This is a genomic window from Streptomyces sp. NPDC001770, from assembly GCF_053596135.1.
In genome coordinates, this window is the sequence record NZ_JBSFFN010000014.1 from 56,597 (window position 1) to 114,267 (window position 57,671).

45 protein-coding genes (2 of these 45 running past the window's edge) are annotated in these 57,671 nt (G+C 70.8%); 26 read left to right on the top strand and 19 right to left on the bottom strand.

Features of this window, described 5'->3' with window-relative positions; translation table 11 throughout:
* The 4 genes in view from ACWCSV_RS14995 to ACWCSV_RS15010 are tightly spaced (at most 59 nt apart) and all read left to right on the top strand, a layout consistent with a single transcriptional unit that may run on beyond the window.
* Positions 1 to 553 carry the final stretch of a hypothetical protein gene (locus ACWCSV_RS14995; protein ID WP_451142189.1) on the top strand. Its footprint begins 839 nt before the window's first position, so 553 of the gene's 1,392 nt are visible here — the last part of the coding sequence; its start codon lies beyond the left edge, outside the window; its stop codon occupies positions 551 to 553.
* Complete coding sequence (locus tag ACWCSV_RS15000; protein ID WP_451142191.1) at positions 550 to 2,076, top strand: VWA domain-containing protein; 1,527 nt, start codon at positions 550 to 552, stop codon at positions 2,074 to 2,076. Before ACWCSV_RS14995 ends, ACWCSV_RS15000 begins: the two co-directional genes overlap by 4 nt.
* A gap of 59 nt (positions 2,077 to 2,135) precedes the next feature.
* Positions 2,136 to 3,260: an ATP-binding protein gene (locus ACWCSV_RS15005; RefSeq protein WP_451142193.1), complete on the top strand. Its 1,125-nt coding sequence runs from the start codon at positions 2,136 to 2,138 to the stop codon at positions 3,258 to 3,260.
* 41 nt (positions 3,261 to 3,301) lie between these two features.
* Complete coding sequence (locus tag ACWCSV_RS15010) at positions 3,302 to 6,160, top strand: hypothetical protein (RefSeq protein ID WP_451142393.1); 2,859 nt, start codon at positions 3,302 to 3,304, stop codon at positions 6,158 to 6,160.
* 94 nt (positions 6,161 to 6,254) lie between these two features.
* Here the strand turns inward: ACWCSV_RS15010 and ACWCSV_RS15015 are convergent, their stop codons facing one another.
* Positions 6,255 to 6,734, bottom strand: coding sequence for an OsmC family protein (locus ACWCSV_RS15015; RefSeq protein ID WP_451142195.1), 480 nt, complete (start codon positions 6,732 to 6,734; stop codon positions 6,255 to 6,257).
* Positions 6,735 to 6,889: 155 nt separating this feature from the next.
* Here ACWCSV_RS15015 and ACWCSV_RS15020 point away from each other — a divergent pair, with 155 nt between their 5' ends.
* From ACWCSV_RS15020 to ACWCSV_RS15045, 6 genes are all read left to right on the top strand, one after another.
* On the top strand, positions 6,890 to 8,146 hold the full coding sequence (locus tag ACWCSV_RS15020; protein WP_451142197.1) for an ROK family protein: 1,257 nt from the start codon (positions 6,890 to 6,892) through the stop codon (positions 8,144 to 8,146).
* The gene (locus tag ACWCSV_RS15025) at positions 8,143 to 9,021 is read left to right on the top strand and encodes an ABC transporter permease (RefSeq protein WP_451142199.1); all 879 of its coding nucleotides are present in this window, start codon (positions 8,143 to 8,145) and stop codon (positions 9,019 to 9,021) included. The genes ACWCSV_RS15020 and ACWCSV_RS15025 overlap by 4 nt, the downstream gene beginning before the upstream one ends.
* Entirely contained in the window at positions 9,018 to 9,797 is a 780-nt protein-coding gene (locus tag ACWCSV_RS15030; RefSeq protein WP_451142201.1) for an ABC transporter ATP-binding protein, read from the top strand. The genes ACWCSV_RS15025 and ACWCSV_RS15030 overlap by 4 nt, the downstream gene beginning before the upstream one ends.
* A gap of 62 nt (positions 9,798 to 9,859) precedes the next feature.
* Entirely contained in the window at positions 9,860 to 10,855 is a 996-nt protein-coding gene (locus ACWCSV_RS15035; protein ID WP_451142203.1) for an aliphatic sulfonate ABC transporter substrate-binding protein, read from the top strand.
* Positions 10,852 to 12,381, top strand: a complete 1,530-nt coding sequence (locus ACWCSV_RS15040; protein WP_451142205.1) for a sulfatase-like hydrolase/transferase — start codon at positions 10,852 to 10,854, stop codon at positions 12,379 to 12,381. Before ACWCSV_RS15035 ends, ACWCSV_RS15040 begins: the two co-directional genes overlap by 4 nt.
* Positions 12,378 to 14,873 carry a family 43 glycosylhydrolase gene (locus tag ACWCSV_RS15045; protein WP_451142207.1) on the top strand — a complete coding sequence of 832 codons (2,496 nt, stop codon included), beginning with the start codon at positions 12,378 to 12,380 and terminating at the stop codon, positions 14,871 to 14,873. The genes ACWCSV_RS15040 and ACWCSV_RS15045 overlap by 4 nt, the downstream gene beginning before the upstream one ends.
* A gap of 87 nt (positions 14,874 to 14,960) precedes the next feature.
* Here ACWCSV_RS15045 and ACWCSV_RS15050 read toward each other — a convergent pair whose 3' ends face one another.
* Together ACWCSV_RS15050 and ACWCSV_RS15055 are read right to left on the bottom strand one after the other, a co-directional pair.
* On the bottom strand, positions 14,961 to 15,734 hold the full coding sequence (locus ACWCSV_RS15050; RefSeq protein ID WP_451142209.1) for a hypothetical protein: 774 nt from the start codon (positions 15,732 to 15,734) through the stop codon (positions 14,961 to 14,963).
* On the bottom strand, positions 15,734 to 19,276 hold the full coding sequence (locus ACWCSV_RS15055; RefSeq protein ID WP_451142211.1) for a DNRLRE domain-containing protein: 3,543 nt from the start codon (positions 19,274 to 19,276) through the stop codon (positions 15,734 to 15,736). Before ACWCSV_RS15055 ends, ACWCSV_RS15050 begins: the two co-directional genes overlap by 1 nt.
* A gap of 633 nt (positions 19,277 to 19,909) precedes the next feature.
* On the opposite strand from ACWCSV_RS15055, the gene ACWCSV_RS15060 reads away from it, so the two are divergent.
* Together ACWCSV_RS15060 and ACWCSV_RS15065 are read left to right on the top strand one after the other, a co-directional pair.
* Entirely contained in the window at positions 19,910 to 27,679 is a 7,770-nt protein-coding gene (locus ACWCSV_RS15060) for a polymorphic toxin-type HINT domain-containing protein (RefSeq protein ID WP_451142213.1), read from the top strand.
* A gap of 201 nt (positions 27,680 to 27,880) precedes the next feature.
* Positions 27,881 to 28,624, top strand: a complete 744-nt coding sequence (locus tag ACWCSV_RS15065; RefSeq protein WP_451142215.1) for a hypothetical protein — start codon at positions 27,881 to 27,883, stop codon at positions 28,622 to 28,624.
* Between the two features lie 161 nt (positions 28,625 to 28,785).
* Here ACWCSV_RS15065 and ACWCSV_RS15070 read toward each other — a convergent pair whose 3' ends face one another.
* A complete protein-coding gene (locus ACWCSV_RS15070) occupies positions 28,786 to 30,363 on the bottom strand; it encodes an MDR family MFS transporter (RefSeq protein ID WP_451142217.1) in 1,578 nt (525 codons plus the stop codon).
* Between the two features lie 114 nt (positions 30,364 to 30,477).
* Positions 30,478 to 31,086 carry a TetR/AcrR family transcriptional regulator gene (locus ACWCSV_RS15075; RefSeq protein ID WP_451142219.1) on the bottom strand — a complete coding sequence of 203 codons (609 nt, stop codon included), beginning with the start codon at positions 31,084 to 31,086 and terminating at the stop codon, positions 30,478 to 30,480.
* Between the two features lie 218 nt (positions 31,087 to 31,304).
* Here ACWCSV_RS15075 and ACWCSV_RS15080 point away from each other — a divergent pair, with 218 nt between their 5' ends.
* Positions 31,305 to 31,715, top strand: coding sequence for a VOC family protein (locus ACWCSV_RS15080; protein ID WP_451142221.1), 411 nt, complete (start codon positions 31,305 to 31,307; stop codon positions 31,713 to 31,715).
* Positions 31,716 to 31,728: 13 nt separating this feature from the next.
* On the opposite strand, the gene ACWCSV_RS15085 is transcribed toward ACWCSV_RS15080, so the two are convergent.
* The 3 genes from ACWCSV_RS15085 to nirB form a co-directional block, all read right to left on the bottom strand.
* A complete protein-coding gene (locus ACWCSV_RS15085; protein WP_451142223.1) occupies positions 31,729 to 32,652 on the bottom strand; it encodes an oxidoreductase in 924 nt (307 codons plus the stop codon).
* Positions 32,653 to 32,713: 61 nt separating this feature from the next.
* On the bottom strand, positions 32,714 to 33,082 hold the full coding sequence (nirD, locus tag ACWCSV_RS15090) for a nitrite reductase small subunit NirD (protein WP_451142225.1): 369 nt from the start codon (positions 33,080 to 33,082) through the stop codon (positions 32,714 to 32,716).
* A complete protein-coding gene (gene nirB, locus ACWCSV_RS15095) occupies positions 33,082 to 35,721 on the bottom strand; it encodes a nitrite reductase large subunit NirB (protein ID WP_451142227.1) in 2,640 nt (879 codons plus the stop codon). Before nirB ends, nirD begins: the two co-directional genes overlap by 1 nt.
* A gap of 301 nt (positions 35,722 to 36,022) precedes the next feature.
* On the opposite strand from nirB, the gene ACWCSV_RS15100 reads away from it, so the two are divergent.
* Positions 36,023 to 36,817: a sulfite exporter TauE/SafE family protein gene (locus ACWCSV_RS15100; protein ID WP_451142229.1), complete on the top strand. Its 795-nt coding sequence runs from the start codon at positions 36,023 to 36,025 to the stop codon at positions 36,815 to 36,817.
* 57 nt (positions 36,818 to 36,874) lie between these two features.
* Here the strand turns inward: ACWCSV_RS15100 and ACWCSV_RS15105 are convergent, their stop codons facing one another.
* The 3 genes from ACWCSV_RS15105 to ACWCSV_RS15115 all read right to left on the bottom strand — a co-directional run bounded on the left by ACWCSV_RS15105 (position 36,875) and on the right by ACWCSV_RS15115 (position 39,595).
* Positions 36,875 to 37,516, bottom strand: coding sequence for a class F sortase (locus ACWCSV_RS15105; RefSeq protein ID WP_451142231.1), 642 nt, complete (start codon positions 37,514 to 37,516; stop codon positions 36,875 to 36,877).
* Between the two features lie 191 nt (positions 37,517 to 37,707).
* On the bottom strand, positions 37,708 to 38,289 hold the full coding sequence (locus ACWCSV_RS15110) for a hypothetical protein (protein ID WP_451142233.1): 582 nt from the start codon (positions 38,287 to 38,289) through the stop codon (positions 37,708 to 37,710).
* A 511-nt stretch (positions 38,290 to 38,800) separates the two neighbouring features.
* A complete protein-coding gene (locus tag ACWCSV_RS15115; protein ID WP_451142235.1) occupies positions 38,801 to 39,595 on the bottom strand; it encodes an aminotransferase class IV family protein in 795 nt (264 codons plus the stop codon).
* 1,585 nt (positions 39,596 to 41,180) lie between these two features.
* Here ACWCSV_RS15115 and cutA point away from each other — a divergent pair.
* The 5 genes from cutA to ACWCSV_RS15140 all read left to right on the top strand — a co-directional run bounded on the left by cutA (position 41,181) and on the right by ACWCSV_RS15140 (position 45,317).
* Positions 41,181 to 41,525 (top strand): divalent-cation tolerance protein CutA, encoded by a 345-nt coding sequence (gene cutA, locus ACWCSV_RS15120; RefSeq protein ID WP_451142237.1) that lies wholly within the window; start codon positions 41,181 to 41,183, stop codon positions 41,523 to 41,525.
* 86 nt (positions 41,526 to 41,611) lie between these two features.
* On the top strand, positions 41,612 to 42,028 hold the full coding sequence (locus tag ACWCSV_RS15125) for a gamma-glutamylcyclotransferase family protein (protein WP_451142395.1): 417 nt from the start codon (positions 41,612 to 41,614) through the stop codon (positions 42,026 to 42,028).
* An 88-nt stretch (positions 42,029 to 42,116) separates the two neighbouring features.
* Positions 42,117 to 42,572: an NUDIX domain-containing protein gene (locus tag ACWCSV_RS15130; RefSeq protein WP_451142239.1), complete on the top strand. Its 456-nt coding sequence runs from the start codon at positions 42,117 to 42,119 to the stop codon at positions 42,570 to 42,572.
* A gap of 227 nt (positions 42,573 to 42,799) precedes the next feature.
* Positions 42,800 to 44,626 (top strand): subtype B tannase, encoded by a 1,827-nt coding sequence (locus tag ACWCSV_RS15135; protein WP_451142241.1) that lies wholly within the window; start codon positions 42,800 to 42,802, stop codon positions 44,624 to 44,626.
* A gap of 307 nt (positions 44,627 to 44,933) precedes the next feature.
* Positions 44,934 to 45,317, top strand: a complete 384-nt coding sequence (locus ACWCSV_RS15140) for a hypothetical protein (protein ID WP_451142243.1) — start codon at positions 44,934 to 44,936, stop codon at positions 45,315 to 45,317.
* 103 nt (positions 45,318 to 45,420) lie between these two features.
* Here the strand turns inward: ACWCSV_RS15140 and ACWCSV_RS15145 are convergent, their stop codons facing one another.
* The 3 genes from ACWCSV_RS15145 to ACWCSV_RS15155 form a co-directional block, all read right to left on the bottom strand.
* Positions 45,421 to 45,630, bottom strand: coding sequence for a DUF397 domain-containing protein (locus ACWCSV_RS15145; protein WP_451142245.1), 210 nt, complete (start codon positions 45,628 to 45,630; stop codon positions 45,421 to 45,423).
* A gap of 194 nt (positions 45,631 to 45,824) precedes the next feature.
* Positions 45,825 to 46,022 (bottom strand): DUF397 domain-containing protein, encoded by a 198-nt coding sequence (locus ACWCSV_RS15150; RefSeq protein ID WP_451142247.1) that lies wholly within the window; start codon positions 46,020 to 46,022, stop codon positions 45,825 to 45,827.
* A complete protein-coding gene (locus tag ACWCSV_RS15155; protein WP_451142249.1) occupies positions 46,015 to 46,848 on the bottom strand; it encodes a helix-turn-helix domain-containing protein in 834 nt (277 codons plus the stop codon). Before ACWCSV_RS15155 ends, ACWCSV_RS15150 begins: the two co-directional genes overlap by 8 nt.
* A gap of 106 nt (positions 46,849 to 46,954) precedes the next feature.
* Here ACWCSV_RS15155 and ACWCSV_RS15160 point away from each other — a divergent pair, with 106 nt between their 5' ends.
* The 4 genes from ACWCSV_RS15160 (at position 46,955) to ACWCSV_RS15175 (ending at position 48,783) form a co-directional block, all read left to right on the top strand.
* Entirely contained in the window at positions 46,955 to 47,221 is a 267-nt protein-coding gene (locus ACWCSV_RS15160) for a hypothetical protein (RefSeq protein WP_451142397.1), read from the top strand.
* On the top strand, positions 47,218 to 47,457 hold the full coding sequence (locus ACWCSV_RS15165) for a hypothetical protein (RefSeq protein WP_451142251.1): 240 nt from the start codon (positions 47,218 to 47,220) through the stop codon (positions 47,455 to 47,457). The genes ACWCSV_RS15160 and ACWCSV_RS15165 overlap by 4 nt, the downstream gene beginning before the upstream one ends.
* A 56-nt stretch (positions 47,458 to 47,513) precedes the next feature.
* Positions 47,514 to 47,807: a hypothetical protein gene (locus ACWCSV_RS15170; RefSeq protein ID WP_451142253.1), complete on the top strand. Its 294-nt coding sequence runs from the start codon at positions 47,514 to 47,516 to the stop codon at positions 47,805 to 47,807.
* Between the two features lie 550 nt (positions 47,808 to 48,357).
* Entirely contained in the window at positions 48,358 to 48,783 is a 426-nt protein-coding gene (locus tag ACWCSV_RS15175; RefSeq protein WP_451142255.1) for a hypothetical protein, read from the top strand.
* Positions 48,784 to 49,112: 329 nt separating this feature from the next.
* Here ACWCSV_RS15175 and ACWCSV_RS15180 read toward each other — a convergent pair whose 3' ends face one another.
* From ACWCSV_RS15180 to ACWCSV_RS15190, 3 genes are all read right to left on the bottom strand, one after another.
* Entirely contained in the window at positions 49,113 to 49,883 is a 771-nt protein-coding gene (locus tag ACWCSV_RS15180) for a hypothetical protein (protein WP_451142257.1), read from the bottom strand.
* A gap of 67 nt (positions 49,884 to 49,950) precedes the next feature.
* The gene (locus ACWCSV_RS15185; RefSeq protein ID WP_451142259.1) at positions 49,951 to 50,376 is read right to left on the bottom strand and encodes a hypothetical protein; all 426 of its coding nucleotides are present in this window, start codon (positions 50,374 to 50,376) and stop codon (positions 49,951 to 49,953) included.
* Positions 50,377 to 50,585: 209 nt separating this feature from the next.
* The gene (locus tag ACWCSV_RS15190; protein WP_451142261.1) at positions 50,586 to 51,323 is read right to left on the bottom strand and encodes a SanA/YdcF family protein; all 738 of its coding nucleotides are present in this window, start codon (positions 51,321 to 51,323) and stop codon (positions 50,586 to 50,588) included.
* 249 nt (positions 51,324 to 51,572) lie between these two features.
* Between ACWCSV_RS15190 and ACWCSV_RS15195 the strand changes: the two genes are divergently transcribed.
* Positions 51,573 to 52,913 (top strand): cytochrome P450, encoded by a 1,341-nt coding sequence (locus tag ACWCSV_RS15195; RefSeq protein ID WP_451142263.1) that lies wholly within the window; start codon positions 51,573 to 51,575, stop codon positions 52,911 to 52,913.
* Between the two features lie 12 nt (positions 52,914 to 52,925).
* Positions 52,926 to 54,032 (top strand): hypothetical protein, encoded by a 1,107-nt coding sequence (locus ACWCSV_RS15200; protein WP_451142265.1) that lies wholly within the window; start codon positions 52,926 to 52,928, stop codon positions 54,030 to 54,032.
* A 33-nt stretch (positions 54,033 to 54,065) separates the two neighbouring features.
* Here ACWCSV_RS15200 and ACWCSV_RS15205 read toward each other — a convergent pair whose 3' ends face one another.
* Positions 54,066 to 54,482 carry a hypothetical protein gene (locus ACWCSV_RS15205; protein ID WP_451142267.1) on the bottom strand — a complete coding sequence of 139 codons (417 nt, stop codon included), beginning with the start codon at positions 54,480 to 54,482 and terminating at the stop codon, positions 54,066 to 54,068.
* Between the two features lie 92 nt (positions 54,483 to 54,574).
* A complete protein-coding gene (locus tag ACWCSV_RS15210; protein WP_451142269.1) occupies positions 54,575 to 55,105 on the bottom strand; it encodes a hypothetical protein in 531 nt (176 codons plus the stop codon).
* 251 nt (positions 55,106 to 55,356) lie between these two features.
* On the opposite strand from ACWCSV_RS15210, the gene ACWCSV_RS15215 reads away from it, so the two are divergent.
* Positions 55,357 to 57,671, top strand: the 5' portion of a protein-coding gene (locus ACWCSV_RS15215) for a GH92 family glycosyl hydrolase (RefSeq protein WP_451142271.1). It continues 31 nt past the right edge of the window; only the first 2,315 of its 2,346 coding nucleotides appear in the window; its start codon is at positions 55,357 to 55,359; its stop codon lies beyond the right edge, outside the window.

Here is a 57,671-nt window from a genome sequence, read left to right on the forward strand (position 1 = left end):
CCTCGCGGCGGTGGGTGAGGGGCGCGCGATGGAGCTGACCGGCATGCCGGTCACCCCGGCGGGCGACCTGATCTGGAGCGAGGCGCACGCCCGCCCCGGTGGGCCCGCCGACTCCTTCGCCACGGCCCGGGTCGCCCTGCCCACCGCGACCGGCCGGGCGACCGCCCCGCTGGACCGCCACCCCACGGCCGTCGCCGTACCCGTCTTCCTCGACGGATACGCGGCAGCGGCCGGGGAGGACGGCTCGGTGGCGTTCACCCTCGCCGGAGGAGTCGTGGGCGTGGACGTGGACCGGACACCGGCCGCCGGACCGCTCACCCCCGAGGCCGTCCTCGCGTCGGGGGCCTGCATCGCGCTGCTCCGCTGGGACGCGGGGGCGTTCCGCCTCCAGCCGCTCGCCGTGGAGACCCTCGTACGGAAGAAGCCGGTGGCGGTGCACGCCGGGGCCTGGGCCGGAGGCACCACCGACAAGACCGGGACCAGGGCCGAGAAGGCCGCCACCGACGCGGCGGCCGTACTGCGCGAACGAGCCGGAAGGCTGCTGAGGAAATGACCGTACGGACGGACGACATCGGACAGCGCGAAGACGCGGGAACGCCCGGGGACACGGCCGCCCCGGACGGTGTGCCGGGCGCGGATTCCCAGGACAACCGCCGCCAGGTCCTCTACTGGCGCCTCCTCGCCCAGCTCTTCGACCCCGAGGAGCAGGCGGCGCTGGAGTCGGCGAGCCTCTCCGTGGTCGAGGACATCGGCCTGCCGCCCGCACTGCTGGACCCGCAGGCCTCGGTCGACTCGGTCGTGCAGCGCCACCCGGGCCTGGCCGCCGAGTTCGACGGCCTGCTCGCCGCGGACGGCGCCGCGGACGGCGGCGGCGTGGCCGACGGTGCGGACGGCGTGGCCGACGGCGAGGCGGAAGGTTCAGGGCGGGACCGGGCTGCCGAGGTGCGGCGCGCCGCGCTGGTGTCGAAGGTGCTGCTGAACGTGTTCGCCACGGGCAGTGGCGCGGTCACCGCCGGGCAGCTGTCGCGCTGGCAGTCCGACGCGGGCTGGCTGGAGCGGGCGCTCGGCTGCGAGCCCGGCGCACTGCGCGGCGGACGCCCCGCCGGACGGTCCGCGGGGGGCCCGGGAGTGAGCGCCAGCGGATCGGGTGGCGGCGGTACGAGCCCCGACCTCAGCCGGCTGATCCCGGCGATCGGCCCCGAACTCGGCGCCATCGAAGCCGGCCTCGTCCGGCGGATGCGGCTGCGCGAGGTGCTCGCCGACCCGAAGCTCGCCGCGCGGCTCACGCCGAGCATGTCGCTGATCGAGCAGCTGCTGCGCGACAAGAACAACCTGGACGGTGTCGCCCTGGCCAACGCCAAGGCGCTGATCCGGCGGTTCGTCGACGAGGTCGCCGAGGTGCTGCGGACCCAGGTGGAGAAGGCCACCGTCGGACCGCTGGACCGTTCGGTCCCGCCGAAACGGGTCTACCGCAACCTCGACATCGACCGCACGATCTGGAAGAACCTCACCAATTGGAGCCCCGAGGAGGAGCGGCTCTACGTCGACCGCCTCTACTACCGCCACACCACGCGCAGGACGACGCCCCAGCGGCTCGTCGTGGTGGTCGACCAGTCGGGTTCCATGGTCGACTCCATGGTCAACTGCACCATCCTGGCCTCGATCTTCGCCGGGCTCCCCAAGGTCGACGTCCACCTCGTCGCGTACGACACCAAGGCCCTCGACCTCACCCCGTGGGTGCACGACCCCTTCGAGACCCTGCTCCGCACGCAACTCGGCGGCGGCACGGACGGCACGGTCGCCATGGCACTGGCCCAGCCGAAGATCGCGGAGCCCCGCAACACCGTCGTGGTGTGGATCTCCGACTTCTACGAATGGCAGTGCGAACCGCTCTTCGGGAGCATGGCCGCCCTCCACCGCTCGGGCGTCAAGTTCATCCCGGTGGGCTCGGTGACCAGCTCGGGGCGCGGCAGCGTCAACCCCTGGTTCCGCGAACGCTTCAAGGACCTCGGCACGCCGGTCCTCTCCGGCCACATCCGCAAGCTCGTCCACGAGCTGAAGAACTTCCTCACCTGATCCCGGCCCGGTAACCCGTCTCTTCCACCCCCGTACCCCAGACCCGAGAAAGGCCCGACATGTCCGACCTGCTGCGCGCCCCCGCCGAGATCAAGTACGCCGAGGAGCTGGACTGGCTGGAATCGGTGGACGACGGCCCCAAGCCGTTCTCCTGGCGCCTTTCGCCGAAGATGGTCCGCCTGTTCATCCTGGGCTCCGAGCGCGCCGACGGCCTCGACCGCGAGATCGGCCAGAAGTGGTTCGGCGACCGCAGCTTCGTGGAACGCTCCATCGTCACCCTCGCCTCCGACCGCGGCCTGCTGCTGATCGGCGACCCGGGCACCGGAAAGTCCTGGCTGGCCGAGCTGCTCTCCGCCGCCATCAGCCGCAACTCCACGCTGGTGGTGCAGGGCACGGCCGGCACCACCGAGGACCACATCAAGTACTCCTGGAACGTCTCCATGGTGATAGCCAAGGGCCAGTCCCGGGAGTCGATGATCCCCTCGCCGATCATGACCGCGATGGAGACCGGCACCATCGGCCGCTTCGAGGAGCTCACCCGCTCCACCAGCGACGTCCAGGACGCGCTGATCTCCATCCTCTCGGAGAAGTACGTCTCCGTCCCCGAACTGGAGAGTGGCGGCGACGGCGACAACATCGTCTTCGCCAAGCCCGGATTCTCGGTCATCGCCACCGCCAACAGCCGCGACCGGGGCGTCAACGACCTCTCGTCCGCGCTCAAGCGCCGCTTCAACTTCGTCCGCATCACCGTGGTGACGAACAGGAAGAGCGAGGCGGAGATCGTCCGCTTCCGCACCGAGGAGCTGCTCCGCCGCCACCGGATCGAGCTGGACGTGCCGCCCACACTGCTCGACGTACTCCTCCAGAGCTTCGCCGACCTGCGCGCCTCCGCCGCCGCGGCGGGCAGCGACGACGAGAAGCTGGAGTCCGCCCTCTCCAGCGCCGAGCAGATCGGAGTGCTGGAGGACGCGATTCTGCACAGCAACTTCTTCGGGGAGCGGGAGCTCACCGCCCGTACCCTCGCCTCCTCGCTCGTCGGCTCGCTGGTCCGGCGGGAGCCCGAGGACCTGGCCATCCTCAACAAGTACCTGCACGGAGTCGTGGAGCCGCGCGGCAAGGAGGAGGGCGGCGTCTGGCCCGAGTTCCTGGAGGGCGGCCGGGACGCGATCGCCACCCTGTCGTGACGGGCGTGGCATCCATCGACGGAGCGAGGGAGGAGAACACCATGCCGGAGACGGTCGCGGGGCAGACGGCCGCATCGCAGCGGCAGCTCACCGGATTCGAGGCGCTGCGCGGGCAGTTGGGAGAGGCGGCGGCGTCCTTCGCGGACGGGCCGGACGCGCTGGAGGGCATCCTCCTCGGACTGGTGGACGACGTGGACCGCGCGGTGCGCGAGCCGCTGGAGATCTTCCCGGTCTGCCACCACTCGCCCGCCTCGGCGACGGCGATGGCGCGGCGGCTTCGGGAGAAGCAGCCGAAGGTCGTCTACCTCGAGCTCTGCGAGGACATGGCACCGCTCCTCACCGAGCTGCGCAACTGCCGGCTCCCGGTGGCGGTGCAGGCCTTCGCGAGCGACGCCGAGGGCTTCCCCGCCGCGTGGGCCCCGCTCTCGGTGGTCGCGCCGATCACCGAGGCGTCCGCCGAGTACCAGGCCATCGCCTACGCCCTGGACACCCCGGGCGTCGAACTGGTCCTCGTCGACCGGTCCTCGGACCACGTCTTCCAGTGGCAGACGCACGACGAGCACACCGACGGCGAGGGACCCGCCCCCGCCCCGGCCCGCGCCGTCGCCCCCGCCGTCGAGGAGGAGGCCGCGCTGCACGGCGACGCGGTCGGCGTGGAGATCGGCGACCTGCGCCCGCGCTTCGCCGAGCTGGAGGAGCACCTGCTCCACCACGGCCGGGTCCGGCACTGGTCGGAGTGGTGGCACCAGTACGTCGAACTCCCGCTCGGCGACAGCGACCACGACACGTACCGGCAGGTCATGCTGCTGATAGGCAGCCTGTTCCGGCGGCTGGCGCCCGAGGACGCGGGACGTACGCGGGTGGACGAGGACCGCGAGCGGTACATGTGGACCCGGATGCGGGAACACCTCGCCGCGACCGGCACCGACCCCGCCGACTGCCTCTACGTCTGCGGCGCGTTCCACGCGGTCAGCCGGGTCGCCGAGTTCGGGGTGGCGGGCGCCGACGGCTTCGGGATCACCCCGCCGAGCGACAGCGTCTGGAGCTACGGCCTCATCCCGTCCAGCCACACCGCCATCGAGGCGCAGTTCGGCCTCGCCGCCGGCTCGGTGTCGATCGCCGCGACCCAGTGGACGAAGAACCTCAAGCGCACCCGGGTGAAGCCCTTCCGGCTCGCGGGCCAGGACGGCGCGAGGAAGTCCACGCGGGCGGCGGGGAAGCCGCCGGCACCCGCCGAGGCGGCGGAGACCGTCCCGGACCGGCTTTCCGGGTTCCTGCGGCTGCCGCCCGTACTCGACGGCCTGGACGAGGCCGAACTGCTCGGCTGGTCCGTGGAGATCGTGCGCGCCGCGCGCCGCAACGGCTACCTCGCCTCCACCGCCGACGCCATCGCCGTCTTCGAGACCTCGATCCTGCTGGCCGGGATGCGCGACCGCGCCCGCCCCACCCCGTACGACTTCCAGGACGCGGCCGTCACCTGCATCGAGAAGGACGCCGTCCCCGGGCGCCGGGACGTGCGCCGGCTCGTGGAGATCATGATGGGCGGCGACCGGATCGGCCGGGTCGGCTACGACTCGCTGCCGCCACTCGCCCGCGACGTCCACGACCGGCTCGCCCCGCTGGGGCTCGACCTCCAGCAGCGCGGAGTACGCCGGGCGCTGCTCGACATCAACACCCGCCCGGAGCTGGAGCGCTGCTCCGACGTGCTGTGGATGCTGCGCCGGCTGATGCCCGAGGACACCGCCCGGCCGATCATGGGGGAGCGGCGGCTCGGCGAGCGTTCCCTCCAGGAGTCCTGGGACCTCGCCCTCGGCACCAACCAACGGGCCCTGATCGAGCTGGGTTACGAGGGCGTCAGCATCGAACAGGTCCTGGAGCAGCGGCTCCGGAAAGCCGCGTACGCCCCGCAGGCGACCACCGCGACCGTGCTCCGGGCGGTCGAGGACGCCACGCTCCACCTGCGCGGCGGGCGCCTCGCCGCCGAACTCGGCGCCCGCGCCCTGGAGGTGCTGACCACCGAGCGCGGCGTGGACGGCGCCCCCGAGGTACTGCTGCGGGTGCGCCGGCTGCTGGCGTACTACCGCACCAGCGAGCCGGTGCTGCCGCCGTGGATCGAGTCCTTCGTCAAGGCCGGGTACGCGCACTACTGCACCCTGCTGCCGACCGCCTTCCACGACGAGGACGCCACCGGCCGTCAGGTCGCCGCCACGCTCGGCTTCCTCTTCTCCATGGAGGGGCTGGCGCTCTCCCTCGGCTGCGACCGGACCCAGCTGAAGCTGGCCCTCGCCCAGTCGCACCCCGAGGAGCCCTCCCGGACGGCCCTCCTCTGGGCGGCCCAGGTGCACCTCGGGCGGCTCTCCCGGGAGGAGCTGCGCGCGCGATGCGACGGACTGCTGGCCAACCCCCTGGTGGTGCCCGCCTACCCGCGCTACCTCAGCGGGTTCCTGCACGCCCTGGAGCCGGTTCCGCACCTCGCCGACTTCGTCGTCGAAGCCGTGTCGAACGCCTTCGCGCGCCTCCCCGACCGGGTGCTGCTGCCCTGGCTGCCGACGCTCATCACCACCCTGCGCGCCGAGGGCGCCGACCTCGCCCCGCTGCTGATCCGGGAGGCCGGGCGGATCTTCCCCGGCCGGCTGGACGCGCTGGACACCTTCGTACCGCCGTGGCGCGAGCTGCCCGCCCCGGACGCGGCGGCGACCCGGGACCCCGGAGCCGGTACCGACGCGCGCACGGGCGTCGCCCTGCTCGCCGCGCACCCGGCGGCCTGCGACGCGGTGGCCGCGCTCCTGGGCTGCGACGGTACGTGGCAGCAGGCCGGTACGGCCCCCGCGGGCGCCGCACTCCTCGCCCGGCATCCGGAGCCGGCCGGTGCGCTGGAGGCGCTGCTCGCCGGAGCGTGACACGACGGGACCGGTCCGCGATCCCTCCGGGGCGCGGTCCGGTCCGGGGCGCCTTCGGGACCGGCCCGGGATGCCGCCCGGTTCTGGAAGCCGTTCAGTCCTCCTGGACGTGGACCACGGGCTCGTGGGCGATGGGGAAGTTCACCGAGCGGGCGATGAAGCAGAGGGCCGGGACATCGCCGTGCAGCGCGCGGGCCTTCTCCACCATCGACGCGTCGGTGACCGTCACCTCGGGGCGCAGCACGACCTGGGTGATCCGGCCGCCCCCACCGGTCTCGTCCATGGTCATCACTCCGTGGGCCGTGTCCTCGTAGTCGGTGACGACGACACCGCCGACCGCGCAGAGATGCAGGTACCAGAGCATGTGGCACTGGGCGACGGAGGAGACCAGCAGCTCCTCGGGGTTCCAGCGGGCCGGGTCGCCGCGGAACGCCGGATCGGAGGACGCCGCGATCCCGTCCTTGCCGTCCGCGAGTACCTCGTGGTCGCGGCTGAAGGACGCGTAACCGTCCGTACCCGAGCCGAGGTTGCCCGTCCACTCGACCTGGACGTCGTAGGTGTGCGTAGTCGTCATGGCCAGAGCGTAGGAGGCGGCGGGCGGCCACGCGAAGCCCTTCCCGTCGTGGCGCGGCGCACCGCCACGACGGAGGAAGCCCACCGTGCCCCGCACCTCATTGCGGCAACATGAATATTTTTCCGGGAGGTTGACGAAAAAATTCCGGCCTCCCCATGCTGGAGCCCATGCACTCCCACAGAGGCCCCCTCGCACAGCTGAGGCGGGGCCACGAAGAGCGCGTGCTCGGACTGCTGCGCCGGCACGGCCAGTTGAGCCGCGCCGAGCTGGGGCGGCTCTCGGGACTCTCGCGCACCACGCTGTACGACATCGTGGCGACCCTGGTCGCGGGCGGCGCCGTGGTCCCCGGCGCGGCCGACCCCGGGCCGCGCAAACGCGGCCGTCCCGTCGAGCACCTGACCCTCGACCCGGCCGCCGGGCAGGCGCTCGGCATCGACTTCGCGCGCCGCTCGGTCCACGTGGCCGCCGCCAACGTCGCGCACGAGATGATCGGTTCGGCCAGCCTCCCCCACCCGCCGGACCTCCCCTGGGAGGGCCGCGTCGACCTCGCCGAGAAGCTGGTCGCCTCGCTGGCCGACGGCGCGCTGCGGCTCTCCGCCCTCGGCGCCACCGGGGCGGTCGGGGTGGGCGTCGTCGGGCCGGTGCGCCGTACGGAGACCGAGGACGCGCGGACGGCGGAAGGCCACCGGATCACCCGTCCGGGCGGGGGCCACGGCGGCACGCTCGCCGGCCTCGTGGAGCTGCTGACCGCCCGCTTCGGCGCCCCCGTCCTCATCGACAACAACACCCGCCTCGCCGCCCTCGCCGAAGCCACCTGGGGCGCCGCCGCCGGCAGCCGCGACGTGCTCTACCTGCGGCTCTCGCACGGCGTCGGCGGCGGCCTGGTCGTCAACGGCGCCCTCCACCGGGGCGTCGACGGGCTGGCCGGCGAACTCGGCCACATCACCGCCGACCCGGCCGGCATCCCCTGCGAATGCGGCGGCGCCGGCTGCCTGGAAACCGTCGCGTCCGTCGGGGCCGTACTCACCGCGTACCGCGAACAGGGCGGCACCGCGCGGGACTTCACCGCGTTCATGGCGGCACTGGAGGGCGGCGACAAGGCCGCCGAGGAGGTGCTGCGCCGGGCCGGGACCTTCGTCGGGGCCGTACTCGCCTCCGTCGTGGGCGCCCTCGGCCCCAGCACGATCGTGCTCGGCGGTGAACTCGCCGAGACCGGCGACGCCCTGCTGGGCCCCGTCGCCGAGGCGCTCGACGCCCACGTCCTGCCGCTCGCCCGGGACCGCGTGACGCTGCGCCCCGCCGCGCTCGGCGAAGCGGGCGGCGCGCACGGCGGCGTCGCCCTGGCCCTGCACGAATCGCCGCTGCTCGCCCGCTACCCGGGCCCGGCACTCCCCGAGGACGACGACGCATGACATCCCCCTTCCACCCCCTCGTCAAGGACACCCGCGCCCCCGCGGACCTCGTGGCCGAAGCACCCGGCGACCCCGCACCGGCCCCGCCGGGCGACCGCGCGGCCCGCACCGTAAAGCGCGGCGGGCGGTCCTTCCTCTCCTCGCTCGGGCTCAACCTGGTCGCGCTCGCCGTGGGCCTCGGCGCCTGGGCGCTGCTCGACCCCCTCGGGTTCGACACCGTGCCGGGACCCGGCGAGGTCGCCTCCCGGGCGGGCGAGCTGATCGCCGACGGCACCCTCGCCGGCGACGCCCTCGCCAGCGTGCGCCGGGTGCTGACCGGCTTCGCGCTGGGCACCCTGGCCGCCGTACCGGTCGGGTTCCTCATGGGCTGGTACCCGGTGGCCCGGGGGCTGCTGGAGCCGTACGTCCAGTTCTTCCGCACCGTCCCGCCGCTGGCCCTGATCCCGCTCACCATCGTGCTGATGGGCATCGGCGAGACCCCCAAGATCTTCGTCATCTTCCTCGCCGCCTTCCTCTCCAGCGTGGTCGCCGCCTTCCAGGGCGTCGTCGGGGTCGACCGCACCCTGATCGACGCCGCACGGGTGCTCGGCGCGAAGGACGGGACGATCTTCCTCAAGGTCGTCGTCCCCGCGTCCGCGCCGTTCATCCTGGTCGGCATGCGGATCGGCCTCGGCTCCGCCTGGGGGACCCTGGTCGCCGCCGAACTCATCGCCGCCCCCGAGGGTCTGGGTTTCCGGATGCAGCAGGCCCAGCTCTACTACGACCTCCCCACCATCTTCGTCGGGCTGATCTCCATCGGTGTGCTCGGCCTGCTGATGGACCGCCTGCTCCTCGTCGCCGAACGACGCCTCACCCACTGGCAGGAAACCCGATGAACGCCAAGATCTCCTTCCGCGGGGTCTCCCGGACCTACCCCGTCAAGAACACGGTCTTCACCGCGCTCAAGGATGTCTCGCTGGACATCGGCGACGAGGAGTTCGTCACCGTCGTCGGCCCCTCCGGCTGCGGCAAGAGCACCCTGCTGAACCTCGCCGCCGGACTCGCCGAGCCCACCTCCGGCACCGTCCTGGTCGACGGGAAGCCGGTCACCGGACCCGGCCCCGAACGCGGGGTGATCTTCCAGCAGTACGCCCTGTTCCCCTGGCTGACCGTGCGCGGCAACGTCGAGTTCGGGCTCAAGCTCGCCTCCGTACCGGCGGCCGAACGCAGGCTCCGCGCCCACCGGGCCATCGAACTCGTCGGCCTCGGCGACTTCGCGGACGCCCTCCCCAAGACGCTCTCCGGCGGCATGAAGCAGCGCTGCGCCATCGCCCGCGCCTACGCCGTCGACCCCCAAGTCCTCCTGATGGACGAGCCGTTCGGCGCACTGGACGCGCTGACCCGGGTGCAGTTGCAGGACCAGCTGCTGGACACCTGGAGCCGCGACCGGCGCACCGTCCTCTTCATCACCCACGACGTCGACGAGGCCGTCTACCTCGCCGGACGCGTCATCGTGATGGCCGCCCGGCCCGGCCGCATCCACCGGGTCATCGATGTCGGCCTCCCGTACCCGCGCACCGAAGCGGTCCGGCTCTCACCGGAGTTCGCCGACATCCGCAACACCGTCTGGCAGGCCGTCTACCACCAGCCCCCGGCCCCCGCCGCCGTCTGACCGGCCCGGCCGCGCACCCCCTCTCCCCGTACCACCCACACCCACCGAAGGATCACTCCGCCATGCGTCTCTCCCAGCGCGCCCTCACGGCCGCAGCCACCGTGTCCGTCCTGGCACTCTCCGTCACCGGCTGCTCCGGGGACGACGGCGACTCCGCCGGTGGCGGCGGCAGCGCCAAGGTGCGGTTCGGCTACATCAGCGACTACAACGGCGCCAGCCTGCTCGCCATCGCCGACCAGCGGGGCCTGTGGAAGAAGGAGGGGCTCTCGCCCCAGTACAGCGTCTTCACCAACGGCCCGCTCCAGATCCAGGCGCTCGGCGGCGGCTCCCTCGACTTCGGCTACATAGGCCCCGGCGCGATGTGGCTGCCCGCCACCGGCAAGGCCAGGGTCGTCGCCGTGAACACCCTCGCCTACGCGGACCGGGTCATCGCCCAGCCCGGCATCAAGACCATCCAGGACCTCAAGGGCAAGAAGGTCGGCGTCCCCGCCGGCACCTCCGGCGAGATGGTCCTCAACCTGGCGCTCCAGAAGGCCGGGATGAAGCCCTCAGACATCCAGAAGGTCCCGATGGACCCGGCGACCGTGGTCTCCGCCTTCGCCTCCGGAAAGATCGACGGCGCAGGCCTCTGGTACCCGCTCATCGACTCCATCAAGGCGAAGAAGCCCGGCCTCAACGAGGTCGGCTCCACCAAGGACTTCTCCGACAAGGCGTTCCCCACCGCATTCGTCTCGGGCACCAGGACCGACAAGGGCCTCACCGCCAAGGTCGTCAAGGTCCTCCAGCAGGCCAACGACTACCGGGCCGCGCACCCCGAGGAGGCGATCGACGCCGCCGCGAAGCTGCTGAAGGTCGACCGCACCAAGGTCGCCGCCGACGCCGCCAACGTGAAGACGATGACCACCGCCGACCTGGTGGCGAAAACCGGTGACGGCACCGTCGCCTCCTGGCTGGACGGGCTCGGCGAGTTCTTCGTGGGTACCGGCCAGCTCAAGACGGTGCCGAAGGCGGACACGTACTACGACGGCGACCTCTACACGAAGGCGTACGCCAAGTGAACCTGCTGTTCCTCATGACCGACCAGCACCGGGTGGACACCCTCGGCGCCTACGGCAACCCGCACGTCAAGACCCCCAACCTGGACCGGCTCGCCGCCGCCGGCACCCGCTTCGACCGGTTCTACACCCCCACCGCCATCTGCACCCCCGCCCGCGCCAGCCTGCTCACCGGCCAGGCCCCCTTCCGTCACCGGCTGCTCGCCAACTACGAGCGGAACGTGGGCTATCTGGAGGACCTCCGGGAGGACGTCTTCACCTTCCCGGCCGCCCTGAAGGAGCGCGACTACCAGCTCGGGCTGATCGGCAAATGGCACGGCGGCACCCACCGCAACGCCGCCTCCTACGGCTTCGACGGCCCCGACCTGCCCGGCTGGCACAACCCCGTCGACCACCCCGACTACCTCGCCTACCTGGAGGAGCGGGGCCTGCCCCCGTACCGCATCACCGACCACATCCGGGGGACCGCGCCGGCCGGCAACCCCGGGAACCTGCTGGCCGCGCGGCTGCACCAGCCGGTGGAGGCGACGTTCGAGCACTACCTCGCGACCCGAGCCATCGAGCAGTTGGAGAAGTACGCGGCTGACGGGCGGCCCTTCTTCCTCGCCACCCACTTCTTCGGCCCGCACCTGCCCTACCTGCTGCCCGACTCCTACTTCGACCTCTACGACCCCGAACTCGTCGAGCTGCCCGCGTCGATCAACGAGACCTTCGAGAACAAGCCTCCGGTGCAGGCCAATTACAGCGCGCACTGGGCGTTCGACACCATGCCGCTGGAGGTCAGCCGCAAACTCGTCGCGGTCTACTGGGGTTACGTCACCCTCATCGACGAGCAGATCGGGCGCATCCTGACCCGCCTGGACGAACTCGGCCTGGAGGAAACCACCTCGGTGTTCTTCACCGCCGACCACGGCGAGTTCACCGGCGCCCACCGGCTGCACGACAAGGGCCCTGCGATGTACGAGGACATCTACCGCATCCCCGGCATCGTGCGCGTCCCCGGCGAGGCCCCGCAGGTCCGCGACGAACTCGTCAGCCTCACCGACTGCACCGCGACCCTGCTCGACCTGGCGGGCGTCGACCCGTCCCCGGCCGTGGACAGCCGCTCCCTCCTCCCGCTGGTGCGCGGCGAACACCCTCACTGGGCGCCCGAGTTGGTGGCCGAGTTCCACGGCCACCACTTCCCCTACCCGCAGCGGATGATCCGCGACGACCGCTACAAGCTGGTCGTCAACCCGGAGTCCGTGAACGAGCTGTACGACCTCCTCGACGATCCCGACGAGCTCGAAAACCGGTACGGAAAGCCCGAGCTGGCGGGTGTACGCGACCGGCTGATGCAGCGGCTCTACAGGCTGCTGCGCGACCGCGGCGACAACTTCTACCACTGGATGACGTCGATGTACGACATCGGTGGCTCGGACGCCGACGTGACCCTCAGCTCCTTCGAACCGGACGGCACCGCCCCGACGACCACGACCACCGCCCCGACGACCACGACCACGGCCCCGACGACCACGGAGACCCGATGAGACGCAAGCGCACCCCCGCACGCGCACGGCGGCTGTCACGCCGGGCGGCCCCCGCCGCCGCGCTGATCTGCCTGCTCGGCCTGGCCACGGCCCCCTCGTACGGCGCCGAAAGGCACTCGGCGGCGGCCCATCACGCCTCCGCGGCGGAGGCCGCCGCCCCCGCCACGTACACCAACCCGGTCACCGCCGGGACCGTCGACACCTTCCCCGACCCCACGATGATCCGGGGCAAGGACGGCTACTGGTACGCCTACGGCACCCAGAACCCGGTCTTCCAGACCAAGGGCGAGGACGGCGAGCGCATCCTGCCGATCCTGCGCTCCCCGGACATGGTGACCTGGACCTACGCCGGTGAGGTCTTCACCCCCGAGACCCGGCCCGCCTGGCTCCAGGGCTCCCGGCTCTGGGCGCCGGACATCCACTACGCCTTCGGGCAGTACTACCTCTACTACTCGGTCCCCGGACGCGGCACCGTGGGTCTGGTCACCGGCCCGACGCCCACCGGCCCGTGGACCGACAAGGGCGCGGTGCTGCCCACGCCCAGCGGCTGCCCGACCGGCAGTATCGACCAGGCGCAGTTCACCGACACCGACGGAACTCCCTACCTCTACTGGGGGAGTTACGACACCATCTGCGTCGCCAGGATGAACGGCGACCGCACCCGCGTCGAAGGCGCGGTCACCCAGGTCGCGCGCGGCCGACGGGTCGAGGGCGGGTTCGTCGTCCACCGCGACGGCTACTACTACCTCTTCTACTCCGACGCGGGCTGCTGCGACGGCGCGTACAGCGGCTACCAGGTGAAGGCGGGCCGCTCGACCAGCCCCACCGGACCCTTCACCGACGACGAGGGCACCGACCTGATGGCCCTCGGCAGCAAGGGCGGCGTGGTCGTCGGCGCCAACGGCAACCGGTGGATCGGCCCCGGCCACAACGCCATCCAGACCGACCTGTCCGGCCAGGACTGGCTCGTCTACCACGGCATCCCCGCCGAATCGCCCGACCTCGCCCCGGCCTCCGGCGGCACCCTCAAGCTCTCCCGGCGTCCGATGCTCATCGACCGCCTCGACTGGATCGACGGCTGGCCCGTCGTCCGCGCCGGTACGGGCCCCTCGGACACCCCGACCGCCGCACCCGTCACCACCTGGACCGCGGGCGGCACTTTCGAGACCGGCCTCACCGGCTGGCGCACCCAGGGCGCGACCCCGGCCGGCTGGACCACCGCCACCGGGACCGACGGCCACGGCTACGTCCGCCACACCCCCACCGCCGGCTCCACCGCCCCCGGCTACCTGGTCTCCACCGGCACCGCCCCCGCCGCCGTACGCGCCGAGGCCGACCTCCGGGTGACCGCCGCCGGAGGAGCCGCAGGCCTGACCCTCGCCCACACCGACGCCGACAACCGCGTCGCCGTCTGGCTGGACCGGGCGAAGAACGCCCTGGTCACCGAGGTACGGATCAAGGGCGTCGACCAGGGTGAGCAGATCGGTGCCCTGCCCACCGGGTTCTCCTGGGACACCTGGCACACCGTCTCCGCCGAGATCCGGGGCACCCGCCTCACCGTGGAGGTCACCGGCGACCGGCTCCGCGACCCGGTCGCCGAGCAGACCCGCACCCTGCCCGCCGCCGCCGTCCACGCCGGAGCGGTCTCCGCGGCCGCCAAGGGCGCCGGGGCCGAGGCCGACAACGTCGGCGCCACCGCGCTGTACACCCCCGTCACCGAGCGGGCCCCCGTCGCCCGGCCCGGAGCCCTGCTCCCCGCCTACAGCGACGAGTTCGACACCGCGACGCTCCCCGGCACCACGGCCGACTCCGCCTGGAGCTGGGTACGCGGCCCCGCCACCGGCACCACCATGGTGAACGGCGCGCTCTCCTGGCCCACCTCCAACACCGAGTTGTACCTCGGCGACAACACCGCCCCTGTCCTGCTGCGCCCCGCACCCGCGGGCGACTACACGGTGGAGACCAAACTCCACTTCACCCCCACCACCAACGCCCAGCAGGCCGGGCTGGTGCTCTACGAGAACGACGACCGCTGGTTCAAGCTCACCCACTCGGTGCTGCCGCTCAACAACGGCAACGGGGCCATGCTCCACGTGACCGAGTTCGGCAAGGAGGGCGAGCGGCCCACCACCACCCCGCCGACCGCCGTCGCCAACGCCCCGATGTTCGGCGGCCCCACCGCCGACACCCTCTGGCTGCGGCTCACCCACCACCTCGACACCGCCAGCCAGGAGCACGAGGTCCGCGCCTCCTCCAGCCGCGACGGCGTGCACTGGACGCTCAGCGGGGTGTGGACCCTGCCGGTCAAGGGCGATCTGAAGATCGGCCTGATCTCCGACAACCACGTGGGCGCGGTGGCCGACTTCGACTACGTACGGACCTACGGGCCCCCCGCGACCCTCGCACCGGCGAAGCCGGGGTCGTCCGAGCCGGGGGCGTCCGAGCCCGCGCACGGGAAGCCGTCGCACGGGAAGCCCCGGGCGAAGAAGTAGGACCGGCCGACGGCCCGGTCGGCACGAGGAAGCGCCCGCACACATCATTCCGGTGTGCGGGCGCTTCGCCGTACTGAGCGGGGGCCGTCAGGCCAGGGCGACGAACTGGGTCTCGACGACCGCGAGCGGTACGGCGAGGTCCTTCGGAGCCGTGGCGCCGTCGGCCGCCGTGGTGGTGAAGAGGGCGATGGTGGAGCCGCGCCGCATCACGGCGATCTTCTCCGGGGAGTCCGTCGCGTCGCTGCCGGTGGTCTGCCGGGCGACGCCGAAACCCATCGCCTGATCGGCGCCCTGGGGCGCCAGCTCACGGGTCACGGCCGTCACGCGGTGCTCCGTGCCGGAGACCTTGAGCGTGAAGCCGCCGGTGCACGCGTCGGCCGCGTCGGAGAGGGCGCTCAGGGCGGCGGTGGCCTTCTCCTCGTCCTGGTAGACGGTGAGGGTGACGGTGGTGGTCAGGCCGTCGCCGGTGACCCGGCGGAGAACGGTGTCCTCGGGGGAGCCGAGGGCGGTGCCGGCGACCGCGCGGGCCAGCGGCCCGCACGGCTTGTCCGTCTCGACGTCCTTGGGCCGGGGGGCCTGGGCGCCGGTCGGGGTGGTGACCGTCGCCCCCGGGACGCTGCCGGTTTTCAGGGCCTTCGCCTTGAGGCCGCCGACGCCGGTGGGGGCGGGGCTGGGGGCACCCTGGCGTTGCAGGCCCCCGCCCCCGCCGTTGCTGCCGCTGACGGAGCATCCCGCCGCGAGGAGCAGGGCCGCGGCCGACACCGCGCAGGCGGTGACCCGGCGGGCTGCCGTGCCGTGTGCGTACCGCTTCATCGTGTCGTCCTCCTCCGTACGGTCCTGGTCCTCGGGCGGTTTGATCATCAGCCCATCGCCATCTTGTTCTCCCAGCCACCGCTGATGACGGTGGTGGGGGTGCCGCCCCAGGTGGCCGTGGCCTTGTAGAAGCGGGCCGTACCGTCCGCCATGATCGCCCAGATGTCGGGGATGCCGTCCCCGGAGACGTCCGGGGTGCCCGTCATCAGCGGGATGTTCGCCAGGCTCCAGCCCGTACCGAACTCGGCGTCCACACCGGTCGCGGAGTTCACCGCGCTGGCGAGCGAGGTCAGGCTGGTGCCGCCCGCCGGGTCCGCCTTGCCGATGCGCAGCAGCAGCCGGTCGCTGGCGAAGGTGCGGTAGACCAGGTCGGCGACGCCGTCGCCGTTGTAGTCGCCGACGTTGACCAGATCGCGGTCGGTCCAGGCCGACGCGGACAGCCGGGTCGCGGTCTGGAAGGTGCCGCCGGTGTAGCCGGAGAAGACCCACAGGGTGTCGCCGGAGGTCGCGAAGAGCTCCGGGCGCCTGTCGCCGGTGATGTCGCCGGTCGCCAGGATCTGGGTGAACGTCGACGGGTCGGGGGCGTTCGACGGCAGCCACACCTCGGTGCGCTGCTCGACGTCGACGCTGCCGTAGCCGTCGCCCCGGTAGATCCAGAGCTTCCCGTCCCCGGTGCGGGCGACCACGTCCTGGATGCCGTCGCCGGGCAGGAAGTCGCCGTTGTGGGTGATCAGCGAAGGCTTGCCGGCCGAGTCCAGCCAGTAGGTGCCCCCGTCCGAGACTCCGTCCTCGTCGAGGTCGGCCTCCAGACTGATCCCGTCGCGGTGCGCGGCCTGGAGCGAGACGTGGATGTCGCCGGTGGTGGTGGCCGGGTAGAGGCGCAGGTCACCGGTGGCGTCGAGCAGGTAGAGGTCGGCGACCCCGTCCCCGGTCACGTCGCCCGCCTTGTCCGCCGCATCGCGGGGGGTGACGTAGAAGAGGTACTGCGTCGCGGTGGACGAGGTGTTGCCCGAGGCGTCGGCCGCCTTGGCGTAGAGGACGTTGGGACCGGCTGACAGCGGCGGGATGGCCACCGTGACCGAGCCCCCGGCGGCGACGGTCGCCGTGGTCTTGCTGAGGCTGGTCGAGTTCACCGAGTACAGGTACTTCACGGTGTCGGTCGAACCGGCGGCGCTGAAGGTGAACTTGCCCGTGGTACCGAACTTGACCTTGCTCCAGTTGGTGCCGCTGCCGTCGTCCTCCGGGTAGTCCGTGGAGGTGATGTCCGGCGAGTTCGGCGCCGAGGAGTCGTACACGAAGCCGCAGTCGACGGTGCCCGCCGGGCCGTAGGTGGACGCGGCCCCCGAGGAGTCGAGCGCCCGCACCCGCCAGAAGTAGGTCTTGCCGTTGGCGAGCGCGCTGGCCGTGCCGTCCGCGCCGTCGATGACCACGCTGGCCGCGCCGCTCGAGTCGACCGTCCGGTTCCCGTCGTAGACCTTGGTGGTGCTGCCGGACTGCCAGAGCTCGAAGTCCAGGTACTTCAGGTCGCCGTCCGGGTCGGAGGACTTGGCGGCCAGTGTCACGTCGCTGAGCCCGACCGACGGGTAGGGGCTGCTGGTGTCGCAACCTGTACCCGGGGAGATGTCGAGGCTGGTGGGCTCGGCCGGCTTGCGGTTGTAGGTGATCACGATCTTCGGGGCGGACTCGCCCTCGGCCTTGAACTTCTTCCAGGAGTACGAGGAGTCCTCGGTGCTCGCCTGGAGGCCGATGGTGAAGTTGGTCCAGCCGCCGTCCGCCGCGTCCTGTGCGACCGACTTGCCGTCGTAGACCACGTACGCGTCCGGGCAGGAGGAACTCCAGCCGTTGGCGAACGACTTCCTGCCGATCTCCGCGGACTTCGACGGCGGGTTGTTCCAGGTCGTGGACGAGGAGATGCCGCCGGTGCGCCAGACCTGCATCTCGCGGGCCGAGCAGGACCAGCTGTACGTCTCGTAGAACCGGAGGTCGGCCTTGGTGACGGTGGCGCCCTTGATGCTTGACGTCCAGGCGAGCCGGAAGTAGGAGCGGGAGAGGCCGCCGGTGGTCGACTCGTAGCCGACGCGCGCCTCGGTGGTGCCGGTGTTGTAGTTGGCGCCGTCGTAGAAGCTGGACGTCGGGTACTTCTTGTACGTCGTCGTCCAGTTCTTCGTCTTGCCGGTGAGCGACGGGTCGATGAAGACCGGGAACACCGTCTTCGCGCTGGTCAGCAGCTCCTTGTCCGGAGTGATGGCCAGGGTGGCGTCGGCAGTGCCGCCGCCCGTGAGGGCGGCGGTGCCCACCGCGCTGTGCGCCCCGATCTGCGGACCGGCGAGGCCGGGCAGGCTGAGCACGTCCGTCGTGTCGGCGGAGCGGAAGGCAGCGCGCGAGACGGTCGCGCCCGAGCGGGCGGAACCGTAGGACGACTGATCGGCGGTGCCCGCCGACGGCTCGTCACCGGGCGTGGGCTCGGCGGACGGCGAGGGCGGCGTGGTGGCCGTGGAATCGCCCTCCGGAGCGGCGGTGTCGTCGCTCTCCGGGGCGTCCGGATCGGCCGGGGCGTCCGTGGACTCGGTGCCGGGCTCCTCCGAGTACGACGGCGACGGGTCCACTCCGGGCTCGGGAGCCTCGGGGGCGTCGGGGTCCTCGCCCTCCGTCAGGGCCGGGCGGCCCGCGGAGTCCCACAGGAACGGGGTCGGCGAGACCGCGATCTCCGCACCGGACGCGTCCTCGGCGGTGACCGCGTGGGTCACCGCGTCCAGGTGGAAGGAGAGGTCGGGGGAGCTCAGGCGGTACGAGAGGTCCGTGCCGGCCAGAGCCTTCGCGGCCTCGGCGTCGTGCACGACCAGAACGTGGGTGAAGCCGCTGTCCCGGGCCGTCAGCAGCAGGTCGACACCGTCGAACACGCCCGGGTAGAGGGCGGTGTCGCCGTCGACGCGCGGCGCCGGCAGCTCGCCCGGCCAGCTCATCGTGATCTCGTGGCCGCCGGAGCTGAGGGTGACGAGATCCTGATAGGCGGGGGCGTCGTCGGTCGCGACGGGCACGGCGTTGGTGCCGCCTGCCGTTCCGGTCACCGCGTGGGTGCCGCCGGCCGCTCCGGTCACCGCGTGGCTGAAGGAGGCGCGTGACACGGTGAACGAAGCCTGCCGGGCTCCGGACTTGCCCTTGGCCTTCCCCGTCGTGCTCGCACCGCCCCCGGCGGAGAACACCACCGGGTCGGAGGCGGCCCTGGGCTCCCAGCCCCGGTCCGTACGGGCCAGGGTGGAGTCCAGCGGCTTCCAGACGCCGTCGACCTTCGCGCGCACCGGAGCGCCGTGCGCGGTGAGTTCGAAGCTGCCGTCCGGCAGCGCGAACGTCGTCGAGGTGGCGTCCCGCAGGGCGGCCACCTCGACGCGCTTGCCGGTGCGGACGGCCTGCTTCTGCGCGCCGTTCTCGTCGAGCGGGGCGGTGGCGGGCGACACGGGTGTGGCGGACTGCCGCACCGGGTCATCGGGGGCGGGCCCGAGCATGGCGAAACCGAGACCGGCGGCGACGAGCGCCGCCACTCCCGCCGCGGTGCGCCGGGCGATTGCCCGGCTGGGACGACGACGTTCCACGGTGCTGGATTCCCTCCCCCAAAAACGGCGCGCGTCAACTCCGGAGGACAGGTCAGGACGGCTGTCCAGCCGTATTCACCCGGACCGTTCCGGAAAGCGCACGCCGTTCACGTTTTCAGTAAACCCCGATCCAAATCGGCCCTGTCCGGTGACTGGGAACGGTTCCGAGAGGTGGGGCGAGTGAGAAGCATGCCGGAAGGAGCACGAGGCATCCATAGACGTGGTCGTCCCGTGGACGTCACGGTGCGTTCACCGCCGGATCCGCGGAGGCGCCACCGAGTTGCGCCCGTCTCCTTCCCCGGGCGGTCCGGGCCGGGGGCCGAAGTGCGCGTACATGCAGGAAACATCCCGAAAGAGGCTCCAGGATGCCCTGTGAGTGACGAGAGCTCTGCTTTGTTCGCATAGCGGACGATCTCTGGTGCCATGGACCCCATTTTCAGTATCCAAGGCATAGAAACGGTAAAGCTGGAATGGGAGGAATTAGCGTGTGATTGAAATCACTGGAGCCTCGGATCATTTGACGAGTTGTGAATCCGTGCCTGAACATTCGGCGAATCAATTAGCCTTCGGCGCCGTGTGCTTCCGCATGGATCGGCCGGTGGTCGGGATCGACTGTGGGGGGCCGCGGCCGTCGTGTGGGGATCGCTTTCATGGAGTGGCCGGGGGTATCTCCCCGGCACCGAGGAGCAGCGCCGTCGTCGGCGTCGGGCGCGCATCGGCGTGGTCGTCGTCGCGGCGACCGCCGTGACGATCGGCATGCTGCCGAGTTCGTACGCCGTACCGCCGCCCAGCAGCCGCTCGGGCGTCGACCTCGTCGACCTGCCCAAACCCGAACTCGCCCCAGGTGAGGACGGCGGCGGCCTCGCCGACATGACGACGGCCGATGTGCCGCCGGGCGAGGACTACGAGCCGACGAAGATCACCGCCCCGGTGGGCACCGGCATCACGACGCCGGCCACCGGGACGGTGGACGCGCTGGCGCCGGGCGAGACGCAGCAGATCAGCACGCTGCCGATCGGGATCGGTGCTCCGGCGACGGCGACGTCCGAGGAGACGACGGCGCTGGAGGGTGACTGGCAGGTCGCGTTGGCCAGTCAGGCGGAGTCCTCGGCGGCCGACGTCGAGGGTCTGGTCTTCACCGTGACCCCGCCCGCGGCTGCCACGGGCGACGCGGTAGTGGCCCTGGACTACACCGAGTTCGCCGAGCTGTACGGCGCGAACTGGGCGGACCGGCTCCAGCTGGTCAAGTTCCCCGAGTGCTTCCTGACCACCCCGGACGTCGAGGGCTGTGCGGAGCCGACCGAGGTGGACACCACCAACGTCGTCGCGCCGCAGGCCACCGACGTCGAGGGCGACGGTGTCCTCGACGGTGAGCGCCGCATCGAGGCGACCCTCGACGTCGCCGACCTGACCGACACGGGCCCCGTGGCGACGGACGCCGTGGCGACCTCGACCGGGACCGTCTCGCAGGCCCTGTACGTCAAGCCGACCTCCGGCTCGGCCCCGCTGACCCGGATCGCGGCCCTCAGCGCCGCGGCCAACTCGGGCTCCTCGGTCTTCATGGCGACCTCGGCGGGCAGTGGCGCGAAGGGCGACTTCTCCGCGACCCCGCTGGCCAGCGCCGGTTCCTGGACGGCCGGCAGCAGCTCCGGCGGGTTCTCCTACACGTACAACCTCCAGGCGCCCAGCGTCCCCGGCGGCCCGGCCCCGAGCCTTGCCTTCGGGTACAACTCCCAGGGTGTGGACGGCCGTACGTCGGCCACGAACAACCAGGCGTCGTGGATCGGTGACGGCTGGGACTACAACCCGGGTTCGATCACGCGTACGTACAAGACGTGCCGGGACGACACCGAGGGCGGCAACAACACCAAGCGCAAGACCAGCGACCTCTGTGACGGCTCGGAGAACGCGACCCTGACCCTGGGCGGTACGACCACCGAGCTGGTCAAGGACGACGACGAGACGGGCAACGAGTGGGTCACCGCCAACGGTGACGGCTCGCGCGTGCGGCTGCTGAAGGACACCTCGCTGGGCAACGGCGACTCCCTGGGCGAGTACTGGGAGGTCACCACCCGCGACGGCACCGTCTACTACTTCGGCAAGCACAAGCTCCCCGGCTGGAGCGACAACGGCACCGCCGCCGACGACCCGGTCACCAACTCCGTCCTCACCGTCCCCGTTTCGGGCAACCAGCCCGGCGAGGACTGCTACGACGCCGACTTCGCCAAGTCCTTCTGCACCCGCGGCTGGCGCTGGAACCTCGACTACGTCGTCGACACCTCCGGCAGCGCCATGTCCCTGTGGTGGGACAAGGAGAAGTCCCTCTACGCCAAGAACATGAAGTTCAAGACCCCGGTCTCCTACGACCGGGGCGGCTACCTCAAGCGCATCGACTACGGCCAGCGCGCCGGCACCCTCTTCAGTGCGGCCCCGCTCGCCCGCGTCGACTTCGCGGTGGACGAGCGCTGCTTCGTCGAGGACGGCATCGCGTGTTCAGAGGCGAACTTCACCTCGGGCGACTTCGCGAAGAACCACATCTGGTACGACACCCCCGCCGACCTCCTCTGCGAGTCCGGCAAGGACTGCTACGTCCCCGTACCGACCTTCTGGACCCGCAAGCGCCTGGCCCAGGTGACCACATCCACCCAGCGCACCGAGGGCTCCACCGCTCTGTCGAAGGTCGACTCCTGGACGCTGGAGCAGTCGCTCCCGGCCGAGCGCACCGACGAGGGCACCGCCCTCTGGCTCGACTCGATCACCCGCTCGGGCTACGGCACCGACGGCGAGTCCCAGGCCCTGCGTCCGGTCACCTTCGTCGCCAACACCCAGCCGATGCCGAACCGGGTGCGCCGGGGCGAGAAGGACCCGAACCCGACGTTCGACCGGCTGCGCGTCGAGCGGATCATCAGCGAGTACGGCGGCGAGACCTTCGTCGACTACCGCGAGCCCACCGGCGCCTGCAAGAACGGCTCCGGCTTCCCTGCCGTCGAGTCCAACACGCTGCTCTGCTACCCGGCGTACTGGCATCCGGACCCGGACAAGGTCGACGAGTCGATCGAGTGGTTCAACAAGTACGTCGTCGACAACGTCCAGGAGCTCCCGGGCGTCAAGGGCGTCGAGCCCGTCACCACCTCGTACGTCTACGGCGACAACGGTGACACCAAGGGCGCCTGGGCCCTGAACCAGGCCGAGTTCTCCAAGAAGAAGACCCGCACCTACGACCAGTGGCGCGGCTTCAGCCGGGTCCGCACGGTCAGCGGCGCCGACTCCTCGGACACGTACGAGGGCAGCGCGAAGTCCATGTCGGACGTGCGCTACTTCCGCGGCATGGACGGGGACCCGCTCCCCGGCGGCTCCAAGCGTTCGGTGACCGTCCTCGACAACGACGGCGTCAAGATCGCCGACGACGTCGAAGCTCTCCAGGGCCGGGTCGCCGAGGAACTCGACTACACCGCCAACAATGGCACCCTGGTCTCCCGCTCGGTCGACTATCCGAAGGTCGTGGAGCTGGCGAGCCGGGCCCGTGACGGCGGCATCCCGGCGCTGAAGGCGTACCGGGTGCTGGACGACCACACCATCACCACCACCCGCTCCTCGGGCACGTACGACGTGAACGAGACGCGGCAGTGGCGGTCCTTGCGGACCAACACCACGTACGACGACACCTACGGCCTGCCGCTCACCGTGGAATCCCTCGGTGACACCGGCAAGACCGGCGACGAGTCGTGCTCAGTCCTCAGCTATGTCCACAACACGTCCAAGAATCTGATCGGCCTGGACAAGGAGACGCTGACGACGGCAGGCACCTGTGCCGCCGCCGCGACCGCTCCGGTCTCCGCCCGTATCGCCGGGTCCCGAGTCGCCTACGACGACTTGGCCTTCGGCGCCACCCCGACCTCGGGTTCGGCGACGACCACGTGGTCGCTGAACGGGCCGGGTGACGCCTGGCAGCAGACCGCCACGCTCACGTACGACTCCCTCGGGCGGGTCCTGAGCACGACCAACGCGAAAAACGAGACCGAGAAGACGACGTACACGCCGTCCACCGGCCAGGTCTACTCGATCACCGAGGAGAACGCGAAGCACCAGACCTCCACCAGCTACCTGGAGCCCGCTCGCGGCACCACGCTGAAGGAGGTCGACGCCAACGGGCGCACGACCCTCTACCAGTACGACGCCTTGGGCCGCACCACCGCCGGATGGGGCACCTCGCAGGCCGCCACCGAGGCTCCGTCGGTGAAGTTCACCTACAACACTGCCCCCGGCGAGCCGGTCAACGTCATCAGCTCCACGCTGAAGGACAACGGCACCGACTACGACGACTCCGTCGTCTTCTACGACGGTCTGGGCCGTGAGCGCCAGCGCCAGGAGCCGGCGGTCGGCGAGGGCCGTCTGATCACCGACACCATCTACAGCGCCAACGGCACCATCGCCCGCACCAACAACGGTTATTACGCGGACGGTCTGCCCCAGGCGGTGATGTACGAGGTCGACTCCGACTTCAAGATCCCGAACGCGACCCTCTACAAGTACGACGGCCAGGGGCGCATCCTGTCGGAGACCCCGTACATGGCGGGCGCGACCGTGCCCACCAAGGCCACCCGGTACGAGTACAACTACGACTCCTCCACGGTCATCCCGCCCACCGGCGGTGCCGCCCAGCGGAGTTGGAGCGACGCGTTGGGGCGGACGGTCCGGGTCGACACCTTCACGGACGCGGCACGTTCCGCGTACCGGTCGACGACGTACTCCTTCGACGCGCGCGGCGACCAGGTCAAGGCCGAGGACTCGGCCAAGAACGTCTGGTCCTGGACGTACGATGCGCTCGGCCGTCCGCTGACGACAACCGACCCGGACACGGGTACGACCGTCACGACGTACGACGCGCTGAACCGGCCGGAGACGGTCACGGACAGCAAGCAGAGCAAGGTCTGGACGAAGTACGACGAGCTGGGCCGGACTGTCGAGCAGCGGAAGGACTCGTCCACGGGCGAGCTCCTGACGTCGACCGCGTACGACACGGTCATCGGCGGCCTCGGCCAGATGGCCTCATCCACCCGCTACACGGACGGGCTGCCGTACACCAGCACGGTGACCGGCTACACCCCGGAGTACCAGCCGACGGGGACCAAGCTGACCCTTCCGGCGACGATTGCCGCGCAGTACGGCCTGCAGGAGACGTACGCCTACACGTACGAGTACAGCAAGTCCGGCCAGCTGAAGACGGCTTCACTGCCTTCCGCCGGTGGTCTGGCTCCCGAAAAGATCGTCACTCGGTACAACGAGGACGGCCTGCCGGTCTCGACGTCGGGTATCGACTGGTACAACGCGGACACCGACTACAGCGTCTACGGAGAGGTGCTCCGGGCGGTCACCGGGGAGAACCCCAACCGGGTCTGGACGACCAACCTGTACGACGAGCGCACCGGTGAGCTGACCAAGGCGTACACCGACCGTGAATCCACCAGCGACACCTCCACCGTCCTCGGCAACCGCGTCAACGTCCGTTCCTACGGGTACGACCCGGCGGGCAACGTCACCAAGATCGAGGACGCGGTCGACTCCAAGACCGACCGCCAGTGCTTCACCTATGACGCGATTGGCCAGCTCACCGAGGCGTGGACCGCGTCCGACACCGCCTGCGCGGTGACCTCCACCGGCACGCCGAGCGCGCCGACCATCGGCGCCGATGGTGACGGCTACCACAAGTCGTACACTTACGACGCCGTGGGCAACCGGAAGACCGAGGTCGACCACTACCTTGGTACCGTCGGCACCACCACCACGGTGCTGGACCCGGCGAAGGACGCCAGCGTCTCCTACGCCTACGGCAAGGCGGACGGCACCCAGCCGCACACCCTGACCGGGATTTCGTCCACCTATCTGACGGACGCCGGAGCGAAGGTCACCGAGGCCTCGACCCGTACGTACGACAAGGCGGGCAACACCGAGACCCGGACGGACGGCGGCGACGAGCAGGGCCTGACCTGGACCTGGGACGGCAAACTGGAGTCGGTCACCGGTTTCGGTGAAAGCGGCTCCGGCCCCTGGATCGGGCTGTCGGGCAAGTGCATCGACCTGGCGTCCAGCTCCACGGTCGCGGGTACGGCGATTCAGCTCTATGGATGCAACGGCACCCGTGCCCAGAACCTGAGGATCGAGGGCGCCACGCCCACCGACTCCTCCAAGGGTGCGCTGAAGGTCATGGACCAGTGCGTTGTCCCGAAGGACGGCGCAACCGCCGACGGCACGGCCGCCGTCATCGCCAAGTGCACCGGTGCCGCGGCCCAGCAGTGGACCACGGTCGAGTCCGGGCACAAGCTCAAGCACGTCGCGTCCGGCAAGTGTCTCGTCGTCCCCGGCGCCAACACGGCCGCGGGCACCGATCTGACGCTCGGCACCTGTGACGCGAGCGGAACCGCCCAGTCCTGGGCGCCGGCCGACGAGACGAAGTACGTCTACGGCCCGTCCGGCGACCGCCTGATGGCGATCACCGCCGGCACCCGCACGCTCTACCTCGGCGACACCACCGTCTCGGTCAACGTGGACGGCACGCCGAACTACTCGGAGCGGTACTACCAGCAGGCCGGCGCTCCGGTGGTGATGCGGTTCAAGCAGGGCGGCGGCGCGGACCAGCTATCGATGCAGGTGACCGACCAGAACGGCACCGCCTACATCAATGTCAAACTCGCCGCGGGCAACGCGGTGAAGTTCGACAAGACCGACCCGTTCGGGGTGGTCCGAAAGGAGAACGCCAACTGGCTCTCCCACAAGGGCTACATCGGCGGCGACGACGACAACTCCACCGGCCTGGTCCACCTCGGGGCACGTGAGTACGACCCCGAGATCGGCCGTTTCATCTCCGCCGACCCGGTGCTAGACCTGGCCGACCCGGTGCAGATGAACGGGTACGTCTACTGCGAGAACAACCCCGTCACCTTCGCCGACCCGAGCGGCCTGATGCTGGACGGTGGCGGTGGTGGCGGTGGCGGTGGCGGCACCGCGGAGACCGCCGAGGAGGCCTGGGCCAACCAGCAGCTGAACACCTCGATGTCCGAGATCATCATGAATGTCGGATGGGCGGTGTTCAAGGAGTTCATCGGTTGGAACGACGTCGTCAGCTGCTTCTCCCGCGGTGACATGTGGGCCTGCGGTTCGCTGATCATCGACGCGATCCCGTGGACCTCGGTCTTCAGCAAGGGCAAGAAGATCTGGCGCGCGGTCGAGAAGACCTTCAGTGCGATCAGCGCTTGGCGCAAGGCGCAGGAGAAGGCTCGCAAGATCATCGCGGCGGCCAAGGCGGCCCGCGCGGCTGCCAAGAGAGCTGCCGCCGCTGCGAAGGCCGCGGCCAAGAGGGCGGCGCAGCAGGCCAAGAAGAAGGCGCAGGAAGCAGCCACCCGCGCCGCCAAGAAGGCGGCGGAGAAGACCGGAAACGCCGCCCAGAGGGTGAAGAAGGCGGCTGCCAAGACCAACGAGAAGGTGAAGAGCGCAGCTCAGAAGGCCAAGCAGACCGTCACCCGCAAGAAGGGATGCGCCGACAACAGTTTTGTCCCCGGTACCAAGGTCCTGATGGCCGACGGTACGGCCAAGCCCATTGAGGATGTCCGCAACGGGGACCAGGTTCTGGCGACGGACCCGGAGACGGGCGAAACGAGTGCCGAGACCGTCACTGCGCAGATCAAGGGCGAGGGGGTCAAACACCTCGTCGAGGTGACGATCGACACCGACGGGGACAAGGGCGACGGTCGCGCGACCATCACGGCGACCGACAACCACCCCTTCTGGGTCGAGGAGCTCGGCGCGTGGCTCGAGGCCACCGACCTCAAGGTTGGCGAGTGGCTGCGGACGAGTTCGGGAACGTACGTCCAGGTCGAGGCCGTGCGGCGATGGACGGATTCCGAGGCGACGGTCCACAACCTGACCGTCAACGACCTGCACACCTACTACGTGCTGGCGGAAGACACCTCCGTCCTCGTCCACAACTGCGGTCCGAAGGAATTCGAGCCGAGCCGCCCCGGCACCGACGACAGCCCGCAGGGCGATCTTCCCTCGGACGCGGGCATTCGTCCGGGAGAGGCTCTCGCGGACGGTGACTACCACTACGTGGTACGGACCGACGGCTCCCTCCGCTCCATGGAGGACTACTCGATGTGGGACCTCAACCCCGATGCCGGCCACACGTCTCTGGGCGACCATCAGCCAGTGATCATGGCGGGTACGTTCAAGGCGCGAGGCGGTCAGATCACGAGGTTCGACAACTTCTCGGGTCATTACCACCCCCAGCCGGAACCCGGCTACATGCCACTGCAGTTCATCGCACGTGCGGCGTTCGCGCGGCACGGCCTCCAAGTGGCCGATGATGCCTGGAGACTCTGGAAGCCAGGAATGCCCTTGCTCAGTTAGAGGCTGTCCGAGGGGGTGACCCCGGCGCGTGAAGGTGCCGCCGAGCAGGTCGGTGGATCGGCAGATCCCCGACCCGGCTCGGCGGCACCTGCGTGTGGGGCGGCGGGCGCGAGAGGGAGAAGCGGAACGAATGTCCGGCCGCGCCACCGGCCGGGGGACGCGAGCGGAGCGCGTCGACACGTCGATGAAAGAAGGTGACTGGTGAGCGTTCCGACCCTTTCCGGGGTACTGCGGCACGTCATGGAAGCACGCCGGCTGGACCCGGCCGGTCTGGCGGCACTGGCGGGCGTCGCGGAGCAGGAGACCGCGGCGATTCTGGGCGGCGCCCCACCACCCTTGCCGTCGATGGGGCCCCTCGCCCGTGCGCTCGGCCTGACCACGGCGGATCTTTACGAGATCGCAGGAGTCTCGCCGCCTTGGGGCCTGCTGCCCCGGGACCGCGGCGCGCAGGGGTGGCTCCCCGACCTGGTGGCACTGGAGCTCGGCCTCCCGGCCCGTTTCCGCCGTGAGCTGTGCCGTCTGGCGCGTTCGCTTCCGGTCGGTGCTGAGGCAGCACCGCCGCCGGACCGGCCGTACGAGCGGTATCCGCCCGGACCCGGGGCGCTCCTGGTGCGGATGCTGGGGAACCGCAACCTGGGCTGGAGCGCGGCTGCCCAGGTGCTGGCGCGGATGACGGATACCTGTCTGTCCGCGGCCACCATCGGCGCGCTGGGCCGGGGGCGCATCGAGCCGACCCCCGAGCTGACCGCCGGGCTGGGCACCGTGCTCGGACTCCCCGCGGACGTCCTGACGGCTCTGACGGGCGCCGCCCCCTCCGCCGTCGAGCCGGCCCCGCAGGTCGCCGACGCCGCTCTGCTGATCCGGGACACGAGCCGGCTGACGGAGGCCCAGGTGCTCCAGCTCATCCAGCAGGCGCGGTCCATGATTACGGAACGGAGAGAGTGATCGGCTGCCCCTGCGGTCCCGCAGGGGTGCCTCGCGTCGACCCGGTCCGAACGGGCGGCCGGGCGGGGCGTGGAGCACGAAGACCCCCGGCGCGGTGGAGGCGCCTGACCGCCCTCACCGCGCCGGAGGTCTTCACCTCTGACCGGCCGTTCCTGTCGGCGTCAGTGCACCGGCACCACCGGCGGCTGCTGTTCGCCCTCTTCGGCGAGGCGCTCCAGACCGCTCTTGGTCTTCAGCGGCTTCTCCTTGATGAAGAGGACCGCGACCAGCGCCAGCAGCGCGAAGGGCGCGCCGGCGAGGAAGACGGAGCCCGTCGCCACGCCGTACGCGTTTTCCACGATCACGCGCGCCTGCTCCGGCAGGGTCGCGAGGTCGGGGATGGCCCCGTCGCCGCCGCCCGACGCGGAGCTGCCGAAGCCCTTCTCCAGCTCCGAGGCGACCCGGTGGCTGAGTACCGCGCCGAGCGCGCTGGTGCCCACCGCGCCGCCGAGGCTGCGGAAGAAGGAGAGGGTGGAGGTGGCCGCGCCGAGTTCGGCGGCGGGCACGTCGTTCTGGGCGGCGAGGACCAGGTTCTGCATCAGCATGCCGACGCCGATGCCGAGGACGGCCATGCAGGGCGCGATGACCAGGAAGGACGTTCCGGCACCGATCGTGGAGAGCAGGCACATGCCGGCCGTCATGATGACGCCGCCCGCGACCAGGAACGCCTTCCACTTGCCGCGCCGGCTGATGAGCTGCCCGGCGACGGTGGTGGAGACCATCAGGCCGAGGATCATCGGCAGGCTCATCAGACCGGCGATCGTCGGGGACTTGCCCAGCGAGATCTGGAAGTACTGCGAGAGGAAGACGGTGCCGCCGAACATGGCCACACCGACGAGGAAGCTCGCCACGGTGGTCAGGGAGACGGTCCGGTTGCGGAAGATGCTCAGCGGGATCATCGGCTCCTGGACCTTCGACTCGACCAGGACGGCGAGCGCGATCAGGACGGCACCGCCGAGGACGAGCGCGGCCGACGGGCCGGAGACCCAGTCGAACTTCGAGCCGCCGAGGGTCACCCAGAGCAGCAGGGCGCTGACCCCGGCCATGATGAGGAAGGCGCCGAGATAGTCGATCTTCGCCTCGCGGCGGACGACGGGCAGCTTCAGCGTCTTCTGCAGCAGGAAGATGGCGAGCAGCGCGAACGGTACGCCGATGAAGAAGCACCAGCGCCAGCCGAGCCACGAGGTGTCGACGAGGACGCCGCCGATCAGCGGTCCCGCGACGGTGCCGACCGCGAAGACCGCGCCGAAGATGCCGGAGAACTTGCCGAGTTCACGCGGCGGGATGATCGAGGCCATCACGACCTGGGCGAGCGCCGTGAGACCGCCGGCGCCGATGCCCTGGAGCACCCGGCTGATGATGAGCACCGTGACGCTGTGGGAGAAGCCGGCGACCAGCGAGCCGACGACGAACATCGACAGGGAGAGCTGGAGCAGCACCTTCTTGTCGTACAGGTCGGAGAGCTTGCCCCAGACCGGCACGGTCGCGGTCATCGCCAGCAGCTCGGCGGTGACCACCCAGGTGTACGCGGACTGGCTGCCGTGCAGGTCGGTGATGATGCGCGGGAGCGCGTTGGCGACGACCGTCGAGGCGAGGATGGCCACGAACATACCGGCCATGAGACCGGACATGGCCTGGATTATCTGGCGATGATTCATGGATGAGGACTCCCGGGCTTCGGGCGTCACGGCAGCGGACATCGGCTGGCGTACCTCTTGTTTCTGATGGTGCGGCCGTCTCCGGGGGAGCGGCGGTTGCGGAAAGAGCGGGTCGGCCCGGGACGGGCCGCCGGGGGCACGTGACGGCTCGGCGGACTACTCGCCGAGGCCGGAGGCGAGTTCGTCGAACGCCTCGTCGTAGAGGGTCAGGAAGGAGCGGGACCGGCCGGTGGCGGTCCAGATCTCCACGGCGGCCCGGACGGTGGCGATGGTGGCGTGCACCAGCAGCCGGGGGCGCAGGTCGGTCCTGGGGTCCTGGCCGAGGCGTTCGGCCACCGCCGCGATGAGCGCCTCCTCGTCGGCGCCGCGCGCCGCGAGAAAGCGGGGGAAGAGCGCAGGGGTGCGGTCCAGCACGGTGCACTGGAGCTCCCACCGCTCCGGCGCGTCCTCGATGTGGGCCAGTTCCTCCCCGAGGACCTGGCGGAGTACGGCGAGCGGGCCGAGGCCGGCCGGTGCCGAGAGCACCGTGTCGCGGGTCCGTACGGCGCTGTCCGGGTCCGGGACGAGGATCGCGTCGTCGAGGTGGGCGAAGTAGTTGAAGAAGGTCCGCACCGAGACCCCGACCGCCGCGGTGACCGCTTCCACCGTCACCTGGTCGAGGCCGTGCTCGGCCGCCATGCGCAGGGCCGTGTCGGCCAGCGCTTCACGGGTCGCGCGCTTCTTGCGCTCGCGCAGTCCGGGCGGCGGCGGGGGAGAGGAGGTCACGAAGGTGCATGCTATGCAAAAGTGCACAGTCTGCAAAGTTCATTCTTTTCGAGCCAATCCTCTGCTCCGGCCGATGAGTTCCCGGCGTGTGGGCCGTCTACCTCTTCGAGAGCGCACGGAAGCGGAGCCAGGATGGCAGGGGAGCCGGACGGGCTCCGAGGCGCCGGACGGACCGCCGCCGAATTCCGGCGGCGTCGCGACGGAGGAGTGGGACCACCATGGAAAAGATGATCTTCGTGAACCTTCCGGTGAAGGACCTGGATGTCAGCAAGGCCTTCTTCGAGAAGCTCGGCTACCACTGCAACCCCGGCTTCACCGACGAGCACGCCGCCTGCGTCGTCATCAGCGACGCGATCTACGTCATGCTGCTCACCGAACCGCGCTTCAAGGACTTCACCACCAAGGAGATCGCCGACGCGGAGAAGTCGACCGAGGTCATCCTCTGTCTGAGCGCGGAGAGCCGCGCCGAGGTGGACGAGACCGTCGACACGGCGCTGGCCGCCGGAGGCTTCCCGGCGGGCGAGACCCAGGACTACGGCACGATGTACGGCCGTTCCTTCCAGGACCCCGACCACCACGCCTGGGAAGTCATGTGGATGGACCCGGCCGCCGTCGCCGAACGCTCCTGACGCTCCCCGGGGCTCAGAGCCCCGGGTACGTCACCCCGGTGAGCTGCTGGGAGGCCGACCAGAGCCGCTCGCCCGCCACGTCGTCGCGGGTGCGCCGCGCCCGCCAGGACGGGGCCGGCGCACCGCGCCACCCCAGCCGCCCCGGTCCGGTGAACGAGTCGGGGCGGACCCCCGGCGCCGTCGCCGCGTACAGCACGGGCAGCGCCCCGGCCGTGGCGGTCTGCGCGAACAGCAGGTTGCCCAGCCCCATCACCCTCTCCCTGAGGGGGCGTTGCTCCAGACGGGGCCCCGCCTTCGTCAGGTTGGTGGAGGCGTACCCGGGGTGGGCGGCCGCCGCCACGATCGGCGAACCGGACCGCGCCAGCAGCCGCGCGAACTCGTGGACGAAGAGCAGGTTGGCGGACTTGGAAGCGCCGTAGGCGACCCAGCGCCGGTAATCGTGCTCGCTGTTGAGGTCGCCCATGTCGATGTCGGCCAGCGCGTGCAGCCCGCTCGACACCGTCACCACCCGGGCCTTCCCGGCGGCGCGCAGAGCGGGCAGCAGCAGCCCGGTCAGGGCGTAGTGCCCGAGGTGGTTGACCCCGAACTGCGTCTCGAAGCCGTCGGCGGTCCGCCCGTACGGCAACGCCATCACGCCCGCGTTGTTGACGAGCAGATCGATCCGGTCCGGTGCGTGCGAGGCCGCGAACTCCCGTACGGAGGCGAGGTCCGCCAGGTCCAGCGGTACGAACGCCACGTCCGCCCCGGACACCGCCCGCCGGATGCGGTCCGCGGCGCCCTCCCCGCGCTCCTCGTCACGGCAGGCGAGCAGTACCCGGGCGCCGTGCCGGGCCAACTCCCGTGCCGTGACGAGGCCGAGGCCGCTGTTGGCCCCGGTGACCACGGCCGTGCGGCCGCTCTGGTCGGGGATGTCGTGCGTGTTCCAGCCCTGGATCATGGGCCCCAGGGTACGACCGGCGGACCGGGCCGGCGCAAACGGGACGCCCGCCGGACACGACCTAAGCCTCCCGGAGCTCGAACGCCTCCACCGCCACCTCGTCGTCGTCCAGGCAGGCCCCCGTCGCGAGGTCGAAGCGCTGCTTCAGCAGCGGCGACGCCACGAACGGCCGCCCCCCGGCCGAGCCGACCAGCCCGCGCGAGAGGACGTACGCCCCAGTGAAGGGGTCCCGGTTGTCGATCGCGTACGCGCGTCCCGCCCGGTCCAGGAACACCGCCACCTGGCGGCCGTCCGGCAGCAGCGCCGCCACCCCGCGTCCGGGGTCCAGCAGGGAGCGGTCGCAGAGCGTGAACCACCCTCCCTCAAAAGCGAGTTGCACCACTGTCGTGCGGTCCGGGGCGGGCGCGTGGGCCGTCGTCGTCGCAGTCATCAGGATGCGGTCCCTTCCAGCGTACGGATGGCGAGCACCGGGCCCGCGAGGATGTCCAGGTCGGGCTTGACCTGGTCGCGCTCCGGCACGAACCGCACCGAGGGGTCCGGGGCGTCGGGCGCGTTCACGAAGGTCACGAACCGGCGCAGCCGCTCCGGGTCGTCGATGGTCTCGGCCCACTCGTCGCGGTACCCCGCGACGTGCTCGGCCATCATCCGCTCCAGCTCGTCGCAGAGGCCGAGCGAGTCGTGCACCACCACGTCCCGCACGTGGTCGAGGCCGCCCTCGATCCGGTCCAGCCAGGTCGAGGTGCGCTCCAGCCGGTCCGCCGTGCGGATGTAGAACATCAGGAACCGGTCGATCAGGCGCACGAGTTCGGCGTCCGAGAGGTCCTGGGCGAGGAGGTCCGCGTGGCGCGGGGTGGCACCGCCGTTGCCGCCCACGTAGAGGTTCCAGCCACCGGCGGTGGCGATGATCCCGAAGTCCTTGCCCCGGGCCTCCGCGCACTCGCGGGCGCACCCGGAGACCGCCGACTTGAGCTTGTGCGGGGAGCGAAGCCCCCGGTAGCGCAGCTCCAGATCGATCGCCATCCTCACCGAGTCCTGCACGCCGTACCGGCACCAGGTCTGCCCCACGCAGGACTTGACCGTCCGCAGCGACTTCCCGTACGCGTGCCCCGACTCGAACCCGGCGTCCACCAGCCTCGTCCAGATCAGCGGCAGCTGGTCGACGCGAGCGCCGAAGAGGTCGATCCGCTGACCTCCGGTGATCTTCGTGTAGAGCCCGAAGTCGCGGGCCACCTCGCCGATCACGATCAGCTTCTCCGGGGTGATCTCGCCGCCCGGGATGCGCGGCACGATCGAATAGGAGCCGTTCTTCTGGAGGTTGGCGAGGAAGTGGTCGTTGGTGTCCTGGAGCGCCGCCTGCTCGCCGTCCAGCACGTAACCGCTGGCGCCGACCGTGGGGGCGAGCGAGGCGATGACCGAGCCGACGGTCGGCTTGCAGACCTCGCAGCCGTCACCGCCGCGCGCCGACTCCCGGCCGTGCCCGTCGAGCAGCTCCGCGAAGGTGGTGATGCCCAGGGTGCGTACGATCTCGTACAGCTCGCTGCGGGTACGGGCGAAGCAGCCGCACAGCCCCGCGTCCTGGCTCCGCGGCAGCAGCTGCCCGATGACCTTGACGCAACTCCCGCACCCCGTACCCGCCTTGGTGCACTTCTTCACCTCGGGCAGGGTGGTGTGCTCGCAGATCGCGCCCTTGGTCACGTTGTGGCAGGAGCAGATGACGGCCTCGTCCGGCAGCGAGGACGGGCCCAGCGCGACCGGGCCGCCCGCACCGGCCGGGAGCACCAGCTGCTCCGGCGGCACCGGCAGGACCGTGCCCGTCATCGGCCGCAGCGTGCCGTACTGCTCGGCGTCCCCGACCAGCACCCCGCCCAGCAGGGTGCCGTCCGCGCCGATCACCAGCTTCTTGTACACCCCCGAGCGGGAGTCCGCGTACACCACGTCGAGGCAGCCCTCGGCAGTGCCGTGCGCGTCGCCGAAGGAGGCCACGTCCACGCCGAGGAGCTTCAGCTTGGTCGACAGGTCCGCGCCGGTGAACGACGCCTCCTGGCCCGCGATCACCCCGGCGGCGGTCACCGCCATCTCGTAACCCGGCGCCACCAGCCCGTACACCCGGCCGTCCGAGGCGAGCGCGCACTCGCCGATGGCGAAGACCGACGGGTCGGAGGTGCGGCACTCCTCGTCGACGACGATCCCGCCGCGCGGACCGACCTCCAGACCGCAGTCGCGGGCCAGCTGGTCGCGGGGCCGGACGCCCGCCGAGAACACCACCAGATCGGTGGCGAGCGCCGAACCGTCGGACAGCGCCATACCGTTGACGGCGCCGTCCTCCCCGGTGGTGACCTCCTGGGTGCCGACGCCCGTGTGGACGCTCAGCCCCATGGACTCGATGGTGCGCAGCAGCGCCGCCCCGCCGCCCTCGTCCACCTGGACCGGCATCAGCCGGGGCGCGAACTCCACCACGTGGGTCTCCAGGCCGAGCCCCTTGAGCGCCCCCGCCGCCTCCAGACCGAGCAGCCCGCCGCCGACCACCGCGCCGGTCCTCGCGTTCTTCGCGTACGCCTCGATGGCGAGCAGGTCCTCGATGGTGCGGTAGACGAAGCAGCCCTCCGCGTCCTTGCCGGGCACCGGCGGGACGAACGGGAACGAGCCGGTGGCCAGCACCAGCGCGTCGTACCCGAAGGCGAGCCCGGACCGCGAGGTGACCGTGCGGCCCTCGCGGTCGACGGCCTCGGCCGGGTCGCCGACGTACAGCTCGATGCCGTGGGCCTCCATGAACCCGGCCTCGACCATGGAGAGATCCTCCGGCGAGGTGCCCGAGAAGTACGAGGTCAGGTGGACCCGGTCGTAGGCGGGGCGGGGCTCCTCGCAGAGCACGACGACCCGGGGTCCGCCGGCCGCCGGGGTCATCCCCCGGTCCACGAGCGCCTCCAGGAAACGCTGGCCGACCATGCCGTGGCCGACGACGACGATCGTGTGCGCGGGGGTGACCGCGGATGCGGCCCGCGCGGAGGTGAGCGCGGAAGCCGAGGAAGCGGCGGTGGCGGGTGAAGTCGGGAAAGGGGACACCGGCATCTCGGGGGCCTCCGTCGTCGGTGGGCGGGTGGAGCGGGGACGTACCGGCGGGAGCCGTCCGGCGTCCTGTGCCGGACGCGGCCGGACCGCACCGGCCGCTCGTCGTCATGTCCCCGACGATGGGCGGCCGGTGTTACCCGACCGCATCCCGGCTGTTTCCCGGGAGGAACCTTGCGCTCAGCACGGGCCGGCAGCCGGTGTGAGGGCGTGCACGGTGGCCGGGGCGGGGCCGCATCGTAGGCAACCGCGCAGGTCGGGGGAGGTGCGGGGCTGTCCGGAGCCATCGCTTAATGTCCTGTGCATGCCTGACATCACGCTGACCACCGTCGTCCTGCTCTGCATAGCCGCGTGCGCGGCCGGATGGATCGACGCGGTGGTGGGCGGCGGCGGGCTGCTGCTCCTGCCCGCCCTGCTGCTGGGACTGCCGCACGTCCCGGCGGCGCAGGTGCTCGGCACCAACAAGGCCGTCGCGATCGTCGGGACGAGCGGCGCGGCCGTGACCTACGCGCGCCGGGCGCCGGTCGAGGTCGGCACGGCGCTGCGGATCGGGCTGATGGCGCTCGCCGGATCGATGACCGGGGCGTTCTTCGCGGCCGGGATCAGCAGCGAGGTGCTCCGCCCGGTGATCATGGTGGTGCTGCTCGCGGTCGCCGCCTTCGTCCTGCTGCGGCCCTCGTTCGGCACGGCGGCGGCCGACGGCGGTACGGACCGGCGGGTGGTGACCCGCGCCCGTACGGTCACCGCGATCGTGCTGGTCGGCGGCGGCATCGGCCTGTACGACGGACTCTTCGGACCGGGCACCGGCACGTTCCTGGTGCTGGCACTGACCGCCGTGCTCCACCTCGACCTGGTGACCGCCTCGGCCACCGCCAAGATCGTGAACGTCTGCACCAACGCCGGGGCGTTGGTGATGTTCGCCGTACAGGGCACCGTGCTCTGGCAGCTCGCCGCGCTGATGGCGGTCTTCAACCTCGCGGGCGGACTGGCCGGGGCGCGGATGGCGCTCAGCCGCGGCAGCGGGTTCGTCCGGGGCGTGCTGCTGGTCGTGGTCTTCTCACTCGTCGCCAAGCTGGGCTTCGACCAGTTCTCGGGCTGATCCCCACTCGGGCCGAGGGCGTGGCGGCCCGCTCGGGCCGGGCCTTCCCGTCCCCGCTCAGGCCGCTTCCCGCACGTCCGTGAGGTGGGCGTAGACCACCACGTTGCCCTGGTAGCCGGTGTCCTTCGAGAAGCCGCCGCCGCAGGTGATCAGCCGCAGCGCGGCATAGGGCGCCTTCCCGTAGACACGGGTGCTGGGGAAGTCGTCGTTCTCGTAGACCTCGATCGCGTCGATCGAGAAGACGGCGGTGCGCGCGTCCTCGCGTACGACCTCCACCCGGTCGCCCCGCCCCAGCGACCCCAGGCCGTAGAAGACCGCCGGGCCCTTCGCGTTGTCCACGTGCCCGGCGATCAGCGCGGTGCCCAGGGCGCCCGGCCGGGTGCCGTCGCCGTACCACCCCGCGAGGTTGCGGTTCTCCTCCGGCGGCACGTCCAGGCTGCCGTCGGGGCGGAGGCCGAGCCGGGTCAGCGGGGCGTCCACGTCGATCTCGGGGATGCGCACCCGGACGGGGGTGGACGGGGCCAGCGGCTCGGCGACGGGCGACCCCGGCTGGAGCTGCGGCCCGGCGGCGAACGCCTCCGCCGCGGACGGCTGCGGCGGCACCACCTGGGTGTCCGCACCGTTCTGGATCAGCCAGACCCCGGCCAGCACGGCGACGCCGATCAGCCAGGCCTTGCCCTTGTGTGCCGTCTGGGACACGGTGCCGTCCTCGGAGTTCTCGCGGGAGCCGGGCCGGCCGGGCTCCCGCAGCGGTGCGCGGGTGTACGGACGCGGGTGTACGGGCGCGGGCGTACGGGCGCGGGGGAGGGAGCCCCGCAAGGCCCCTCCCGTCGCGTCCGACGGTCGGCGGGAAGGGCTTTGCGGGAGGTCAGCGCCGGTTCAGCACCGGTTCAGCGGGAGTCTGCCGCCCGGCGCCGCCGCACCATCCACACCGCACCCGCGCCGGCCGCGCCGAGCACGCCGAAGCCCGCCGCGATCCGGGTGCTGTCCGGGCCGACACTGCCGCCGACACCGGTCTGGACGTGCCCCCACGGCTGTCGGCCGTCCTCGCCCTGGCCCTGGTCCTGGCCCTGATCGTGGTCCCCCGAGCCACCACCGGTCACCAGCAGGTCGCCCTTGGCGTCCTTGCCGTTGTCGCAGGCCACAGCGATGCCGTAGGTGCCGGGGCGGGTGTCGCGCGGCACGGTGAAGTGCCCGACCGCGACGTCCTTGCCGTCGCCGGGATAGAGATCGAAGTCCCCCGCGTCCAGGGAGTTCGCGTCGCCGACGCCCGAGCCGTTCTTGCCGCAGGCGGTGGTCTTCACGGTGACCTTGGCGCCCGGCACGGCGGTGGCCGGGGTGAGTTCCAGCCGGCCCCGGTCCCGGTCGGCGTCGCCCGCGTAGGCGGCCGGAGCGAGCAGGGCGAGGCCGAACGTCGCGGTCGCGGCGAGAGCGACGGCGGTACCGGCCGTGGAGCGGAGTGGACGGAGCATGGGAGGTCCTCCGGATACGGGCGCGAGCAGAGCGGGACGGGCCCGGACCGGACGGGCCGGACGGGACGGGTCCTGCCTCCGAGGTAACGGGCGCACCGCCCCCCATGCCTGCTGACGCGCCTTCAGAAGTCACCCGTACGGACCGGCGCGGCACCCTTGCCGCGCGTGATCGTCGCAGGTCAAGGCGGTGAAACCCGGCCGTGCGGTCCGTACGGCACGCCCCGGTGCCGAACGGGTGACCGTCAAACCTTGTGTGTGACGCAGGTCACATGCATGCTCTCCCGGGGGTCGGGCACACGCTGGATATCCCCCCACGGGGTGGCACCCCCCCCGCCACCCCCTGGCAACCGCCCTCACCGGCCCCACCCCCCCCGGGCCCGGTGAGGGCGTTGTCGCGTCCGGGGCCGGGCGGCGTCTCCTCCCCCTTCGTGCTCGCGCAGACCGCCTTCGTACTCGCGCAGACCGCCTCATGCTCGCGCGGACCGCCCGCCGTCCGGCGGACCGCCCGCCGTCAGACCGGATCGGCCGGGGCGTCCCCGTACACCCGCTCCAGCAGTTCCATCAGCTCCGCGTCCACGGGGAAGGACCGGTCGTCGATGCGGTGGACCGGCACGATGCCCTGGGAGTTGGTGACGAAGGCGGCCCGGAAGTCGCCGAGGCCGTCGAGGGTCACCGGCCGCCGGGTGGAAGGGGCGCCGGTGAGGGCGAGCCCTTCCTCCAGCAGTGCCATGGTGATCCCGATCAGCGCGGGGGCGTCCGGCCAGACCACGCGATCGCCGTCCCAGAAGCCGATGTTGGTGATCGACCCTTCGGTGACCACTCCGCCGGGGGCGGTCAGCAGCGCCTGGTCGTACCCCGAACGCACCGCCAGCCTTCCGTAGTAGGTCTGGCTGAAGTCGCCGGGCCGCTTGAGGTGCGGCAGTTCGCGGGCGTACGCGACCGAGAGGAGGCTCAGCGGCTTCCCGGGCGGGGTGGCGGGCGGTGCCACCGTCACCATCAGCACGGTCCTCGTGGCACCCGGCGGCAGGAAGCCGTGCACCCGCACCGAGGCGTCTTGTGCGTCCGCTCCCGACAGGGCCTTGCGCACCAGCTCCCGCAATGGTTCAGCCTCCAGGTCCAGGCCGAACAGCTCCTGGTTCGCGGCGCGCAGCCGGTTCAGGTGGAGGTCCCAGCCCCGCACCCGGCCGTCCCTGACCTGGAAGGCCGTGAAGTGGCCGTAGCCGGAGAAGGCGGGGATCCGCAGATCGTCTGGGGTGGCGGGGCGGCCGTCGAACTCGACGTACGGGGCGGGCGAGGCAGGGATCATGGAGTCCAAGGTAATTCCTGCCTCGGTACCGGCCGGACGCGCCCCGGGTGGGGGGTCACCCGTGAGGGGCGGCCGGGTGGGAACGGTGGCCCGGTGGAAACGACGGGCCGCATCTCCGTCGGTTTCGTCATGTCCGCGTAGGGACGGAATCTTTCCAGGGAAAGGCGGCACCAGGGTGACTGCTGCCGCCGGCCGCATCAGTGTGTCGGTAACCGGAATCCGTCCGGAAGAGAATGCGCAGTGCGCACGCGCTGCCGGGTCATTCCCGATTCCCGTGTGCGGAGGAAAGGTATTCCTCCGCACACGGGAAACACATGGGAAAGGTGTACGGCGGCGGCCTGATCGGCTCGCGCCGAGGCGGAGACCCCGGGGGTCCCGCGACCGGAGGTCCCCCCGGCGGCCCGTCGTCCGCCACCACGCGGCTTCTTACAGAGGAGTGCAGAAACCGACTTCCGCGAGCGCCTCCCTGACGAGCTGGCGTACGTACTCGGGGCTGGGCGGGTCGCCGGAGTCGCCCTTCGGGCCACGGGGGCCCCGAGGGCCCACCTGGCCCTCCGGGCCCGGGTCTCCCCGGGAGCCCTGAGGCCCCCGGGGCCCAGCCGGACCCTCCCTGCCGTCGGCGCCGGGGATGCCGTGCGCCCCCGGCTTTCCGTCCCTGCCGTCCCGGCCCGGCTGGCCTTCGGCGCCCGTCGCGCCGACGGCGCCCTCGGGCCCTGCCGGGCCGCTCACGCCTTCAGGGCCCGCCGGCCCCTCGATGCCGCGCAGTCCCTGCACGCCGACCGGACCCTCCGGTCCGGTCGCTCCCGCTGGGCCGGCGGGACCCGTCGGCCCAGCCGACCCGGTCGGACCGGCCGGTCCGGGGCAGCCCGTACGGCCGCTCGGGCCCTGCGGTCCGGGTGGGCCCTGCGGTCCCGGCGGTCCTGGCTCGCCTCCGGGTGGAGGGGGTTCGCACGTCGGCACGGGGTTCTCCGCGGCCGGGGCCTGCGGGGTGTCCGGTGCACTCCGCGCGGGTGTCGGTGCGTCTATGGGGGTGGGGGTGGACGAGGGCGTCGCGGCCATGCCGCCTCCTGGCGCTCTTCGCACCACGTGCGCGGTGCGTCCGGTGGGCGCCGTCCCGCCCGCGGGCGGGACGGCTGACGGGAACGGAGAGCGAGTGGCCATTCACCTTTTCGGTGAACTCAGGAGTCGAACCGTGGGAGTGGCTCTTCGCTATCCGTGCTCGTGGTGAATATTCCCTGGTCTCGCATTCGGGTAACCACGCCGAAGGGTGGCGTAAAAGTATTATTTAGACGTCGGAGGAGTGGGAGGGGTGGAATTCCTTTTTCGGGAAATATGGTGGAAGTGAGGGACGGTCGAAGTGATCATGGCGAGAAACGGTCTGAAGCGCCGGTCTGCGGAAACGAATATCCGGCGGGTAACGCCGAGTTCGCGGCAGGGGAGAGGGCGCCGTCGGGAGTGCGTTCCGGCCACCCCTGCCCTGCTCCGTCGAGAGAACGGGCGGCGATCGGAGTCGTACCGACCGACAATCGGAACCGGACCCCCGGGGCACCCGCGCCCCGGGCGCCGCGCATCGAGGAGAGCGACCATGGCGACGCCGCCCGCCGCATGGCTGACCGTGCAGACCACGACCGACAGCGAGGAGAAGGCCCGGGCCCTCGCCCGGAGCGCCGTGGAGGCCCGGCTCGCCGCCTGCGCGCAGGTCTCCGCACCCGTCACCTCCGTCTACCACTGGCAGAACGCCGTGGAGACCGCCGAGGAGTGGCAGGTGCTCTTCAAGACGAGGGCCGAGCGCTACGACGAACTGGAGGAACACCTGCGCGCCGCCCACGACTACGACACCCCCGAGATCATCGCCACCCCCATCGTCCGGGGCAGCGCCCGCTACCTCGCCTGGGTGACCGACCAGACCTCCTCGGCGGTGGCGCTGTGACGGCCACCGACCAGTCGCCCGCACCCGTCCCCGTCCCCGTCCCCGAACCGGCAGCCGGATCCGAGGCGGTCGGGGGAGAGGGGCCGCTGCCCTTCTTCGTCTACGGCACCCTGCGGCCCGGTGAGCACAACCACGACCGGTACGTCCGGGGCCTCGACGTCCGGGAGCAGCCGGCGCGGCTGCACGGCGGGGCGCTCTACGACGGCCCCGGATACCCGTTCGCCACCGACGGGGACGGTACGGTCCTGGGCGCGCTGATCACCGCGGCGCCCCAGGAGTACGCCCAACTGCTCGTCGCCCTCGACCGGTTGGAGACCTACCTGGGGCCCGACGATCCCCGTAACCTCTACGAACGGGTCGCCCGGAACGTCGAGGTGCCCGGCTCAGGGACCGTGCGCGCCTGGATCTACCTCGCGGCCGCCGCCGTCTCCCGCACCCTGCAAGCGAGCGGCCCGCGCATCCCGGGCGGCGACTGGCTCGGCCACCGCCCTCCCCAGGCGTAGGGCCACGCGGGCCTCGGGGACACCATGGGGGACTGTTGGGGGAGGCAGCACCACCGCACCACCCATGACCCGCCGTGAAAGGTTCCCCATGCACCGACTCGTCGCCCAGCTCTGGCGGCTCATACGCGGCCCCCTCCAGTGGCGGGTCCTCTGGCTCGCCCACGCCAAGTTCAACGTGGGGGTCACCGGGGTCGTCCGGAACGACGCCGGTCAAGTCCTGCTGCTGAAACACCGGTTGTGGTCCGCGCGGCACCCCTGGGGGCTGCCGACCGGGTTCGCCGTCAAGGGCGAGGAGTTCCCGCTCACCGTCGTCCGCGAGGTGAAGGAGGAGACCGGGCTCGACGTGGAGCCGGGCCGACTGGTGCGGCTGAAGAGCGGCTACCGGCTCCGCCTCGAAGTCGCCTACGAAGCGCGGCTGGTCGGCGGAACCCTGAAGATCGACGACTTCGAGATCCTGGAGGCGGGCTGGTTCGACGTGGACGCGCTCCCCGCCGCCATGCAGGAATCCCACCGGGAGCTCATCCGGGGCGACGGAACGCTCTGACCGGCGGCGCCGCCGCGCCGCCCCCCGCTCCGACGCGACCGGCGGCTCGGCCCAACTCCCCTGCGCCGAAGGCCCGTCGTTCGATAGCCAACACAAATGTTTGCTAGATCGCTGGGAATATTGTTAACAATCCCGTAGCGTGCGTCCCGCCTCGGCCCCGAGGCCGAGGTTCCGACGAAGCACCACGCCCAGGCAAGGGCGCGTGGTGCTCCACGAGGGGAGACCCCATGCAGCGGCTCTCGACGCCCTTCGGGTGCGACGCGCCCGAACACTCCACCGCGGTAGGGGAGATGCGGCGCTCCGCGCCCCGTAAGCGCCTGCTGAGAGGCGTGGCGGTCGCGGGCTCGCTCGCCCTCACCGCCCTCGCGGTGCCGTCCTCCTTCGCGGCGACCGGCGGTTCGCCCCAGGCCAAGGCCCAGGCGTCGGCCCCGCACGGTGTGCACGCCGTCGACGCGGAGGACGCCGCCCTCGCCTTCGACTCCGCCGCTTACACGACGATCACCGTCACCGTGGACGGGCAGCCGATGAACGTCCGCTGGTACAAGGAGATCTGCTACGTGGCCCATCCCGTCGAGGCGGCGGCCCAGCAGCCCGGCGGCTTCGGCAACAGCACGATCTCCAACACCGCCTGCGGCTACCAGGCCATGAACGTGTTCGTCCCGGAGAGCGCCTTCGGCGACCAGCGGGCGCCGATCTACCTCGCCGTCAACAACAGCGGCTGGATGGCCAGTTACATCAGGGCGAGCGTCACCGGCGGCGCGTCCTACAACAGTGCGACGAGCAACGTCGGTGCCGCGCTGAAGGCCGGTTACGTCTTCGTCGACGTCGCCAACCGCAGCCGCGGGCTGCTCGGCGCCGACGGCACGAACCCCGGCAAGGCGCCCGCCGCGGTGGTCGACGCCAAGGCCGCCGTCCGCTACCTGCGCCTCAACGACGCCACCATGCCCGGCAGCGCCGAACGCATCGTCATCAACGGCACCAGCGGCGGCGGCGCGTTGGTGTCGATCCTGGGCGCTTCCGGCAACAGCGCCGCATACGACCCCTACCTCGCCCAGGTGGGCGCCGCGGGCATCGACGCGAAGGGCCGCAGCACCCTGCGCGACGACGTCTTCGCCGTCAACGCGTACTGCCCGATCACCGACCTGGGCAACGCAGACAAGGCGTACGAGTGGCTGTACAACATCCTTGACACCCGCGCCGACACCGGCCAGAACCCGTCGCCCGAGGACGCCGCCGCGATCGCCGCCCAGTTCCCCGCGTACGAGAAGAGCCTCGGCCTCCGCAACCCGGACGGCTCGAAGCTCACCGCCGCGAACATGATCGACACCATCAGGAAGGAGGTCGTCCGCTCCGCCGAGACCTACCTGAAGGCCGACCCGGCGAACACGATCCCGGCCCTGGGCGCCACCTTCGACCTCCAGTCCGGCGGCGGATTCCCCGGCGGGACGCCGACCACCAAGTCGTACGTCAACGACTGGATCGACGTCGACACCGCCACCCGCACGGTGCGCTCCGTCGACATGAAGAAGTACCTCGCGTTCGTCGTCGCCCAGGCGACCCTGAAGACGACCCCGGCCTTCGACGCCGTGGGCGTCAACGGGAACACCACCAGCGGCACCGAGACCAACCTCTTCGGCCCGGTGGACCAGAAGTACATGAACTACACCGAGTACAGCTGGGACCACAACGACGTCCCCGGCGACGGCAGCGGCATCGACGACACCGGCCTCACCTGGGACCAGTACACCGCGAAGCGCACCACCACCGTGGACGACCAGATCCACCTCATCGACCCGATGGACTTCATCGGCACCGGTGCCGACACCGCCGCCAACTGGTACGTCCGCGCCGGAACCCGCGACCGGGACACCGCGTTCATCGTCTCCATCAACCTCGACCGGGCGCTCGAAGCGGACCAGCAGGTCAAGGACGTCGACTACCGGCTCGCCTGGAACCAGCCGCACGCCGGCAACTACGACGTGCCCGAAGCCATGGCCTGGATCGCCAAGGTCGTCCGCAAGGCCGGAGACCCGCTGGGAGCCGGCCACCGCTGACGCCGGCCACCGCTGAGGGCCGTACTGCCCCGAGGCCGGTGTGGTCAGGCCCGTCGTGCTCCGCCCGTCGCGGACGAGTGCTCATCGCCCCGTCCGCGACGGCCGGAGCCCTCCGGTCGGTGACGCGGGCGCGGTTCAAGGCTGCGCTCCGGTCTTCCCCCGTCATGCGGCTCGGTCACCCGTGGTTTCGGTCTTGTGTTGGCAGCGATTTCACCGGTCCGATCACACCATCCACGCCCGGATCATCTCGGTTGCGGACGCTGCCCCATGCCCTTGATCCTGTGTGCTCGGCAAGCAAGGAGGGCGCATGGGCCTGGTTCTCTTTCCGGGCGACGGAGACAACAGCAGTGCGGATGTCTCGTGGTCCTGCACCGGCTTTGCCGCGTTCCGGCGGCGTTTGGCCGAGAGTGAGGGCTTCGTGCTCTCCGAGATGTGGGGCTTCGGCGGCGAGCGGCCGTGGAGCGACGCGTCCACCGTTCTGGAGCCACTCCTCGACCATCCGGAGAACGGTGGTGACGCCATCTCACCCGCCGAGTGCGCGTCGCTCCTGGTAGGGGTGGAGGCGATCGCCGGCCGTTGGGTACGGGAGGGTGGCGACCAGCTCCTTCGGCAGCACATCGAGGACGCCCGCCGACTGGCGGGCGTTCTGCGGCTCTGTATCGAGAAGCACGTTCCGCTGATCTTCCTCTGACGCCCGCCTGCCACGGAACACCCGCGGGCCACCTCTCCACAGCAGAAGCCCCCACCGCGCACTGCGCGATGGGGGCTACGTCTGCGGTGGGCTGACCGACTGGTCAGATGGCGCTGAACTCTCCGGCCTTGACGCCCGCCACGAACGCGCCGAACGAGCCGGTGGAGAGGCCCAGGACGGGGCTGCTGGTGTCCTTGGAGTCGCGTACGGGGACAGTGCCGTGCGCGGCGGCGAGGTTGGTGGCGACCTCCACGCACTGGCCACCGTTTGCGCTGTAGGAGGACTTGAACCAGTGGAAGGGCTCGGTTGTCACGGCGATTCCTCTCGCAACTGTGACCAGCGCAGGGCTGCCGTCCCGGCAGCGCTCAGTTTTCCCCGCTCCGAGTCGCGTGAACCCGCTGTCAGTCTCCGGCTGGAGGGGGCTCGCGGTACGGACCGGCAGACGGCCCTTCACGCTTGGCGTGAGAGGGCCGCATCCGTTTCAGGCATGTTGGGCAGCCAGTCCCCTTACAGTTTGCCCGACTTGACCGCTGACAGAAACGACATGAAAGAGCCTGCAGCGAGGTCCAGCGCGGGGCGGCCGAGGTCCTTGCTGTCGCGCACGGGGACGATGTCGTGCGTGGTCGCCAGGTTGGTGGCGATCTCTACGCAAGCGCCACCGTTGTTGCTGTAGGAGGACTTGTAGAACTCGGGGGTCTCAGTCACGGGTTCCCTTTCGTACCTGCTCGATCATGGCCACGGAAGCGGCCTGTGACAGCGCTTCGTTCTGGAGCTGATAGTAGGCCGTGAGCACACTCTCCACGAACCGGCTTTCACGGTCCAAGTGGCCCTGGAACTGGGACTCGGCGTAACCGATCATGCTGCGGTCCGGGAGCGTGAGCAGGTGGACGGGCAGGTCGAAAGAGCGACGGGCTCCGACGCTGTACGGCACCACCTGCAAGGTGGTGTGGGGCAGCCGAGCGAACTCGATGAGCCGCTGGAACTGCTCCAGCATGACCTCGCGGCCACCGATCTCGCGGCGGAGGCAGCTCTCGTCCAGTACCACTTGCACGACCGGCGGCGGGGTCCGCTCGATGGCTGCCTGTCGCTCCGCGAGGAAGTCCACCCGCTCGGCTGCCTGTTCCTGGGTGATCACGCCACGGTCGACCGCTGCTTGGGCCAGCGCCTGGGCGTACGCGCGGGTCTGAAGCAGTCCGGGGATGATCCCGCTCTCGAACAGCCGGATCTCCCGTGCGTGTCCCTCGTACCTCACGTACTCGGGAAACCCTTCCAGCATCGTCTGATGCCGCACTTCACGGCAGAGCCGTTCGAACTTTGTCCCCGTGCGGAGGACCTTGTCCACGGCGCGAGCAAAACGCAAAGTCGGCAATTTTCGACCAGTTTCGACGGCCGAGATATGGGAGTTGGAGTATGCCGCCAGCAAGGCGAATTCCGTCTGCTTGAGTCCTTGGGCTTCGCGAGTGCTGCGGAGTGTCGCACCGAATGACGCGCTGGCGGACTCGTCCGGATCGAGATCGCGGATGTTGACCATGCTTTTCCTCCAGCGGAGAAAACTTGAACAAGACCTGAGTGTAGGCGACTGTGGGCGCCCACGGTGACGGATTCACTACAGAGAGGAGTTGTCCATGTCCATGTCCATGTCCGTGCCCGACGCCGCTACTTCGGCGGAACAGGGACCCAGTGGACCGCTTCCGACCCCCGGCGCACTCATGGTGGACACCGGTCGCGAGGACCGTGTCGGGGAGTTCCGAGGAGTCGCGGGCCCGTACTGGGCCATACGGCCTGTCGGCGGCGGAATCGAGTGGGAGGCCGCACCCGAATGTGTCCGGCCGGCGAACCCGACAGAGCGGCTGCGGGCGGACAACGCGCGCTGTAATGCCCGGAGTCGGGGTGAGGTGCTGTGAGCAAGGATCCCGACATCACCGGACCCGTCGAGCCGGGGCACGCACCCGGACCTGACGCGACCGACTGCTCCGTCTGCCTGGAGTTCGACTGGGCCGAGGAGGACGCCGAGCGGGTGGGCGATCTGAGCCTCGCGACCGACTGGCGGGTTCTCCGCAGGCGTCACCAGGCAGCCGACCACCCGGCGCAGGCGGCCTGTGCCGACTCCGCCGACGCCCCTACCTCTCCCACCAACTGAGGACCGACGAACGAAGGGGAAGCGCTCCCGTGCGCTTCCCCCGGAGGAAGCGCCCCATGTCACAGTGCACCGCCGTCGCCCTGCTGCCTGTCTCGCAGCGCGCGGCTCGCAGCGGCGGAACCCCGCCTGAACCACGGCCCATTCGGTGCGTACTCGGTGAACAGCACCCCGACGAGCACGCGTACCTCCTGTGGGACGACGACCGGCTCGGTGGCGGCGTATGGGTGCGCTGGACCGCCGGCGGCCGCATGTACCGGGTCGTACTGCTCCGATGCACTCACGCCGACGAACAGCGCGGCCCGTGCCGCCTGTTCACCGACCACCCCGCCGGGCACTCCTGGGAGAACTGAGGACGTGTGCGGCGGGTCGCGGATGGTCGCGCGGTCACCGCATTCTCCTGCCTGATTCCTGGACGAACGCGGAGGAGTGCCTCTGCCGACCCGGAGCCACCAGCTCGGTGACCGCCAACACCACTCCCACGAAACCGCAACGCAATCACCCGGTAGCCCTTGATGTGGGAATTCAGCCGTGCGGGGGCGCATTGCGGCCAACTCCGAGGAACCGGGCTGACGGTGTGATCGATCGGCGCTAGAACAAGAGCCCGGGTGGCGTGGACGCGGGAGGAGGCCCGGCGTCGGTGATCGATCTCGGCACTGTGGGCGGTCGTCGTCATGGCGCAGTCTCGCCGTCGATGTTCTTGTGCGTACAGCCCGGCCTGGTCAGGTGGCGACGTCCTCGCGGCCACGCCCCTGCACGGCCACCGCGCGATCCGGGCCCACGGAGCGACATCCGCCACCACCGACGTCTCCAACTATGTGGCCAGCTCCGAGGAGGGGTTCACATCCCTGGCCAACCACGCACAACACCTCACGTGACACAAACCAGTCGAGGGAGCAATCGTTGTCGGTCGTCAGGAAGACGCTCACGTCGCTCGTCGCCATCATGTCGATGAGCCTGGGGGGCATCGCGGTCGCACAGCCGGCCCAGGCCAGCGCGCAAGGATGTGCCGTATCGGTCAGCGTCGATGCCAGCGAGGCGCAGGTGGACAATTGCGCGGGCAACGGCGCAGGCGCCTGGTTCTGGCTCTACAACAGTGGCGCCAACAGGGTCTTCAGTTCCACGCTCAACGTGTGGACCAGCTACGACGCGCCGCCGAACAACAATACCGGCCAAGTCGCGCTGACGGTGGACGCCAACCAGGCTCTGTCGGGCCAATTCGGGGACCCCGCAAACAAAGTCAGATGGATACAGATCTGTGAGTGGTGGTACAACGGTTACTTTCCGCCGATTCCCGTGTACACGTGCTCAAGCTATTTCCCGGTGTAGTCGGGACAGCACTTCACGAAGAATCCCGGGGCGCGAACCATGTGATCCGGCTTCGCCCTGACCCACTACTTGGAACGGCCGGCCGTCCGCTGGAAACGCCGCACCGAACTCCACGGGTCTCGTCCGCCTCGCCCGCAGCCCGATCCGCTGCCGGTGGCCCGGGAAGTCCGGTCGTGATCGGGTCACGAGCTCGTGGAAGCTCAGGGCGGGCATCTCACCGTCCGCCGGGCACCGCCCAGCGCGCGGCCGTCACGAGGATCGAAACCCGGCGGACACCCCGCCGTCCCCGCGGTCGGGGAGGCGCGGGGTGTCCGACCCACCCCGGGCCGTCACCCCATCCGCCGGGCCCCCACCGTCCAGAAGACCGCGAACCCCGTCCACACGCTCGCGAACGTCCAGGTCAGCCAATGCCCGCCGAACAGGGCCAGGGAGCCGAGCCAGGCGGTCCCGAAGGCCACGAAGAGCAGGCCGAAGCTGTGGAAGGCGAAGAGCTGGGAGAGGCGTCCGCTCAGCACCGCCCACGCGCCCACCGCGAGGGCCAGGCAGCCCACCGCCAGTTGCCACAGGACCCCGCTCTGCGAGGACGGTTCGTAGGAGTAGGTGCGACCGAGCACCTTCAGCCCGACGATCTCGCCCTGCCACAGGCGTACTTCGGCGGGATCGCCCGCGGCGGCCTTGTCGTACGTTCCCGAGTCCACCCCCAACCAGTCGGTCCGGGAGCTCCGTTCGACCTTGAGGTCGTAGTACGTCGTGCAGGTCGTCGTACCGCCCCCGGCGCCCCCGCTGCTTCCGTCGTAGCTGCACTGCTCGCCCGTACGCCTGTCGCGCACCGTGCCCGCCTCGCGCCGTACGCACCCGTCCCCGCCACCCCCGGCCGCGCTCCCGCTCCCACCGCCGTTCCCGCCGCCGTTCCCACCGCCGCTCCCGCCACCGGGCGCGCAGAGCGGCGCGTCGCGGTAGTCCATGGTCGCCGCGTACCCGTCGGCGATCTGCTGACCGCAGAGGAAGACCCCCCACCCGGCCGCGAGGACGACCAGTCCCCGTAACCAGACGGGCAGCCGCCCGCGGTTCCCACCCCGTCCGTACCCCGTTGGCTTCACGCTGCCGTGATTCCCGCATGGGGGAGCCCTCATGCGCCGCCTTCGGCGGTGACACCACCCGGGGCGGTCACTCGTGCTGCTCCGGAGCCTGGCCGCTGAAGCGCTGCCCCGCCTCTTCCAGCCTCTCGTCCACCAGATCGGCGAATCGGGCGACCGCCGACCTTTCGGTGGGCGAGAGCTGGTCGACCGTCGTCTCGATGCCTCTGCGGATCCCTTCACTCGCCGACAGTGCGTGACGGAACTCGATCTCGTCGGGGCCGGCCCTGTCGAGGTAGCCGAGGGCGACCAGCCGCGCGACGGACTCGCGGGTCTCGGCCTCCGGCAGGTCCATTTCCTGGATCAGCCAGTCCACATCGCCGAACCTGCCGCAGATGAGCAACAACCATTGGCAGCGCAGGTAGACGCCGAGGTCGGCAGGGGAGAGACGGCTGTCGATGACGAGGCGGTACGGGGCGACGAACGCGTCCGGCCCGCACCCGTCACTGATCGTCATCCCCCGCATGTCGTCTCCCCTCCGCTGCCCGTCATCCGCCGTGCGATCAGCTGAAGTCGCTTCGGAGCCGGCTCCGGCCCGTTCTCCGTCCCGCGCTGCCCCGGCACCCGGCCGCGTCGGCGATGCTTCGTCCATGCCTCGTCAACGAGAGCGACCGGTCTTCGGGCACGCCCTCGGTCGCACACTCGACCGTGCACGCGTTCTCGCCCTCAACCGCCCGCCGCCAGGGCGTCCGCGACGCCGGTCTCCCGGTGCCCCAGGAAGTGCGGGTCGGGCCGGAGTACGGCGTCCAGGGCCGCCTTGCCCGCCGCGAAGACCTCGCGGGCGCCGCCGTAGTACCAGGTCACATCGTGCGGTTCGTCCACGCCGACCCCGTACGCGTCGATCCCGGCGGCCCGGCAGAGCGCGACCGCCCGGCGGATGTGGAACCCCTGGCTCACCAGGACCGCACGGTCCACCCCGAAGATCTTCTTCGCCCGCACGCAGGAGTCCCAGGAGTCGAACCCCGCGTAGTCGCTGACGATCCGGGCGTCGGGCACCCCGTGCGCGGTGAGGTAGGTCCGCATCGCGTCCGGTTCGTCGTACTCCGTACGGCTGTTGTCACCGGTCACCAGAAGGACCTTCACCTTGCCGGTCCGGTACAACTCGGCGGCCGCGTCCAGCCGGTGGGCGAGGTACGGGGTCGGCCTCCCGTCCCACAGACCGGCCCCGAACACCACGGCCACGCCCTCGGCCGGCGCGTCGGCGGTGGTCCGCACGTGCGCCCCGGCCGACGTGTACATCCAGGTCATCGGCGCCAGTGCCACCGCGCAGGCCACCATCAGCCCCTGCACCGCCCGCCGTTGACCGCGCCGGGTACGCGGGAGCCGCGCGGCCCACGCGCTCGGCCGCAGGGCCCGCCGCAGCCTCGGCGGCGTCAGGGCTCTCGGCAGTCTCGGTCGTCGCATGGAACTCCCCTCGATGAGCGGCGCACGGCGCTCGTGCGGCCCTCCCCCTCACCAGGGGACGAACGAGCGGGCTCCGGGGTTCTGCGCCCGGTGGACTTCTCCAAGGCCCGGGACCCGGGAACCCCGGACCGGCGGGGCGGGAGATCCGCGACAGAAGGCGACGCCGATGATCGGCTGAATCACCTGTGTCCCCAGGGACCAGTGGTCGCTACGGTGTTCGGGCATGCCTGGGGGTGAGGAGGGCTGGGAGTGAACGAGGCAGGGGCGGGCGAGGTTCCACTCGCACCCGGTGGATCCCCGGTGGTGGGGCATCTGCTCAAGCTGGCACGGGGGCGGGCGGCGTTCCTGCAAGGGCTGCGGGGTTACGGCGACGTCGTGGAGATGAGGCTGGGGCGGCGTTCCTTCTACGTACTGAACGCCCCCGAGGCCATCCACGACGTCCTGGTTGCACAGAGCGGGAAGTTCAGCAAGGGCGCGCTGTTCGACCGGGTCCGGCCCTTCATAGGCAACGGGCTGGCGTCGTCCGACGGGGCTTTTCATCTCCGGCAGCGGCGCGCCATGCAGCCGGCGTTCCACCGGGAGCGGGTCGCCCGTTACACGGAGACCTTCGTGGAGGTCGCCGGGACGCGGGTGGACGGCTGGCCGACAGGGCGGGTCGTGGCCATGGAGCGGGAGATGCGCGAGTTGGCCGTCGCGATGCTGGTGCCGACTCTCTTCCCGTTCGCCGAGGGGTCAGAGACCGGGCGGGCCATCGAGGATCTGGGTGCGCGCGTCAGCGATGACCTCGGGGTCCTCGTGCGAGGAGTCCTCCGGGCCACCATCCTGCCGCCGGCGCTGGCCGTCGTACCGACTCCGGGGCGCCGGAAGTTCCTGGCCTCGGCGGCGGCGCTGCGCAGGCTCGCCGAGTCGGCCGTACGGCAGGCCCGCAGCAGCCCGGAGAGCCACGGCGTCCTCGCGCTCATGTTCGCGCACGAGGGCGGCATGACGGACGAGGAAGCGTGCGACGAGATGCTCACCATCCTCGTCGCCGGCGTCGAGACCACGGCCACCACCCTGTCGTGGGCCCTGCACGTGCTCGCCCGCAAACCGGACATGGCCGACCGGATGAACGCCGAAGCGCGGGCCGCCGGGCCGGGCGTCGTCACCCCCGCGGCCCTGCCGTACACCGCGCGGTTCGTCCAGGAGGTGCTGCGCCTGTACCAGCCCCTGTGGTTCATGGGACGGCGTGCGCTGGAGCCCGTGCGGGTCGGACCGTACGAGATCCCGCGCGGGGCCGAGGTGATCTACAGCGCCGCGACGCTCCACCGCGACCCCGCCTGCTTCCCCGACCCCCTGCGCTTCGACCCCGACCGGTGGCTGACCCGGCCGGAGAAGAGCCTGCCGCGCGCTGCCTACCTGCCCTTCGGCGCAGGCAACAGGAAGTGCATCGGCGACGGTTTCGCCTGGGCCGAGATGCTCGCCGTACTCTCCGCCGTCACCACGCGCCGGCATCTGCACCCCGCTCCGGGGCACAGGGTCCGGGCGGTGGCGGACGCACAGATCCACCCCGACGCCCTGCCGATGTCCCTCACTCCGCGCGAACCGAGCTGACCAGGAGAGTCGATGCTGGAGTTCCACCTGAGCGAGACAGAGCTGTTCGGCACCGCGCGGGCGCGGGACGCCCAGGTGCGGGGACTGACCCGGTTCCTCCCGGAGGACGAACCCGAGCCGCTGCCCAAGGCGGCCCTGCTGAAGATCGAGAGCGAGTGCCGCCGGGACCGGCTAGCACTGCTCGACGCCACCGACGAGGCGTACCGGAGCACTGCCCAGGGGCGTGCCTTCGCCGCGTGGCTGGACGTGGCCCGACCGGCGGAGCTGATCTGCACGCGCAAGGGCGACACGTCACTGGAGGACGTGCACCGCTACATCGTCCGGGACGCAGTGCAGTGGCTCACCCTGTGGCTCGCCGGCTATCGCCGGGATCCGCTGTGGCACGCGATCGCCAAGGCCGTGGCGTTGATGGCGGTCCTGGACGACGTCGTCGTCCCGCCGCAGGACGTGTCCGGCGGCGTGCACCGGATCGGGGACGAGAGCCTGGGGGAGGTGCTGGACCGGGTGAAGGTGCTCGGCGGCGACCGGGACGCGCGGTGGCTCGCCCACGCCTACCAGGAGACGTTGTTCAGCGCGCGGATCCAGTTCTACGAGAAGTGGTCCACCGCCGGACCGGGCATGGCACCGCCGGGTCACCTCGACGCCATCCAGGCGTACGTCCGTGAGCCGGATGTCCTGCGCGCGAGCATCGTGCGGACCTATGCGGCCGAGACCCTGCCCGTCCTGCACCTGCTCGCGTACTACTTCCGCCTCCCCTTCGACGACTGCGACTGGGCGGCCTTCGTCTCCGCCGGAGTGGCCCAGACGCTCGGCATGGACATCTCCAAGGACCAGTACGGCGTGGGCGTGAAGGAGCCGACCAACTTCGGCGTCCGCCGAGACCGGGACGGACCCGAGAACGTACGGCACCGCACCCGGCTGCACGGTACGTTCCTGCGCCTGACCGCCTGCTTCCACGACGTCACCGACTTCCCCGGCACCGTCTACGACCGGTACTCCCGCGTCTCCCTCTCCTACGCCAGACTCGTGGACCGCTACATCGAACGCCGCCACATGACCCGCCTGCCCATGAACGACAGCCTGTCCGCCGTCGTGGACGCCGTCCTCACCGGCCGCTGACCGCGGCCGGCCGCAGGCTCGTCCGGTACGGCGTCACCCCTTGGGCACCCACGGGGCCGGCAGCGGCTCGGGGCCGTCCAGGGCGTGGCGGACCTTCTCCTTCAGCGATTTCGGCGGGGCCTGCCCCTCCTCGCGCGTGTGCATGAGACGGGCGATGCTCACGCGGAAGTGGCACGCGCGGTGGTTCTGGCGGACGTGTACCAGCCAGGAGCCGTCGCCGGTGAGGAAGGCGTTGCGGCCCGGGGCGTCCCCGGGCCGGGCGTGGCGGGCCAGGATGCCCGGCACGTAGTGCAGCGCCGCGTCCTCGGCGACCGCGCGCGCCGCCTCCTCCGTGCCGCTCACGGCGTGTGTGGCCGCCAACGTCCAGTGGTGCAGCCTCAGTTCGATGCCGTCGGCCCGCCGTGTCTCACGGGTGTCCTCCTCGATCAGGACGTACCACTGAGCAGTCATGGCCGAAGCCTACGGGTCGCTCCGAGGAGCGAGCGATACCCCAACTTTCGTTACTCGTTACGCGGTTCGAGCATCCGCGTGAGGTCGGAGCCTCAGAAGCCGTCGCACGCCGTGGCCTCGAACTCCGACACGGGGGCGAAGCGGACGGACTCCTCGCCGTCCTCCGTGTACTCCTCGTAGAGGACCTTCCCGGGCATGAGCCGCTCCCGGTCGGCCGTGGTGAAGTCGATGCTCTCGGTCGAAGACCTGTTCTCGTCGCCCCAGCCCGCGAGGGTGTAGACCGTCCCGTCCTTGAGCGGTCCGGGGGCCCTGGTCGTGGTCCAGCCCGAGGTGGGGGAGTCGAGGGACCACGTGGTCAGTCCGGCCTTGAGGGGCCGGTCGGGGGTCCATTCGCCGACCCTCGTGCTCCCCTGCGCATCGGTTGTCTCCGCCCGGAGGCCGGTACCTTCGATGCGGTGATCGCAGACCATGATGACGCCGAGCAGCCGGCCGTCGGTCGTCACGGAGATGCCGGTGACGGCCACGTCGTCGGCCCCGCACCCCGAGGTCGTGGCCAGGGTCAGGCCGACCGCCAGCGCGCATGCCGAACGCCGTAAGGCCGGCCGCGAAAGGATCGACGGCACCGAACTCCCCCTGTCCGGGACCTTTTGCGATGATCCCCGTACGTCGGATGGTAGGACCGGTCCGTGCCTGGTCGCGGTGCGGCCGTCCTTCCGTTGCGCCCTCGTTGTGGATTCGTGGCCGGGAGTTCTTCGGACCGTGGCGCCGGGAGTTCACCGTGTCACGACCCTTGACGAGTACACGAAGACCGGCCAAGAATGATCACGCACTGCGGTATGACAACGTTGTCTACGTCGGAAGAGGCGTTCTTTCCATGAGATGGACCCACTGGATGCGTGGCGCGGGGACGGCGGCCGCCACGGCCGCGCTCCTCGGCGGAGCCGTCGCCGCGCCGGCCGCGGCCGACTCCGGCCGGCACGGTCAGGACAGGCTCACCGATCTCGTCAACCCGTTCATCGGGTCCGAGAACGAGGGCAACACCTACCCCGGTGCGGCCGTGCCGTTCGGCATGGTGCAGTTCTCGCCCGACACCGGCCACAACACCGGGTACGACTACACCCAGAACCACATCCGGGGCTTCTCCACCGTGCACATCTCCGGTGTGGGCTGCGGCCTGGGTGGTGACCTCCCGGTGCTTCCGACGACCGGCGACATCACCTCGACGGACAACGCCGTCTACGCCGCCGAGTTCAGCCACGACGACGAGAAGGCCGCTCCCGGTACGTACGAAGTCGGCCTGAAATCCGGCATCAAGGCGGAGCTGAGCGCCACCGCCCGTACCGGTGTGCAGCGTTACACCTTCCCGGCCACCGACAAGGCCAACGTCCTCATCAACGCGGGCCAGTCGCTGCACAAGACGGTGAGCACCAAGGTCGAGATCCTCGACAACCGCACCGTGCGCACCGCCATCACCGGCAGCGGCTTCTGCCAGGACACCAAGCCGTACACGGTGTACACGATCACCCGCTTCGACCGGCCGTTCAAGGTCTCGGGCACGTGGAAGGGCGACGTCGTCACCGAGGGCTCCACCTCCTCCACCGCCGCCGGCGAGCGCAACGGCGCCTTCCTGCGGTTCGACACCACCAAGGACCGCACCGTCGAGGCGACGACCGCGATCTCCTACGTGGACGCCAAGGGCGCGGCCCTCAACCTCCGCTCCGAGGGCGGCCGTTCGTACGACCACGTCGCGAAGGCCGCGCAGGCCGCGTGGGAGGACCGCCTCGAGGACGTGAAGGCGCAGGGCGGCAGCGAGACCGTCCGCCGGACCTTCTACTCCTCGCTGTACCGCTCGTTCCTCGCGCCCAATGTGGGCAGCGACGTGGACGGCCGCTACACCGGCTGGGACCAGAAGATCCACCGGGCCAAGGGCTTCACGTACTACCAGAACTGGTCGCTCTGGGACACCTACCGCACCCAGGCCCAGCTGCTGTCGCTGCTGGCGCCCAGCGAGTCCCGCGACATGGCCATCTCCGTCATCAAGATCGACGAAGAGAGCGGCTGGCTCCCCAAGTGGGGCTACGGCACGGTCGAGACGAACATCATGACCGGTGACCCGGTCACCCCGTTCCTGACCAACGCCTACCAGCAGGGCCTCCTCAAGGGGTACGAGGAGAAGGCGTACAAGGCGCTGAAGAAGAACGCGGACGGTGTGCCGCCCGCAGACTCCGCTCCGGTGGGCCGCGAGGCCAACAAGGAGTACCTCGCCAACGGCTTCGCCCCTTACATCGAGAACCGCGCGCACGTGAAGCCCGGTGACTCGGACTACGACCACGGCGCCTCCGCGACCCTCGAGTACGCGCTCTCCGACGCGATGCTCGGCCAGATGGCCAAGGACCTCGGCCACAGGGCCGACGCCGCGCGCTACACCGAGCGGGCCCAGAACTACCGCAAGATCTTCGACAGTTCGACCGGCTTCTTCCGCGCCCGTGACGCCTCCGGCGCCTTCACCGGCCCGGTCGACCCGGCGCAGAGCGTGGGCTTCCACGAGGGCACCTCGTGGCAGTACCAGTGGCTCGTCCCCCAGGACCTGCCCGGCATGGTCGGCCTGATCGGCGGCACCCAGTCCGCCAACGCCCGTCTCGACTCCTTCTTCGCCTACGACCAGCTGGTCCAGGACCCGGCGAAGACCGCCCGTGAGACGTGGGTCAACGGCCCGTACGCGTACTACAACGCGGACAAGTACAACCCGCAGAACGAGCCCGACCTGATCGCCCCGTACACCTACCTCTCGACCGGCCAGCCCTGGAAGACGACCGACGTGGTGCACGCCGCGCTCACCCTCTTCACGGACGCCCCGACCGGTATGACGGGCAACGACGACCTCGGCACGATGTCCGCCTGGAACGTCCTCTCCTCCATCGGGATCTTCCCGGTCCAGCCGGGCACCGACACCTGGGGCCTCTCCACCCCCGTCTTCGAGCGGGTGGACCTGACGCTGGACAAGCGGTACTACCCGAACGGCAAGCTCACCGTGAAGGCTCCGGGCACCTCCGACTCGGTGCGCTACATCCAGTCCGCGAAGGCCGACGGCCGCTCGTACGCCAAGACCTACCTGACCACGGAGGACATCCGTGACACCCGCGAGCTGACCTACAAGGTCGGCACGGAGCCCTCCACGTGGGGCACCTC

What these genes read in the sequence shown, in the direction of transcription:
- ACWCSV_RS15000 (WP_451142191.1), top strand. Translation starts at nt 550, where the DNA reads ATGACCGTACGGACGGACGACATCGGACAGCGCGAAGACGCGGGAACG.
- ACWCSV_RS15005 (WP_451142193.1), top strand. Translation starts at nt 2,136, where the DNA reads ATGTCCGACCTGCTGCGCGCCCCCGCCGAGATCAAGTACGCCGAGGAG.
- ACWCSV_RS15010 (WP_451142393.1), top strand. Translation starts at nt 3,302, where the DNA reads ATGCCGGAGACGGTCGCGGGGCAGACGGCCGCATCGCAGCGGCAGCTC.
- ACWCSV_RS15015 (WP_451142195.1), bottom strand. Translation starts at nt 6,734, where the DNA reads ATGACGACTACGCACACCTACGACGTCCAGGTCGAGTGGACGGGCAAC.
- ACWCSV_RS15020 (WP_451142197.1), top strand. Translation starts at nt 6,890, where the DNA reads ATGCTGGAGCCCATGCACTCCCACAGAGGCCCCCTCGCACAGCTGAGG.
- ACWCSV_RS15025 (WP_451142199.1), top strand. Translation starts at nt 8,143, where the DNA reads ATGACATCCCCCTTCCACCCCCTCGTCAAGGACACCCGCGCCCCCGCG.
- ACWCSV_RS15030 (WP_451142201.1), top strand. Translation starts at nt 9,018, where the DNA reads ATGAACGCCAAGATCTCCTTCCGCGGGGTCTCCCGGACCTACCCCGTC.
- ACWCSV_RS15035 (WP_451142203.1), top strand. Translation starts at nt 9,860, where the DNA reads ATGCGTCTCTCCCAGCGCGCCCTCACGGCCGCAGCCACCGTGTCCGTC.
- ACWCSV_RS15045 (WP_451142207.1), top strand. Translation starts at nt 12,378, where the DNA reads ATGAGACGCAAGCGCACCCCCGCACGCGCACGGCGGCTGTCACGCCGG.
- ACWCSV_RS15050 (WP_451142209.1), bottom strand. Translation starts at nt 15,734, where the DNA reads ATGATCAAACCGCCCGAGGACCAGGACCGTACGGAGGAGGACGACACG.
- ACWCSV_RS15070 (WP_451142217.1), bottom strand. Translation starts at nt 30,363, where the DNA reads ATGTCCGCTGCCGTGACGCCCGAAGCCCGGGAGTCCTCATCCATGAAT.
- ACWCSV_RS15080 (WP_451142221.1), top strand. Translation starts at nt 31,305, where the DNA reads ATGGAAAAGATGATCTTCGTGAACCTTCCGGTGAAGGACCTGGATGTC.
- ACWCSV_RS15085 (WP_451142223.1), bottom strand. Translation starts at nt 32,652, where the DNA reads ATGATCCAGGGCTGGAACACGCACGACATCCCCGACCAGAGCGGCCGC.
- nirD (WP_451142225.1), bottom strand. Translation starts at nt 33,082, where the DNA reads ATGACTGCGACGACGACGGCCCACGCGCCCGCCCCGGACCGCACGACA.
- nirB (WP_451142227.1), bottom strand. Translation starts at nt 35,721, where the DNA reads ATGCCGGTGTCCCCTTTCCCGACTTCACCCGCCACCGCCGCTTCCTCG.
- ACWCSV_RS15100 (WP_451142229.1), top strand. Translation starts at nt 36,023, where the DNA reads ATGCCTGACATCACGCTGACCACCGTCGTCCTGCTCTGCATAGCCGCG.
- ACWCSV_RS15110 (WP_451142233.1), bottom strand. Translation starts at nt 38,289, where the DNA reads ATGCTCCGTCCACTCCGCTCCACGGCCGGTACCGCCGTCGCTCTCGCC.
- ACWCSV_RS15115 (WP_451142235.1), bottom strand. Translation starts at nt 39,595, where the DNA reads ATGATCCCTGCCTCGCCCGCCCCGTACGTCGAGTTCGACGGCCGCCCC.
- cutA (WP_451142237.1), top strand. Translation starts at nt 41,181, where the DNA reads ATGGCGACGCCGCCCGCCGCATGGCTGACCGTGCAGACCACGACCGAC.
- ACWCSV_RS15130 (WP_451142239.1), top strand. Translation starts at nt 42,117, where the DNA reads ATGCACCGACTCGTCGCCCAGCTCTGGCGGCTCATACGCGGCCCCCTC.
- ACWCSV_RS15135 (WP_451142241.1), top strand. Translation starts at nt 42,800, where the DNA reads ATGCAGCGGCTCTCGACGCCCTTCGGGTGCGACGCGCCCGAACACTCC.
- ACWCSV_RS15140 (WP_451142243.1), top strand. Translation starts at nt 44,934, where the DNA reads ATGGGCCTGGTTCTCTTTCCGGGCGACGGAGACAACAGCAGTGCGGAT.
- ACWCSV_RS15155 (WP_451142249.1), bottom strand. Translation starts at nt 46,848, where the DNA reads ATGGTCAACATCCGCGATCTCGATCCGGACGAGTCCGCCAGCGCGTCA.
- ACWCSV_RS15160 (WP_451142397.1), top strand. Translation starts at nt 46,955, where the DNA reads ATGTCCGTGCCCGACGCCGCTACTTCGGCGGAACAGGGACCCAGTGGA.
- ACWCSV_RS15170 (WP_451142253.1), top strand. Translation starts at nt 47,514, where the DNA reads ATGTCACAGTGCACCGCCGTCGCCCTGCTGCCTGTCTCGCAGCGCGCG.
- ACWCSV_RS15185 (WP_451142259.1), bottom strand. Translation starts at nt 50,376, where the DNA reads ATGACGATCAGTGACGGGTGCGGGCCGGACGCGTTCGTCGCCCCGTAC.
- ACWCSV_RS15190 (WP_451142261.1), bottom strand. Translation starts at nt 51,323, where the DNA reads ATGCGACGACCGAGACTGCCGAGAGCCCTGACGCCGCCGAGGCTGCGG.
- ACWCSV_RS15200 (WP_451142265.1), top strand. Translation starts at nt 52,926, where the DNA reads ATGCTGGAGTTCCACCTGAGCGAGACAGAGCTGTTCGGCACCGCGCGG.
- ACWCSV_RS15205 (WP_451142267.1), bottom strand. Translation starts at nt 54,482, where the DNA reads ATGACTGCTCAGTGGTACGTCCTGATCGAGGAGGACACCCGTGAGACA.